The 57388-nt window shown below is 68.4% G+C and carries 49 protein-coding genes, 1 pseudogene and 1 riboswitch (2 of these 51 only partly in view); of the genes and pseudogenes, 23 read left to right on the top strand and 27 right to left on the bottom strand.

Annotation, left to right across the window (positions count from 1 at the left end; translation table 11 throughout):
• The 4 genes from ACFPJ1_RS19390 to ACFPJ1_RS19375 form a co-directional block, all read right to left on the bottom strand.
• Positions 1–901, bottom strand: partial view of an amino acid permease gene (locus tag ACFPJ1_RS19390; protein WP_380105668.1) — the 5' portion only. 656 nt of this gene lie to the left of the window's left edge; only the first 901 of its 1557 coding nucleotides appear in the window; it begins with the start codon at positions 899–901; its stop codon lies off the left edge, out of view.
• 56 nt (positions 902–957) lie between these two features.
• Positions 958–1066, bottom strand: a riboswitch (guanidine-I (ykkC/yxkD leader).
• A 199-nt stretch (positions 1067–1265) separates the two neighbouring features.
• Entirely contained in the window at positions 1266–1775 is a 510-nt protein-coding gene (locus ACFPJ1_RS19385) for a class I SAM-dependent methyltransferase (protein ID WP_380105667.1), read from the bottom strand.
• A 46-nt stretch (positions 1776–1821) separates the two neighbouring features.
• Positions 1822–2760 carry an NAD-dependent epimerase/dehydratase family protein gene (locus tag ACFPJ1_RS19380; RefSeq protein ID WP_380105665.1) on the bottom strand — a complete coding sequence of 313 codons (939 nt, stop codon included), beginning with the start codon at positions 2758–2760 and terminating at the stop codon, positions 1822–1824.
• A gap of 76 nt (positions 2761–2836) precedes the next feature.
• Complete coding sequence (locus ACFPJ1_RS19375) at positions 2837–4231, bottom strand: serine hydrolase domain-containing protein (RefSeq protein ID WP_380105663.1); 1395 nt, start codon at positions 4229–4231, stop codon at positions 2837–2839.
• Positions 4232–4268: 37 nt separating this feature from the next.
• Here ACFPJ1_RS19375 and ACFPJ1_RS19370 point away from each other — a divergent pair, with 37 nt between their 5' ends.
• Positions 4269–5165 carry a diacylglycerol/lipid kinase family protein gene (locus ACFPJ1_RS19370; RefSeq protein WP_380105662.1) on the top strand — a complete coding sequence of 299 codons (897 nt, stop codon included), beginning with the start codon at positions 4269–4271 and terminating at the stop codon, positions 5163–5165.
• Here the strand turns inward: ACFPJ1_RS19370 and ACFPJ1_RS19365 are convergent.
• Positions 5139–6023 (bottom strand): RNA polymerase sigma-70 factor, encoded by an 885-nt coding sequence (locus tag ACFPJ1_RS19365; protein WP_380105712.1) that lies wholly within the window; start codon positions 6021–6023, stop codon positions 5139–5141. The genes ACFPJ1_RS19370 and ACFPJ1_RS19365 overlap by 27 nt on opposite strands.
• A 98-nt stretch (positions 6024–6121) precedes the next feature.
• On the opposite strand from ACFPJ1_RS19365, the gene ACFPJ1_RS19360 reads away from it, so the two are divergent.
• The gene (locus ACFPJ1_RS19360; protein ID WP_380105661.1) at positions 6122–6493 is read left to right on the top strand and encodes a DoxX family protein; all 372 of its coding nucleotides are present in this window, start codon (positions 6122–6124) and stop codon (positions 6491–6493) included.
• Between the two features lie 14 nt (positions 6494–6507).
• Here the strand turns inward: ACFPJ1_RS19360 and pulA are convergent, their stop codons facing one another.
• The 6 genes and pseudogenes from pulA to ACFPJ1_RS19330 form a co-directional block, all read right to left on the bottom strand.
• Positions 6508–12243 carry a pullulanase-type alpha-1,6-glucosidase gene (gene pulA, locus ACFPJ1_RS19355; protein WP_380105660.1) on the bottom strand — a complete coding sequence of 1912 codons (5736 nt, stop codon included), beginning with the start codon at positions 12241–12243 and terminating at the stop codon, positions 6508–6510.
• Positions 12244–12325: 82 nt separating this feature from the next.
• A complete protein-coding gene (locus ACFPJ1_RS19350; RefSeq protein ID WP_380105658.1) occupies positions 12326–13567 on the bottom strand; it encodes an ATP-binding protein in 1242 nt (413 codons plus the stop codon).
• Between the two features lie 153 nt (positions 13568–13720).
• Positions 13721–14358 (bottom strand): annotated as a pseudogene (locus ACFPJ1_RS19345) (SIR2 family NAD-dependent protein deacylase).
• Positions 14359–14456: 98 nt separating this feature from the next.
• A complete protein-coding gene (locus ACFPJ1_RS19340; protein ID WP_380105656.1) occupies positions 14457–15020 on the bottom strand; it encodes a GNAT family N-acetyltransferase in 564 nt (187 codons plus the stop codon).
• A 43-nt stretch (positions 15021–15063) separates the two neighbouring features.
• Positions 15064–15276, bottom strand: a complete 213-nt coding sequence (locus ACFPJ1_RS19335; protein ID WP_380105654.1) for a sulfurtransferase TusA family protein — start codon at positions 15274–15276, stop codon at positions 15064–15066.
• Complete coding sequence (locus ACFPJ1_RS19330) at positions 15273–16400, bottom strand: cysteine desulfurase family protein (protein ID WP_380105652.1); 1128 nt, start codon at positions 16398–16400, stop codon at positions 15273–15275. Before ACFPJ1_RS19330 ends, ACFPJ1_RS19335 begins: the two co-directional genes overlap by 4 nt.
• A 94-nt stretch (positions 16401–16494) precedes the next feature.
• Here ACFPJ1_RS19330 and ctaC point away from each other — a divergent pair, with 94 nt between their 5' ends.
• The 5 genes from ctaC (at position 16495) to ACFPJ1_RS19305 (ending at position 21959) form a co-directional block, all read left to right on the top strand.
• Positions 16495–17391, top strand: coding sequence for an aa3-type cytochrome oxidase subunit II (ctaC, locus tag ACFPJ1_RS19325; protein WP_380105650.1), 897 nt, complete (start codon positions 16495–16497; stop codon positions 17389–17391).
• A gap of 44 nt (positions 17392–17435) precedes the next feature.
• Positions 17436–19166 (top strand): aa3-type cytochrome oxidase subunit I, encoded by a 1731-nt coding sequence (gene ctaD, locus ACFPJ1_RS19320; protein ID WP_380105710.1) that lies wholly within the window; start codon positions 17436–17438, stop codon positions 19164–19166.
• Complete coding sequence (locus ACFPJ1_RS19315) at positions 19163–19558, top strand: cytochrome c oxidase subunit 4 (RefSeq protein WP_380105648.1); 396 nt, start codon at positions 19163–19165, stop codon at positions 19556–19558. The genes ctaD and ACFPJ1_RS19315 overlap by 4 nt, the downstream gene beginning before the upstream one ends.
• Before the next feature lie 225 nt (positions 19559–19783).
• Positions 19784–21028: a L,D-transpeptidase gene (locus tag ACFPJ1_RS19310; RefSeq protein ID WP_380105646.1), complete on the top strand. Its 1245-nt coding sequence runs from the start codon at positions 19784–19786 to the stop codon at positions 21026–21028.
• A gap of 37 nt (positions 21029–21065) precedes the next feature.
• On the top strand, positions 21066–21959 hold the full coding sequence (locus ACFPJ1_RS19305) for an alpha/beta fold hydrolase (RefSeq protein WP_380105644.1): 894 nt from the start codon (positions 21066–21068) through the stop codon (positions 21957–21959).
• Here ACFPJ1_RS19305 and ACFPJ1_RS19300 read toward each other — a convergent pair.
• Both ACFPJ1_RS19300 and ACFPJ1_RS19295 read right to left on the bottom strand, forming a co-directional pair.
• Positions 21948–22730, bottom strand: coding sequence for an alpha/beta hydrolase (locus ACFPJ1_RS19300; RefSeq protein ID WP_380105642.1), 783 nt, complete (start codon positions 22728–22730; stop codon positions 21948–21950). The genes ACFPJ1_RS19305 and ACFPJ1_RS19300 overlap by 12 nt on opposite strands.
• Before the next feature lie 76 nt (positions 22731–22806).
• Positions 22807–23640 carry an alpha/beta fold hydrolase gene (locus ACFPJ1_RS19295; RefSeq protein ID WP_380105640.1) on the bottom strand — a complete coding sequence of 278 codons (834 nt, stop codon included), beginning with the start codon at positions 23638–23640 and terminating at the stop codon, positions 22807–22809.
• A 41-nt stretch (positions 23641–23681) separates the two neighbouring features.
• Here ACFPJ1_RS19295 and ACFPJ1_RS19290 point away from each other — a divergent pair, with 41 nt between their 5' ends.
• Complete coding sequence (locus ACFPJ1_RS19290) at positions 23682–24158, top strand: MarR family winged helix-turn-helix transcriptional regulator (RefSeq protein ID WP_380105638.1); 477 nt, start codon at positions 23682–23684, stop codon at positions 24156–24158.
• Between the two features lie 59 nt (positions 24159–24217).
• Here ACFPJ1_RS19290 and qcrB read toward each other — a convergent pair whose 3' ends face one another.
• Genes qcrB through ctaE form a run of 4 tightly spaced genes read right to left on the bottom strand, consistent with a single transcriptional unit; the run spans position 24218 to position 28534 of the window.
• A complete protein-coding gene (qcrB, locus tag ACFPJ1_RS19285; RefSeq protein ID WP_380105636.1) occupies positions 24218–25900 on the bottom strand; it encodes a cytochrome bc1 complex cytochrome b subunit in 1683 nt (560 codons plus the stop codon).
• 5 nt (positions 25901–25905) lie between these two features.
• Positions 25906–26961, bottom strand: a complete 1056-nt coding sequence (gene qcrA, locus ACFPJ1_RS19280) for a cytochrome bc1 complex Rieske iron-sulfur subunit (protein WP_380105635.1) — start codon at positions 26959–26961, stop codon at positions 25906–25908.
• Positions 26958–27824 carry a cytochrome bc1 complex diheme cytochrome c subunit gene (qcrC, locus tag ACFPJ1_RS19275; RefSeq protein ID WP_380105633.1) on the bottom strand — a complete coding sequence of 289 codons (867 nt, stop codon included), beginning with the start codon at positions 27822–27824 and terminating at the stop codon, positions 26958–26960. Before qcrC ends, qcrA begins: the two co-directional genes overlap by 4 nt.
• Positions 27821–28534 (bottom strand): aa3-type cytochrome oxidase subunit III, encoded by a 714-nt coding sequence (gene ctaE / locus ACFPJ1_RS19270; RefSeq protein WP_465261078.1) that lies wholly within the window; start codon positions 28532–28534, stop codon positions 27821–27823. The genes qcrC and ctaE overlap by 4 nt, the downstream gene beginning before the upstream one ends.
• 31 nt (positions 28535–28565) lie before the next feature.
• Between ctaE and ACFPJ1_RS19265 the strand changes: the two genes are divergently transcribed.
• Genes ACFPJ1_RS19265 through trpD form a run of 3 tightly spaced genes read left to right on the top strand, consistent with a single transcriptional unit; the run spans position 28566 to position 31019 of the window.
• A complete protein-coding gene (locus tag ACFPJ1_RS19265; RefSeq protein WP_380105630.1) occupies positions 28566–29483 on the top strand; it encodes a cytochrome c oxidase assembly protein in 918 nt (305 codons plus the stop codon).
• A 47-nt stretch (positions 29484–29530) separates the two neighbouring features.
• Positions 29531–29947, top strand: coding sequence for an Rv3143 family two-component system response regulator (locus ACFPJ1_RS19260; RefSeq protein WP_380105628.1), 417 nt, complete (start codon positions 29531–29533; stop codon positions 29945–29947).
• 13 nt (positions 29948–29960) lie between these two features.
• Positions 29961–31019, top strand: coding sequence for an anthranilate phosphoribosyltransferase (gene trpD, locus ACFPJ1_RS19255; RefSeq protein WP_380105709.1), 1059 nt, complete (start codon positions 29961–29963; stop codon positions 31017–31019).
• 56 nt (positions 31020–31075) lie between these two features.
• Here trpD and ACFPJ1_RS19250 read toward each other — a convergent pair whose 3' ends face one another.
• From ACFPJ1_RS19250 to ACFPJ1_RS19235, 4 genes are all read right to left on the bottom strand, one after another.
• Positions 31076–31855, bottom strand: a complete 780-nt coding sequence (locus ACFPJ1_RS19250) for a hypothetical protein (protein ID WP_380105627.1) — start codon at positions 31853–31855, stop codon at positions 31076–31078.
• Between the two features lie 946 nt (positions 31856–32801).
• Positions 32802–34772: a DUF2510 domain-containing protein gene (locus ACFPJ1_RS19245; protein ID WP_380105625.1), complete on the bottom strand. Its 1971-nt coding sequence runs from the start codon at positions 34770–34772 to the stop codon at positions 32802–32804.
• 51 nt (positions 34773–34823) lie between these two features.
• Positions 34824–35111 (bottom strand): Lrp/AsnC family transcriptional regulator, encoded by a 288-nt coding sequence (locus ACFPJ1_RS19240; protein ID WP_132187909.1) that lies wholly within the window; start codon positions 35109–35111, stop codon positions 34824–34826.
• Between the two features lie 65 nt (positions 35112–35176).
• The gene (locus ACFPJ1_RS19235) at positions 35177–36985 is read right to left on the bottom strand and encodes a DEDD exonuclease domain-containing protein (protein ID WP_380105623.1); all 1809 of its coding nucleotides are present in this window, start codon (positions 36983–36985) and stop codon (positions 35177–35179) included.
• Between the two features lie 216 nt (positions 36986–37201).
• On the opposite strand from ACFPJ1_RS19235, the gene ACFPJ1_RS19230 reads away from it, so the two are divergent.
• From ACFPJ1_RS19230 to ACFPJ1_RS19200, 7 genes are all read left to right on the top strand, one after another.
• The gene (locus ACFPJ1_RS19230) at positions 37202–38509 is read left to right on the top strand and encodes an NYN domain-containing protein (RefSeq protein ID WP_380105621.1); all 1308 of its coding nucleotides are present in this window, start codon (positions 37202–37204) and stop codon (positions 38507–38509) included.
• Positions 38510–38648: 139 nt separating this feature from the next.
• Positions 38649–38888, top strand: a complete 240-nt coding sequence (locus tag ACFPJ1_RS19225) for a hypothetical protein (RefSeq protein WP_380105619.1) — start codon at positions 38649–38651, stop codon at positions 38886–38888.
• 250 nt (positions 38889–39138) lie between these two features.
• The gene (locus tag ACFPJ1_RS19220; RefSeq protein ID WP_380105618.1) at positions 39139–40191 is read left to right on the top strand and encodes a C40 family peptidase; all 1053 of its coding nucleotides are present in this window, start codon (positions 39139–39141) and stop codon (positions 40189–40191) included.
• 106 nt (positions 40192–40297) lie between these two features.
• Positions 40298–41830, top strand: a complete 1533-nt coding sequence (locus ACFPJ1_RS19215; RefSeq protein ID WP_380105616.1) for a hypothetical protein — start codon at positions 40298–40300, stop codon at positions 41828–41830.
• The gene (locus ACFPJ1_RS19210; protein WP_380105615.1) at positions 41823–43067 is read left to right on the top strand and encodes a M48 family metallopeptidase; all 1245 of its coding nucleotides are present in this window, start codon (positions 41823–41825) and stop codon (positions 43065–43067) included. Before ACFPJ1_RS19215 ends, ACFPJ1_RS19210 begins: the two co-directional genes overlap by 8 nt.
• Positions 43064–44188, top strand: a complete 1125-nt coding sequence (locus ACFPJ1_RS19205) for a glycosyltransferase family 4 protein (RefSeq protein ID WP_380105614.1) — start codon at positions 43064–43066, stop codon at positions 44186–44188. Before ACFPJ1_RS19210 ends, ACFPJ1_RS19205 begins: the two co-directional genes overlap by 4 nt.
• A gap of 215 nt (positions 44189–44403) precedes the next feature.
• Complete coding sequence (locus ACFPJ1_RS19200; RefSeq protein ID WP_380105613.1) at positions 44404–45558, top strand: alanine--tRNA ligase-related protein; 1155 nt, start codon at positions 44404–44406, stop codon at positions 45556–45558.
• Here the strand turns inward: ACFPJ1_RS19200 and ACFPJ1_RS19195 are convergent.
• The 4 genes from ACFPJ1_RS19195 to ACFPJ1_RS19180 all read right to left on the bottom strand — a co-directional run bounded on the left by ACFPJ1_RS19195 (position 45551) and on the right by ACFPJ1_RS19180 (position 49015).
• On the bottom strand, positions 45551–46189 hold the full coding sequence (locus ACFPJ1_RS19195; protein WP_380105708.1) for a carboxylesterase family protein: 639 nt from the start codon (positions 46187–46189) through the stop codon (positions 45551–45553). The two genes, ACFPJ1_RS19200 and ACFPJ1_RS19195, sit on opposite strands and share 8 nt — an antisense overlap.
• A 64-nt stretch (positions 46190–46253) precedes the next feature.
• Positions 46254–47255: an EamA family transporter gene (locus ACFPJ1_RS19190; RefSeq protein ID WP_380105611.1), complete on the bottom strand. Its 1002-nt coding sequence runs from the start codon at positions 47253–47255 to the stop codon at positions 46254–46256.
• Between the two features lie 109 nt (positions 47256–47364).
• Entirely contained in the window at positions 47365–48027 is a 663-nt protein-coding gene (locus ACFPJ1_RS19185) for a hypothetical protein (protein ID WP_380105610.1), read from the bottom strand.
• A gap of 10 nt (positions 48028–48037) precedes the next feature.
• The gene (locus ACFPJ1_RS19180; RefSeq protein WP_380105609.1) at positions 48038–49015 is read right to left on the bottom strand and encodes an ArsR/SmtB family transcription factor; all 978 of its coding nucleotides are present in this window, start codon (positions 49013–49015) and stop codon (positions 48038–48040) included.
• Between the two features lie 71 nt (positions 49016–49086).
• Between ACFPJ1_RS19180 and ACFPJ1_RS19175 the strand changes: the two genes are divergently transcribed.
• Complete coding sequence (locus ACFPJ1_RS19175; RefSeq protein ID WP_380105608.1) at positions 49087–50292, top strand: MFS transporter; 1206 nt, start codon at positions 49087–49089, stop codon at positions 50290–50292.
• Between the two features lie 6 nt (positions 50293–50298).
• On the opposite strand, the gene ACFPJ1_RS19170 is transcribed toward ACFPJ1_RS19175, so the two are convergent.
• Positions 50299–51324, bottom strand: coding sequence for a LacI family DNA-binding transcriptional regulator (locus tag ACFPJ1_RS19170; protein ID WP_380105606.1), 1026 nt, complete (start codon positions 51322–51324; stop codon positions 50299–50301).
• 12 nt (positions 51325–51336) lie between these two features.
• On the bottom strand, positions 51337–53106 hold the full coding sequence (locus ACFPJ1_RS19165) for a glycoside hydrolase family 36 protein (RefSeq protein ID WP_380105605.1): 1770 nt from the start codon (positions 53104–53106) through the stop codon (positions 51337–51339).
• Positions 53107–53261: 155 nt separating this feature from the next.
• Between ACFPJ1_RS19165 and ACFPJ1_RS19160 the strand changes: the two genes are divergently transcribed.
• The 4 genes in view from ACFPJ1_RS19160 to ACFPJ1_RS19145 are tightly spaced (at most 8 nt apart) and all read left to right on the top strand, a layout consistent with a single transcriptional unit that may run on beyond the window.
• Positions 53262–54548, top strand: a complete 1287-nt coding sequence (locus ACFPJ1_RS19160) for a hypothetical protein (RefSeq protein ID WP_380105603.1) — start codon at positions 53262–53264, stop codon at positions 54546–54548.
• A complete protein-coding gene (locus tag ACFPJ1_RS19155) occupies positions 54545–55810 on the top strand; it encodes an extracellular solute-binding protein (RefSeq protein ID WP_380105602.1) in 1266 nt (421 codons plus the stop codon). The genes ACFPJ1_RS19160 and ACFPJ1_RS19155 overlap by 4 nt, the downstream gene beginning before the upstream one ends.
• Before the next feature lie 8 nt (positions 55811–55818).
• Complete coding sequence (locus tag ACFPJ1_RS19150) at positions 55819–56874, top strand: carbohydrate ABC transporter permease (protein ID WP_380105600.1); 1056 nt, start codon at positions 55819–55821, stop codon at positions 56872–56874.
• Positions 56875–56878: 4 nt separating this feature from the next.
• A protein-coding gene (locus ACFPJ1_RS19145; RefSeq protein WP_380105598.1) for a carbohydrate ABC transporter permease crosses the window boundary here: on the top strand, positions 56879–57388 show its 5' portion. 387 nt of this gene lie beyond the right edge of the window; the window shows 510 of its 897 coding nt (coding positions 1–510); the start codon lies at positions 56879–56881; its stop codon lies off the right edge, out of view.

Raw genomic sequence — 57388 nt, 5'->3', positions numbered from 1 at the left:
CGAGGTCGCCGTCGGTCAGGGAGGGAGCGGCCATCAGCGCGGCGATGATCAGGAAGGCGCCGCCGATGCCCGACGCGATCACCGCGCGGAGGATCGTCCTCGGCGTGGTGGCGCGCGGCTTGTGCGTCTCCTCGGACAGCTCGCCCGCGCTGTCGAAGCCGACCAGCACGTAGGCCGCCATCAACGCCGAGATCAGCAGCGGTACGACGTACCCGGTGCTGCTGTCGAGGTTGGTCGTGTGCAGAACGACGGACGGGCCGCGCTCCGCGTGACTGGCCAGCAGGATGATGATCAGGACGACGCCGACGAGTTCACAGGTCACTCCCGCGGAGTTCACGATCGCCGTCGTCCGGACGCTGGTCGCGTTGAGCACCGTGGTCGCCACCAGCAGGATGCAGCCGAGTACGACGGCGTTCGCCGCGCCGTCCCTCGACGCGAGCGTGGAGTCGGTGCCGACCAGCTGGAAGCCCGACCACACGGCGGGAAGCACCACCTGCAAGGCGATCGCCGCAGTCGCCAGAGTGATGATCTGCGCGATCACCATCGTCCAGCCCGCGAACCAGCCGACCACGGCGCCACCGAGACGCCGGGCCCACTGGTAGATCGCGCCGGAGAGGGGATAACGCGCGGCGAGCTCGGCGAAGCAGAGGGCCACCGTCAGCTGGCCGACGAGGACGGCGGGCCACGTCCAGAAGAACGCCGTACCGCCGAAACTGAAGCCCAGCCCGAACAGCTGGAAGACGGTGGTGAGGATCGAGACGAACGAGAAGCCGGCGGCGAACGAGGCGTAGCTGCCGACGCGGCGCGAGAGTTGCTGGGGGTAGCCGAAGGTCCGGAGGTCCTCGGCCCCGTCCGATGAGAGTGATCCGTTCGACGGCAGTGTTTCGGTGCTGGCTGACATTCCGGCCTCCGCAGAGAGTCGGCCCGGAATGCGCACGGCAGCCCGGGGCCATCAAGGCCTCCCGGGCTTTTGTCCCGCCGTGGAGCGGCACCACGTGCACGGCGCCGCCTCCCCTCTCGGACCAGGCCTGCCGTCACCGGCAGCGGAACCCTAGGGGCGCCCCACCGTCTCGGTGGGTCTCCAACAGTTCAGGGCGCGGCTGTTTCAGTCGCCCGCGTCCTGTGTAACAAGGACGTTAACGAATCCTCTCACCCTGTCTTTAGTTGCTGCAAGCAACGATCAGCCGAGGAGATCGACGGCTCGCCGCAGCCGGGCGGCGCCCGCGACAAGACCCTGACTTTCACCCGTCGCGACCAGGCGTCCCTCAAGGGGCGTGGGAGATGACGCCCAGGCCGTGGTCGGCGGTGACGACCCTGACGGTGTGGAAGCCGGCCGCCTTCACGGCCTCCGCGACCAACGCAGTGACCCGGTCGCCGCCGGTCGGCCCCTCGGACCCGTACAGGATGAACAGGGGAGCACCCGAGCGCAGAGCTTGCCGGAGTACGGCGAGTTCGGCCTCGGCGTGGCTGATCCAGAAGAGGTTCACGTTGACGCAGAACGCCTTGTCGATGCTGTCCTCGGACAGCTTCAGCTCATCCAGCGCGGTGCGTTGAACGGTGAGACGTCCCGCCTTGACGTGCTGCGGATTCCGCCCCGTCGTCCGATTCACCGCCACCGCCGATCGGTCAGTGGCGAGCAGGTGACCGGTGGTGAGCCGCTCGCAGACCAACTGCGCGGCGGCCCCTGGCCCACAGCCGATCTCGAGGATCTGCTCGCCGGGCTGGGGATCCACCGCTTCAACGGCCCACCGGATCCGATCGGGAACGGTCGGCATCTGCCCTCCTCGGGGAGTACTCAACTCCCCTCAGAGTTCTAGTCCCCTAGAGGCCGTGGCGGAAGCCCTGGCGCCAGGAGGTGTAGGTGGGTTCCCAGTCGAAGGTTGCCTTGGCCAGGGAGTTGTCGGCGCCGCGGATCTTGGTGAAGGCGGAGACGCCGACCTCGCCGACGGCCAGGCGGGCCAGCCAGACGGGGATGTGCCGCGGTGGTTTGGCGCCGAGGATCTTGGCGAACTCCGGCAGCCAGACCGAGGCGGGCGCGGGGTCGTCGTCGGCGATCTGGTAGATCCCGGTGGCGCTGCTCTCGACCGCCTTGACGGTGGCGTCGGCGGCATCGTCGTAGTGGATGAACGACCAGACGCCCGAGCCGTCGCCGACCACCGGCAACTTGCGCTGCTCGATCAGCTTGACGATCTCGCCGCCCTTGCCGATGAAACCGGTCGGACCGTAGAAGCCCGCGTAGCGCAGTACGACGCCTTCGATGCCCTCGGCACCGGTCACGGCCGACTCCAGGTGGCGCAGCCCGGCCATCGTCTTGCTCGTCGCCGGCACCGGGTCGGGATCCATCGGGATCCGCTCGCTCTTGATCTCGGAGCCACCGCGTTCCAGGTTCCAGCCGGCATAGCTCTGGATGACGAACCGACGTACGCCGGCGGCCTGGGAGGCGGCGAGCAGGTTGTCCGTGCCTTCGGTCCGCAGCCGGTTCGTCAGCGCGAAGCTCTCGTCGAACTTCTTGAAGTCGATGCCACCCTTCAACGCGGTCATCTGATGGACGACGACCTCGGGCTGGGCGGCAGCGACCGCGGCCTTCACCGCGCCGGCGTTCAGCCCGTCGGCGAGGACCACCTCAGCACCCAGCGCCCGGAGGCTGTCCGCACTCGACTCGGACCGCACCATCCCGGTGACGTCGTGTCCTGCCGCGATCAGCTTCGGCACCAGCGAACGTCCGAGCCCGCCGGTCGCGCCTGCCACTAGAACCTTCATCTCGTCCTCCATGTCACCTTTAGTCGACCCAGGGGACACGGCGAACGCCGCCAGTGTGACAGTGACCTAGCTCACATCACAGCGAGTGCAGGGTGAACTCCGTCCGACCGAAGGAGACGTTGTACCGGACATCGATCGTCAGGGAGTCGCCGTCCGGGCGGCAGGTGAACGTCGCCACGTACGGGGTTTCCAGGTAGCGGAAGGTGGCTACGAAGGCGCCGTTGTCGGTGGACGCGTTGGTGACCATGCGCTGCGGTGGATCCACCAGGTCGTCGGTCAGTTCGCGCCAGTCGCCGGGAGCGCAGACGACGTCCTGCGTGGTGCCAGGCGGAACCGTGGCGTCGAAGTCGTGGGAGCTGACCTCGAAGGTGAAGGTGCCGGTGCCGTCCGGGTCCAGCCTGACCGCCGTCAGCGACGCGACCTTCGGGTCGAACCGGTAGGTGCGCCCGTCCCCGCTCCAAGCTTGGCCCTCGGGCGCTGCGAGCTCGAGCTTCGCGGGCCGAGCCAGGTCAGCTCCCGATTCCCCCTGAAGAGCCGGGAGAAGGTGCTCCCAGACGACGTCAAGGGTCGCCTGCATGTCGGGTGAGGCGCTAGTAATGATGAGGGCGGCGTCGTGCTCCGGGAAGACCAGGCAGTACTGCCCGAAGGCGCCGTCGCCGCGGTAGGTGTCGTGCCGCGACCGCCAGAACTGGTACCCGTAGCCCTGCTGCCAGTCGGGGTTGTCCTGGTTGTTCGGCACCTGCTTCGAGGTGGCCGCGTCGATCCAGCTCGCCGGCACGAGCTGCTGCCCGTCCCACGACCCTCGCTGCAGCAGGAGCTGCCCGAAGCGCGCCAGCGACTCGGTGTTGAGGCTCAGACCCCAGCCACCCTTGGTGATGCCCTCGCGGGAGATCTCCCAGGTCGCCTCGCTCGCACCAAGCGGCTCGAACAGCCGGGGCCGGAGGTAGTCGAGCAGGGTCTCGCCGGTGATCTTCTGGAGGATGGCGGACAGCAGGTACGTCGCGCCGGTGTTGTAGACGAACACCGTGCCCGGCTCGTGCTCCACCTCGAGGTCGAGGAAGATCCGCACCATCCGGCGGTCCCGCGACAGCGCCTCGACGGTGTCCTGCGAGTGCCCGGTCGTCATCGTGAGCAGATGGCGGATCTCCATCGCGGCCAGGTTGTCGCTGATCTTGTCGGGCAGGTCGTCGGCGTCGAAGAACGACACCACCTTGTCGTCGACCGACAGCTTGCCGTCCTCGACCAGCAGGCCGATGCCCATCGAGGTGAAGGACTTCGACACCGAGAACAGCAGGTGCCGGTCCCGCAACCGGTACGGCGCCCACTCCTCCTCCAGCACGACGTGACCGTGCCGGAGCAGCATCAGGGTCTGGATCTCCTGGTCGGACGCGTCGAGCGCGGCGACGAAGGAGTCGAGGGCGGTGGGGAACAAGTTCTGGGCTTCTGGCGTACTCCGTGGAAGGCTGCTCACCTCATGAACGCTATCCCCTCGAACGGACAAAACTGACGTGAGCCCTCGTGCCGCCGTGATCATGAACCCGATCAAGGTTCCCGACCCGGACGAATTCCGCAAGAAGGTCGACACGGCTCTGACCGAGCGGGGCTACGAAGACGCCCTCTGGCTCGAGACGACCGCGGAGGACCCCGGCTCGGCGATGGCGAAACAGGCGATCGAGGAGACCGTCGACCTGGTCGTGGTGGCCGGCGGCGACGGCACCGTCCGGGTCGCCTGCGCGGAACTGGCCCGGACGAACATCCCGGTCGCGGTGCTGCCCGCCGGCACCGGCAACCTGCTCGCCCGCAACCTGGGCATCACCCTCGATCTCGACGACGCGCTGGCCGAACTGCTCGGCGGCAACGAGCGGCGGATCGACAGCGTCCAGGTGGAAGGTGATGAGCTCGGTGCCGACCGCTTCGTGGTGATGGCCGGGCTCGGTCTGGACGCCGCGATCATCGCCGACGCCCCTGACGAGCTGAAGAAGCGCGTCGGCTGGGCGGCGTACGTGGTGTCGACGGTGAAGAATCTCAACCACCCGTTCGTCCGGGTCGAGATCATCGTGGACGACCGGCCGCCGCTGGTCCGCCGGGCCCGCACGGTGGTGATCGGGAACGTCGGCACCCTGCAGGCGAACATCCCGTTGCTGCCGGACGCCGTGCCCGACGACGGCATGATCGACGCGGTCGTGCTGGCTCCGCGCCGGATCAGCGACTGGCCCCGGCTCGCGCTCAGCCTGGTGATGAAGTCGATGCGGGAGGGCCGAAACATCGAGCGATTCACGGGTAAAAGCATCCAGGTCAAGGCGAGCCGGGCCGTGCGCCGTGAGCTGGACGGTGATCAGATCGAGGACGGCCGGACTCTCAGCGCGCAAGTGGACCCGTCAGCCCTGCTCGTCCGCGTCCCCTGAACCCACGGGCTGAAGGTGGGTGAGCTTGTCCGGGTTCACCACGCCGTGGATCGCCACGACGACACCCTCGGCGACCAGCAATGACCAGACCGCCAGGGTCCGGTCCTCGGAGTCGGACATCCTGAGGGCCGGTTGCCCACCGACGTGCACCGGCTCGATCCGCAGCCCGAGCCGATCGAGTTTTCCGAACGCCCCGATCAGCGTCCGGGCAACCCGGTCGGCGCCGAGGATCGGCCGAGGGAAGGCGTCAGCCTTGCCGCCGCCATCGCCGGTGAACGTCGCATCCGGCGCGAGCAGCTCGAGGAGTCCCTCGAGCTCACCCTCACGGCACGCGGCGAGGAACCGCTCGGCGAGCTCGTCCCGCTCACGCGGCGAAGCGTCGTATCGGGGTCTGCCGTCCGCCAGCTGCCGACGAGCCCGTACTGCGAGTTGCCGGCAGGCCGCCTGGCTCTTCAGCACAACGGCGGCGACCTCCTCGTAGGAGTAGCCGAACACGTCGTGCAGCAAGAACACGGCCCGCTGGTCCGGCGACAGCCTCTCCAGGACAACGAGGAAGGCAGTGGACAGGGAGTCCGACAGAGCCGCCCGGTCGGCGAGATCGACGTACTCGTCGACGGCCGGCTCGGGCAGCCAGGGGCCGACGTAGGTCTCGCGTTGACGTCTGGCCGAGCGGAGCTGGTCGATCGCGAGCCGGGTGGTGACCGTGGTCAGGAAGGCCTTGTCCGACTCGACCTCGGGCTCGCGGTGCAGGCGCAGGTACGCCTCCTGTACGACGTCCTCCGCGTCGCCGAAGCTGCCGAGCATCCGGTACGCGATCGACAGCAGCAGCGGCCTGAGCGCAGTACTGGTCTGTTCCATCACGTCCTCTAGGACGGTCGAGGGCCTGTCCCTGTGACAGTCACGGGGAAGCGCCGTCATTCGTCTCCGACCGTAACCGAACAGTTGGAGGACTGAAGATGAACGTCGCAGCCTGGATCGTCACCGGACTGCTCGTGGTCGTGTTCACGCTGTCCGGCGTGGCCAAGTCGACGATGTCCCGCGACCGCCTGATCGCCACCGGACAGACCGGTATCGCGCCCTTCCCGATGCCGCTCGTCCGCGCGGTCGCACTCTGCGAACTCCTGGCCGTCGTGGGCCTGCTCGCGCCCTGGCTGACGGACACCGCTCGCTTCCTGACGCCGACAGCAGCAGTCGGTCTCGGCATCGTCATGATGGGCGCCGCCACCTCCCACGCCTCCCTGAAGGAGCCGGGGCCGGTGGCGGCGAACGTCCTACTCCTCTCCGCCTGCGCCTTCGTAGCCGCCGAACGCTTCGCCGCCCTCAACTGACCAAGAGACACTGCCTACTTCTGGACCAGTACTGCGACCGTGCGGGCCGGGACTGAGACCGTGCCGGTCGACGCGGTCCAGGTGGTCTGCTTGACGATCGGGTCGGGGCCGGTGGCCTGGATGGGGGACAGGGACAAGTTGGCGCCGGTCAGGGCCTGGATCTGCTGGGTGACCGGAGCGCCGGTGGAGTTGAAGACGACCAGGGCGCCCTTGAGCGCGGGGTCGACGTTCGGGCCGGCGGTGTCGTCGATCCGCATGACGACAACGCCGGGTACGGCGGCCGGCGTACCGCTCAGCGGGTAGGAGACCTTCTCGTTGATCAGGTCGGCCGAGCCCAGCCGGAACAGGGGAGTGGAGAACCGCAACTTCAGCAGGTCGACAGCCTGGTCGTTCGCCGTCGCCACGTCCACCGCAGACGGCTTCAACGCCGCGTTGCCGAGGAGCGGCTTCATGAACGACCACTTCGCCTCGTTGTCCGGCTTCGGCGGCAGACCGTGGCCGAAGCCGTTGTCCGCGCCGGTCCAGTCGAGCGTGTTGAACCAGTCGCCTGAGTCATATGAGTTCCGGTCGAGCGACTTGCTTCGCAGCAGATCCGCGCCGGCGTGCCAGAACGACGGCGTCTGGGCCAGCGCGGTGGTTGCCAGCGACAACGTGTTCATCCGGACCCGGTCCGCCATCGGCAGGTCCGCCGGCAGCTTGAAGGTGAGCGAGTCCCACAGCGTCTCGTTGTCGTGGGCATCCACATAGGTGATCACCTCGACCGGCTGATCGGCATACCCAGCGGGTGATCCGTTGTAATCGACCCCGTCACCTCGTACGACCGCGCCGGTCTCCGCGGACTTGAACGAGAATGCCCGCAGGTTCCCCGCCAGCCCGAGCTGGACGAGATCCGTGTCGTGCGCGAGCCGCTTCGCCCGGTCCTCCGGTGAACCGTTGACCGGGGCACCGTTCGGGTCGCTGGCCGCACCGGAGCCGAAGCCCTGCACCCTCGGGTCCTCGTCGAACGGGCCGCCACCGCGGACCGCGTCGCGCAGGCGGTCGGAGAAGGTGCCGATCCCGGTGCCGCCGAGCTGGCCCTGGGTGGCCTGGACGAACAGCGCGTTGTTGGCAACCTCGCCGAAGTTCCACCCCTCGCCGTACAGGTAGATCTTCTTGCCGTCCACCCCGTCGCGAGCCAGGGTCAGCTTGTCCAGCGCGGCGCGGACCTTGAGCATGTTCGCCTTGCTGTGGTGGCCCATCAGGTCGAACCGGAAGCCGTCGACGCGGTAGTTCTTCGCCCACGACACGGTGCTGTCGACCATGATCTTCTCCGCCATCGCGTGCTCGGTTGCGATGTTGCTGCAGCAGGTCGAGGTCTCGACGCCACCGGTCGAGTTCAGCCGCTGGTAGTAGCCGGGCACGACCTTGTCGAGCACGGACGTCGGTGCCTGACCGGCCGCCGGCGTATGGTTGTAGACCTGGTCGAGCACGACCCGCAGGCCGGACTTGTGCAGCCCGCCGACCATCGTGCGGAACTCGGCCACCCGCGCCAGTCCGTCCTTGGCCGTCGCGTACGAGCCCTCCGGCGCAAGCCAGTGGTACGGGTCGTAACCCCAGTTGAAGCCGTCCTTCGCGGCCACCGCGGTGACGCACGCCTGCTGCTGCTCGGAGTCCGGCGGGAACGACTTGAGATCACAGGCGGGAGTCTGCTGCCCGGTCTCCGGGATCGAGGCGATGTCGAACGTCGGCAGCAGGTGCACCGTGTTCAGCCCCGCTGCCGCCAGCTTCCGCAGGTGCTTTGTGCCGTTGCCCTCGTCCGCGAATGCCAGGTACGTCCCGCGGTGTGCGGCCGGGACGGTGGAGTCGCTGATCGAGAAGTCCCGCACGTGCAACTCGTAGATCGTCGAGTCCACCGCCCGAGCCAGCTTCGGCGACGGCGCGCGAGACCACAGCGACGGCATGCCGGCCGGATCGTCGAGATCCACCGCCACCGAGTACGCCGAATCCGTGGTGAGCGCGAGCGAGTACGGATCGGTGACGACGTTGGTCTCCACCTTGCCGGTGCTCGGTGCGAAGACCGTCACCTCGTACCGGTACTGCGCGTTCTTCCAGGACCGCGACCCGTTCACGTACCACGAGCCGTCGTCGGTGGCTCCCATCGGCACCCGCTGCGATCCGACGAGCAACGTGACCTTCTGGGCGGTTGGCGCCCAGAGCGTGAAGGTCGGAGCGCCCCCGCGCCACGTCACGCCGTACGAGCGCCCGGCGGCCGGTCCGCCGTACAGGTCGTCAAGGACACCGGGGATCTGTACTCCGGTCGCGTCGAGCAACCGCCCGGCATCGTCGTACTGCGCGAGTCCGAGTTGTCCCTTGAGGATCGTCCGGGCATCGCCATGATCGAGCCGGAGCGCCGTGTACCCCTTCAACGCGGGGAACTTGGCGAGCACCTTCGGCGGGATCCCGGCCGGGTCGACGCGCAGCCCGGCAGAGGATCCACCGATGTCGTCGGCATCCACCGCGAGAGAGCCCGTCGCCGACCAGTGCAGGCGCCAGCGGGACCGCTCAGGATGAGCGACCGGCGGTACGGCGAGGAGGTCCTTGCCGAGCCAGTGCGCCTTGGCCTGCTTGAGGTCGGGTTGTGCGCCCGGCTTGGCCGTGGTCACCGTCAGCACGTGCGTCGCCAGGACGTAGGAGAAGGTGACGACGAGTCCGTCCCCGGGCACGGTGATGGGGATGTTGCCACCGGTCGGGCTGCCCCCGGCGCCGTAGCTCTCGTCCCAGGACAGGCCGTGCGCGACCTTCGCCTCATAGCTGCCCGCTCCGATCTTGCTCGTCGACCAGGTGAACGTGCCGTCGCCGTCCTGGTCGGTCAACCAGGGTCGCATGCAGTCGGGCGACCAGTCGGCCGGACAGCCCAGCTCGGACTGGAACGAGCCCGGCACGGTGACGATCGGCCCCTGCGCGGTCGACGTGACGAAGTGCCGGCCGTGCTCGTAGTAGAACGTCACCGGTCCCGTGGGTCCGGTGTAGGAGATGTTGGCACCGTTCGCGGCGCCGCCGGCTCCGTAGTTCTCGTCCCAGGTCTTGTTGATCGCGGCCTTGTAGGCGTGCTCGCCCTGCAGCCCGGTGAAGGTTCCCTTCCAGACGTTGTCCTTCGGGTCGAGCGTCAACTGGGCCTGGTCGCAGTCCGGGGACCAGTCCGCGGGACAGCCCATCTCGCTGTTGTGGTCGCCGGGCACGCTCACGTTCGCGGGCTGCGTCGCCGGGTCCTCGCCGCCGCCTCCACCGCCACCGCCGGGCGTCGGGGCGTCGCCGACGATCCCGTACGACCCGGAGACCGAGTAGTTGCCGGACGCATCCTTGAGGACGGCCCGGTACTCGAGCAGCGTCCCCTTCGGCACGCCGCTCACGTCGTGGAACACCCGGTACGGCGCGTTGTCGTCCGCCCCGAGCCGCTGCCACGCCGCAGTACCGACCGGGCGGTAGCCGAAGGTGACGGTGACGGGTGTGTTCTCCGGCACGGCCGCGGCGATCTCCGCGCGGCCGCCGACCGACGCGCCGGCCTCGGGCGAGCTCATGTAGACGGCGGGCGCCTTCGAGCGGTGCGGCAGCGTCGACGTCGCGCGGTAGACCGTCACGGACAGCGGAGCCGCCGTGACCGACACACGGCCTTCACGGTCGGTCCTGAGGTCGCCGCCACCGCCGTAGATCGGCTTGAACCGGCTGTTCTTCATGTACGTCGGGATCGTCGCCGACTTCGCGGTGGTCGCGTTGTTCGCGACGACCACGTACTCCGTCTTGTCGTTCCCGATCCGGCTGAACGCGTACAGCCCGCCCGCGTTCGACGAATAGCGGTGCACCTGGGTGCCGTCGGCAAGCGTCGGGTACTGCGCGCGGAGCTTCTGCAGCGCGGCGATGTGCTTGTACATCGGCGCGTTGACGTCGAAGCGGTCCTGGCTGCCGATCGTGGTGGTGCCGGTGCCGTCGACCACCTCGTCGTCGGTGTAGTCGGCGGTCTTGGTCGCGAACATGTCCTGCCGGGCGTCCTTGTCGCCACCCGGACCGGTGAAGCCCTGCTCGTCGCCGTAGTAGATCACCGGCTGGCCGCGGGTCAGGAACATCAGCGAGTGCGCGAGCTTGTCCCGGGCCAGCAGTTCCTGCCCGGCAGCGCCGCCCTGTTTGAGGAACAGGCCGATGCGACCCATGTCGTGGTTGCCGAGGAAGGTCGGCAGTTGGTAGGCGTTCGAGTCGGCGTCGGTGTAGTAGTCGTCGTTCGCGTAGAAGTCGCGGAGCTGGGTGCTCGGCTTGCCCTGGGCGAAGGCGACCGCGTTCTGCTGGAAACCGAAGTCGAGCGTCGCCTGCAACGCGCCCTGGGTCGTATAGGTCGACATGAACCTCGGGTCGGCGTCGAACACCTCGCCGAACATGAAGAAGTCCTCCTTGCCCGTGGCCTTGGCGGCTTCCAGGATCTTGGGCGAGAACTTCTGCCAGAACTCCATGTTCACGTGCTTGACGGTGTCGATCCGGAACCCGTCGATGCCGAGCTCGGCCCACGTCTTGTAGACGTCGATCATCCCGTCGCGCACCTTCGGCTGCTCGGTGAACAGGTCGTCCAGCCCGACGAAGTCGCCGTACTCGGCCGATTCGCCGGCGAAGGTCGAGTCGCCGCGGTTGTGGTAGAGCGTCGGGTCGTTCAGCCAGGCCGGCTGCTTCACGGTCGCGTCGGCCGGGGTCTTGAACACCGGCACGTTCGGGAACGAGGTGTTGGGGTCCAGCGGCGGGAAGGTGTCGCCACCGGCGTACTGCTTGTCGTCGAAGACGTTGCCGTTAGCGTCCTTGTACGGGCTCGTCGACTTCGGGATGTAGCCGTACTGGCCGGACTGGTACGCGATCACGTCCGCGGTGTGGTTGGTGATGATGTCGAAGAAGACCTTCATGCCCTTCTGGTGGGCGAGGTCGATCAGCTGCTGCATGTCCGCGTTGGTGCCCAGGTGCGGGTCGATCTGGGTGAAGTCGGTGATCCAGTAACCGTGGTACCCGGCGCTGACGTTCGCGCCCTCACCCTGCACCGGACGGTTCTTGAACGACGGGGTCAGCCAGATGGAGGTGGTCCCGAGCGACTTGATGTAGTCGAGCTTCTGCATCACGCCGGCGAGGTCGCCACCGTGGTAGAAGCCCTTGTCGGTCGGGTCGAGGCCGGTGGTCAGCCGGTCGCCGGTCAGGCCACCCGCGTCGTTGGACTTGTCACCGTTGGCGAACCTGTCCGCCATCAGGAAGTAGAACCGCTCCTTGGTGAGGTCCTTGCGCAGGCTCGGGCTCGCCAGTGCCTTGTCGGCCGGGGTCAGCCCGCCGGCCAGGTCGACCGGCTTCACCGACACCACGTGGCTGGTGTCGTCGTAGCTGAACTGCACCTTGGCCGGACCCTCGAGCCGCAGCGGGATGTTCGGCCCGTTCAGGACCCCACCGGCGCCGTAGTTCTCGTCCCAACTGCCGTTGACGGTCACCTTGTACTCATAGGCACCCGCGGGCACGTCGAAGATCTTGCTGTACTGCGTGCCTGTGGTGCTCTTCGTGAGCTCGCTCTGGGAGCAGGACGGAGTCCAGTCGCTGGGGCAACCCAGCTCACTCTGCAGAGACCCGGCGACGGTGATCACCCGGTCGGCGGCGACGTCCGCGGGTGCGGCGACCGGCGTACCGAGGCCGAGCGCGACCACGGCCACCGCCGTCACCGCTGCGGTCAGACGTGCATGGGCATGGCGCAATCTGAACATCACGGGACCCCTCCCAAGGCAGGACAACCTGCGGGGACGCTAACCCGCGCACCCATCCAGCGGAAGACCTCGAAGGTCGCGGTCAGGTCACTGCGGTCCACAAGACGTCGACCGGCAACGCCGCCAGCCTCGGCCCGAACCGGGTTGCCTCGGGGGCGGTGTGCAGCAGCAGACCGAAGGCGAAGCGATCTCCCAGCCGGTCAGCCAGGAACCGAAGCCCGCGCAGATCATCCGAAGTCGGAGTACTGGTCGCCTTGACCTCGATACCGATCACCCGCCCATCGGGGTGCTCCAGCACAAGGTCGACCTCGGCGCCGCTCCGATCGCGGAAGTGCCACAACGTCGGACGGGAGGCAGACCAGGTCAGCTGCTTGCGGATCTCGTTGGCGACGAAGGTCTCGAGCAGTTGACCGAACGGCCCACCGTTGCGATCGACCGTCGCACTGGTCGCGCCGACGAGATGTGCCGCCAGCCCGGTGTCGGTGACCACGAGCTTCGGTCGTCTGACCACCTTGCTGCTCAGATTCGTGGACCACGCCGGAATGCGGTCGATCAAGAAGGCTTCGGTGAGCAAGCCGAGGTATCCGTCCACAGTGCGTGCCGGAAAGCCCAGGTCGCTGGCGATCGCGCTCACGTTGAGTTCGTTGCCGGTTCGGGCAGCACAGAGCTGCAGAAGGCGGGGAATCTCTGCGAGCCGCTCGATTGAGGAGAGGTCCCGGATCACCGACTGGGTGATCGTCTTCACGTAGCTGTCGAACCAGGCCCTGCGACGGCCGGGCTGCCGGTTGACGACCTCCGGGTACCCGCCGGCGACGATCCGGTCCACGACGTCGGCTCTGGTGACGGAGCTGTTGCGGATCAGCTCGACGGGCGAATCGAACAGCAGGTCGACGAATGTCTCCGTGACACCGGCCATCTCGCCCTGGGAGAAGGGCCACAGGTCGATCGTTTCGACCCTGCCCACAAGCGATGGCGCCATGTCGTGCGCTGACAGCAGTCGGGATGAGCCGGTCAGCAGGAATCGCCCTGGCCGCCGGTCCCGGTCGATCTCCGCTTTCACCGCCCGGAAGAGCCCGGTCTCCAACTGCGCTTCATCAATCACGAAGGTGTCGACCGAGCGGGTGACGAAGTTTCGCGGGTCGTGCCGCGCGGCCTGCCTGCTGATCTCTTCGTCGAGATTCGCGAACTCCACCGTGCCCGGGTAGCGGAGGTTTCGCGTCAGAGTGGTCTTGCCGACTTGACGCGGACCGTTGACGACAATGACCGGCGTATCCCCGAGCGCAGCTTGGACAACCGCGGCGGCTGACCGGTCCAGAAGAGTCATGAGACGGATTGTACTGCGGATTCGTCCCCAGTTCAGTCGCCGATTCGTCCCAGGTGGTACTGCGGAATCGTCCCGCCGGTCGGAGCGGATACGTCCGGTTGGTCCATCGTGGATCTGCTGCGGGTGATCAAATCGTGGATCTGCTGCGGGTGATCAGTCGGACGAGGTGACGAGGACGGGGAGGCTTTGTTCGATGGGGGTCCTGACGACGGCGGCCGCTAGCTCGTCGTACGGCGTGGGCTCGGCATTCAGGATGAGCAGGTCGGCGCCGGCGGACAGGGCGACGTCGCAGAGGCCGGCGGCTGGGTAGACCTGGAGAGACGTGCCGATCGCGATGAAGAGGTCGGCTTGCTCGGTGGCGGCGATTGCCGCGTCCAGGACCGCCTGGTCGAGGGACTGGCCGAAGGAGACCGTCGCGGACTTGAGGATCCCGCCGCAGATCTCGCAGGCCGGGTCTTCGTCGCCTGCTTCGAGACGGGGAAGTACTTCGGCCATCGGGATCCGGCGGCCGCAGTTCAGGCAGTCGACATACCAGATAGTGCCGTGGAGTTCGTGCACAAGCGCGGGGGAGGAGCCGGCCTGCTGGTGGAGACCGTCGATGTTCTGGTGATCAGCCCGGTCAGGCGCCCCTGGCGTTCGAGGTCCACCAGCGCTCGGTGGCCGGCGTTCGGCTCGGCGGTCCAGGTCGGTGCGGCGAGGCGGAACTTCCAGGCCTCGATCCGTACCGCGGCCGTCGCGACGTACTCGTCGATGTCGAACATCAGCTGAGCGGCTGGGTTCTTCGTCCACACGCCCTGCGGACCGCGGAAGTCCGGGATACCCGACGCAGTGGAGATCCCCGCACCGGTCAGGATGGCGATCCGCTCGGCCTTGGCCACGAGTTCGAGGGTCACGCCTCCGAACGTAACGCAGCCTTCCAGTCCGGTGCCAAGACGGCCATCACGAGGTCGTCGTAGCGCTCGCCCTCCCACAGCAGCGCCTCGCGCCGGACGCCTTCGACGACGAACCCGGCCTTCTCGTAGGCACGCTGGGCACGCGGGTTGAAGCTGAAGACGCCGAGCTCGATCCGGTGCAGGCCGAGTTCCTCGATGCCGTAGCCGACGATCAGCCTGGTCGCCTCGGTGCCGAGCCCGCGGCCCTGACCGGCCGGACCGATCAGGATCCGGAAGCCGCAGGACTCGTCGTCCTTGCTCCAGTCGTTCAGCACGGCCTCGCCGACGGTCTCGCCGGTCGCCCTGTCGACGATGGCCAGATCCAGCCGGTCGGTCTGGTCCTTGCGGGTCCGCAGCCACTCGCGGTACTCCGGCTCGGTGATCTCGCCGCGCGACCCGGTGAACCTGGTGACGTCCGGATCCAGCATCGCCGCCATCAGCGCGACGTAGTCGCCTTCGTCCAGCGGCCGCAGGATCACCAGCTCACCGACCAATGTCGGCTTGTCCGAGAAGTCGCTCACGCCCCGGAGTCTCCCAACGAACCACCTCGCCCGGCCAACGGATTTAGCTCAGCCGGCGGACGACGTACTGGTGGTCGAGGGCGGAGACGAGTTCCTGGGCGCGCATCCGGCACCAGGCGGGGATGTCGGTGGCGGCGGCCGGATCGTCGGCCAGGATGGTGATGGTGTCCCCGACGGCGACGGTGGGTAGCGCCTGGGCCAGTTTGATCACCGGGAGTGGGCAGAGCAGCCCGCGGCAGTCCAGGTCGAGGTTCACATCCCCACCTCAGCACGGATCCGGCGGACCAGCCCGGGCAGCACCTGGGCGAACCGGTCGACCTCTTCGTAGGTCGTGGTCCGTCCGAGGGAGACCCGAACGTTGCCATGCGTGAGAACTCCCATCGCCGCCAGAACGTGCGACGGGCGCAGCGTGCTCGCAGTACAGGCCGAACCGCTGGAGACGGAGAAGCCCTCGGTGTCGAGCGCGGTGACCAGCGCCTCGCCGTCGACGTACAGGCAGGAGAAGGTCAGCACATGCGGCAACCGGTCGTCCGGATCGCCGACCACCTCGACGTCGGCGATGTCCGCCGCCACGCGCCGGCGCAGTTCGTCGATCCACGCGCGGTGCTGCCTGTCCAGCGCCGCCGACTCCTGGAGCCGCGCCTGCAGGGCGGCCGCCGCGGCCAGGGCTGCCGGGACGTTGGGATGCCCGGGGGAGAGGCCGTCCTCCCGCTCGTCCACCGGCCAGGCAGGAGCCAGCCGCGTCCCCTTCCGTACTGCGAGCAGGCCGACTCCGGCAGGTCCACCCCACTTGTGCGCACTGGCTGCCAGCACCGACCACCCGGCCGGTACTGCGTCGCGCCCGATCGAGGCGGCCGCGTCGACGAAGAGGGGGACGCCTGCCTGGGCACAGATCTCGGCCGCCCAGGCGATTGGTTGCCGCGTCCCTACTTCGTGATTCGCCGCCTGGAGCGCTGCCAGGGCGACTCCCGGCCGGGTCACCTGGGTGGAGAAGGCGTCCTGGTCGATCCGTCCCAGGGAGTCGACGCCCACCTCGGCCGCAGTACCGGCTGCTGCCGCGGCGTGCAGGACTGCCGAGTGCTCCACCGCGGAGTGCACGATCGTGGAGCCGACCCGGTGTCGGGCGGCGGCTACAGCGGGTAGCCCGGAGTGGATCGCGGCGGTGCCGGAGGAGGTCAGATAGAGCTCGTCAGGCCGTACTCCGAGGGCGTCCGCGAGCACCGCGCGAGCGTTGTCCAGCAGCAGCCTGGCGTTGCGTCCCTCATGGTGCAGCCGGGCCGGATCCGCCCAGCCGGAATCCAGTGCCGACAGCAGGATCTCCCGCGCTGCCGGATGCAACGATTCGGCCGATGCCGCATCCAAGTACGCACGCTTGCTCACAGGGGAAACGCTAAGCCCTACCTATGCGCAGAACCGCCGGAGGTGTCCAGTAGTGTTCTGTCGTCAGTCTCACCTGGGAAGGGAAAGGCGCCCCGTGGGTTCGAACGGCACGCCCGGAGTGCGCGCAGCAGGTCTGAAGAGGACCGGCGCGGGAGCACGTCCGGCGAAGCGACGCCTGCTGGTTCCGGCGGCAGTGGTGGTCGGCACATTGTTGCTGACCGGCTGTTCGCAGGCGAACAAGGAGCAGTGGAAACGACTCGGCCTGCCCGTGGGGGCATCTGACCGGACCGAGGCGATGGAGAGCCTGTGGATCGGTGCCTGGATCGCCGCGCTGATCGTCGGCGTGCTCGTCTGGGGCCTGATCCTGTGGGCGTCCGTGCGGTACCGCAAGCGCAACGACGACGCCCCGCGGCAGACGCGGTACAACCTGCCGCTCGAGGTGCTCTACACGCTGGCACCGTTCGCGATCATCGGAGTGCTCTTCTTCTACACGGTCGAGCACGGCAACGAGATCACTCACCGATCGAACAACCCGGCCCACACCATCAACGTGGTCGGCCAGCAGTGGCAGTGGACCTTCAACTACAAGGACACGGTCGACGGTCAGCAGGGGGTCTGGGAGACCGGCACCCTCGAGAAGCCGGCTGAGCTGTGGCTGCCGATGAACGAGTCGGTGCAGTTCGACCTGACCTCGCCGGACGTCATCCACTCCTTCTGGGTGCCCTCGTTCTACTTCAAGCTGGACGTCATTCCGGGGCGGACCAACAAGTTCGAGCTGACCCCGACCAAGACCGGCACCTTCGCCGGCAGGTGTGCGGAGCTGTGCGGCCTGTACCACAGCAGGATGGTGTTCACCGTCAAGGTGGTCACCCCCGACGAGTACCAGGCGCACCTCAGGGATCTGGCCGCCAAGGGCCAGACCGGCGCCGCCACCGGTGGCCAGGACGCGACCACCATCCCCGGTCACGGTGAGCAGGAGGGCGAGAAGTGACGGAGTACGCCGAGCGCACCGGCGCAGTCGGTGCGGCGACGGCGCTGCCCAGGCGGCGCAGCAAGGGCCAGATCGCGGTCAAGTGGCTCACCACCACCGACCACAAGGTGATCGGCCACCTGTACCTGATCACGTCGTTCGCGTTCTTCCTGATCGGCGGCGTGATGGCGCTGCTGATCCGCGCCGAGCTCGCCAGGCCGGGCCTGCAGATCGTGAACGAAGAGGTCTACAACCAGCTGTTCACGATGCACGGCACGATCATGCTGCTGCTGTTCGCGACGCCGCTGTTCGTCGGCTTCGCGAACGTCATCATGCCGGTCCAGATCGGCGCGCCCGACGTGGCGTTCCCGCGGCTGAACATGTTCAGCTTCTGGCTGTTCCTGTTCGGCGGCCTGATCACCCTCAGCGGCTTCTTCACCCCGGGCGGCGCGGCCGACTTCGGTTGGTTCGCCTACGCCCCGCTGTCCAACGCGGTCCGCTCGCCGGGCGTCGGCGGCGACCTGTGGATCATGGGTCTGTGGATGGCCGGTCTGGGCACGATCCTGGGTGCGGTCAACTTCGTCACCACGATCATCACGATGCGCGCGCCGGGGATGACGATGTTCCGGATGCCCATCTTCGTGTGGAACATCCTGATCACGTCGCTGCTCGTACTGATCGCGTTCCCGATCCTGGCCGGCGCGCTGCTGATGCTGGAGGCGGATCGAGCTCTAGGAGCTCACGTCTTTGACGCGGCTAATGGCGGGCCACTGCTGTGGCAACACTTGTTCTGGTTCTTCGGCCATCCCGAGGTCTACATCATCGCGCTGCCGTTCTTCGGCATCATCACCGAGATCCTGCCGGTCTTCAGCCGCAAACCGATCTTCGGCTACATCGGCCTGGTCGCCGCGACGCTGTCCATCGCCGTCCTGTCGGTGGCGGTGTGGGCGCACCACATGTTCGTCACGGGAGCGGTGAACCTACCGTTCTTCTCCTTCATGACGTTCTTGATCGCGGTTCCGACGGGGGTGAAGTTCTTCAACTGGATCGGCACGATGTGGGGCGGCTCCGTCTCCTTCGACACCCCGATGCTGTGGGCGGTGGGCTTCTTGACCACCTTCCTCTTCGGCGGCCTGACCGGCGTCATCCTGGCCTCGCCGGCGCTCGACTACCAGCTGTCCGACTCGTACTTCGTGGTCGCGCACTTCCACTACGTCGTGTTCGGCACGGTGGTGTTCGCGATGTTCGCCGGGTTCTACTTCTGGTGGCCGAAGATGACCGGCCGGATGCTCGACGAGAAGTTGGGGAAGCTGCACTTCTGGTTGCTGTTCATCGGCTTCCACACGACATTCCTGGTGCAGCACTGGCTGGGTGTCGAGGGCATGCCGCGCCGCTACGCGTCGTACGGGGCGAACGAGGGCTTCACCACGCTGAACGAGGTCTCTAGCATCGGGGCGTTCATCCTCGGGCTGTCGATGTTGCCGTTCTTCTACAACGTCTACAAGTCCCGTAAGTCGCCGCTGGTCGGCGTCGACGACCCGTGGGGCTGGGGCCGGTCGCTGGAGTGGGCCACCTCGTCCCCGCCGCCGCGGCACAACTTCGTCAGCCTGCCGCGGATCCGGTCCGAGAGCCCCGCGTTCGACCTGCACCACCCGGACATCGCGATGTCGGAGTACCCGGACTCCGGTGCACGCCGGGACAACCTGCTCGACGCGGGTGAGGACAAGGGCCGGGTGGAGAACCTGGAGCGCAACCTGAACACCGGCACCGGTGTGGACACGGAGGACAAGGCATGAAGGTCGAAGCCTGGGTCTTCGGCATCCTGACGCTGTTCGTACTGATCGTCACGCCGATCTACTGGATCATGTCCGAGGATCCGACCGGCACCACCGCGCTGGTGATGACGTTCTTCCTGGCGCTGCTGGTGGCGTTCTACCTGAGCGTCACCGGCCGGCGGATGGACGCCCGGCCGGAGGACCGCAAGGAAGCCGAGATCGTGGAGGGCGCCGGTGAGCTCGGCTTCTTCCCGCCCTACTCGTGGTGGCCGCTGTGGTGCGCGCTGACCCTGTCGGTGATCGTGCTCGGCCTGGTCTTCGGCTGGTGGCTGTTCATTGTCGGCAGCGGTCTGGGCATCATCGCGCTGTCCGGCTTCGTCTTCGAGTACTACCGCGGGGACCACGCCCACTGAGTTGCTTGAAACCGATCGGTTTCACCGATCGGATGTGATCCTTGTCGCGCCGGCCGTAACGTTTTCGGCCGGCGCGACGTCAACTAAAACGTGTGCTCGAACGTCACCAGTACTGCGGGCCTTCGACGGCCTCGCCGTACTGGTGATTTTGTGCAGTGCGCGGGTACGACCGGCCGGGCGAGGTACCGTTGCCCGGGCGGCAGATCGTTTCTCAGGGGAGCTCAGGTGTTGAGTAGTTCGGTGCGGAAGCACGGCCTTGCCGTGGCGGGGGTTTGCGCGATGCTGCTGGTCGGCACCGCCTGCAGTGACTCGGAAGCGGCGAATCCAGGGCCGTCGGCGAGTACGACGCAGAGCAACTCCACGCCTGGCGCATCCAGCAGTCCAGGCGGCAGCACGCCGTCACAGGACCCGGCCGCCGCGAACCTCCAGATCGTCCCGGCCAAGGGTGCCTCCGCGGTCCGTCCGGACAAGCCGGTCACCGTCGCCACCAGTTCCGGAACGATCGAGGACGTCACGCTGAAGGACTCCGACGGCGACAAGGTCGACGGCAGCCTCAACGACCAGAAGTCGCAGTGGACCTCCGAGTCGGGGCTCAAGCCCGGCGAGAAGTACACCCTGTCCGGTACCGCCAAGAGCAGCGATGGCAAGGACGTGCCGATCAGCTCGACCTTCCGGACGCTGGCCGCCGCGGGCAACCTGAAGGCCTCGGTCGCCCCGCTCAACGGCGAGACCGTCGGCGTCGCGATGCCGATCCAGATCTTCTGGAACCACACCGTCAAGGACCGCGCCGCGGTCGAGAAGCGGCTGTCGGTCAAGACCTCCGTCCCGGTCGAGGGCACCTGGCACTGGATGAACAGCAAGCAGGTCAACTACCGCCCGAAGACCTACTGGCCGGCGGGCACCAAGGTGTCGGTGAGCATCGACACCCAGGGCGTCAACGCCGGCGCCAACGTCTGGGGCTCCGCCAGCCGCAAGATCGACTTCACCATCGGCAAGTCCGTGGTCACCAACGTCGACGTGAAGCGCCACGTGATGACGGTCGCGATCAGCGGCAAACTGGCCCGCACCATCCCGATCACCGCCGGCAAGGACGGCTTCACCACCCGCAGCGGCGTGAAGGTGATCATGGAGAAGTTCGCCACCAAGCGGATGGACGCCCGGACCGTCGGCATCAAGCCGGGCGACCCGGAGTACTACGACATCCACGACGTGAAGTGGGCCCAGCGGGTGACGACATCCGGCGAGTTCATGCACGGCGCCCCCTGGTCGAGCGGCAGCCAGGGCAGCGCGAACGTAAGCCACGGCTGCGTCGGCATGAGCCTCAAGGACGGCGCCTGGTACTTCTCCCAGACCCTCCGTGGCGACCCGGTCGTCGTCACCGGCACCACCCGCAAGATGGAGACCGGCAACGGCTGGACCGACTGGAACCAGCCCTGGGCTGCCTACAAGGCCGGCTCGGCACTGGCCTGACCTACTCCTGGTTCTGCTCCGGGTCTATGTTCGTGGCATGGCGGACGAGGTGGGGAGTCGCCTGATCGAGCTGGCCGGTGGCCGGGCGGTTGAGGTGTGGGAGGGCGGGGACGCGGACGGCGTACCGGTGGTGTTTCACCATGGGACGCCGTCGGGGCGGCTGCAGGCGCGGCTTGGCGAGGACGCGGCGCGGCGGTCGGGTGTGCGGCTGGTCTCGTTCAACCGACCTGGCTACGGGCGGTCGACCGACACGCCGCCGAGCCTGGCATCCGTCGGCGTCGACACGCTAGCGGTGGCTGATGCCCTGGGTATCGGAGAGTTCGCCGTACTGGGTGCCTCGGGAGGCGGTCCGTACGCACTGGCTGCGGGGCTTGCCGACCAGAAGAGGGTGCGGGCGGTCGGGATCGCCGGTGGGGTCGGTCCGTGGCGGCTGGTCGAACCGACCGATCCTCTGGATCCTGATCTACCCATCCTCGCCCTCGCGGATGCCGGCGATATCGAGGGTGCGTTGAGGGGCTTCCGGGCGGAGGCCGGCGGACGGTACGAGAAGCTGCTGGCACTGCCCGACCCCGCCATGGCAGAGGAATTCTTCGACGGCCTGCCCGAGACCGACGCCGGCTGGCTCAGCGCGGAGAACAAGCGGCTCTTCGGCCTGGATCTTCGCGACACTCTGCGGACTCTCGACGGCTACGCCCGCGACAATGTCGCCTGGGGCACCGAGTGGGACATCGATCCGGCCCGTCTCGAGGTGCCGACCTGGCTCTGGTTCGGAGAGCTGGACCTGATGGTGCCGCCGTCGCACGGCCGTTGGTACGCCGAGAGGATCCCGAACTCGACCCTCGTCACCCGGTTGGGCATGGGCCACGGCAGCACGCTCTTCGAGTTCTGGGACGACATGCTCACCACCCTCCGCGATCAGCTAAACCGCTGACCCCAGGTGGTGCGCGACAAAGTCACGCCAGTGCGCTATCGCTTCCGCAGGCGTGGTCGCGTGCGACCCCGCAAAGGCCATCAGCTGCTTCTCAGGTGATCCCAGCAGGTCGAACAGCTCGAACTGGCCGGCGCGATCGAAGAGCTCGTCATCCCACTGCACATGGAAGAGAACCGGCGTAGTGACCCGCGGCGCATCCCGGGCGAACCGCGGAGCCATGTCCACCCCTGCAGGCATGGCGGACGGCTGCTGCATCCCGTACTTCCCCAGTACTGCGCACCGCAGCCGGCTGCCCATCACGGCCGCGAGCGGCAGGCCGAAGCGTGTCCCCATCGACAAGCCCACATATGCGAGGCGCCCCGCATCAACCGCATCGAGCTCGCCGAGAGCATCCACCGTCGCGAGCCAGTCGTCGACCATCCCGTCGGTGATCTGGTCCACCCCGGCGACTGCCATCCGCTGCTGGTAGTCGCTGCTCTCGACCGGCTCGGGCACCCGCTCACCGTGGTACGGGCCATCGATCGCGACGACCGCAAGCTGAGCCTCGCCGGCGAACCACCGCGCCAGACGCAGCTGACGATCGGCCCGCTTGTGTCCGCTGCCCCCATGCCCGAGCAGGACGAGCGGTACGGGTCGCCCAGGTGCTGCCGGCAGCCACAGGATCCCCGGGACGCCATCCGCCTCCCGCCCTCCATCCTGCACCAGGCGGAACGGACGTTCGGTTACCCCACCCTCGACAACCGCTTCGCCGACCCACCGCAGTCCGCCCATACCGCCTCCTCCGACCTCCGGGCCATCGAAAACTCCGCCCTCTCCTTCAAATCCTGACTGACGGCAGCACCCGCGATCAGCTGAGGTGCTTCTCGACGGCTGCTGCTAGGTCCTCGGTGTGGGCTGCGGGGAGGGAGTGGTGGGTGGCGGTTGGGAGGTGGGTGATGGTGGCTGCCGGGATGAGGCTCTGGACTCGGGTCGCGAGGTGAGCTGGGTTCTGGGACTTGCTGCGGTCAGCGATGACTACGAGGAGGTCTGGGTGGAGAGTGCGGAGGGCGTCGTCGGCGGGGCGCTTGGGGCGGACCACACGGGGCTTGGGGAACTCGGCGGCCAGGCCGGCTAGCTCGAGCCAGGCGGGGTTGATGGGCACGCCCTGCGTCTCCCAGCGGAGGAAGGACTTGGCGCGCGCTCTGGTGGGTTTGAGGAGGCTCGGGAGTGCTCGTAGTACGTAGGGGGTTCGCAGCGGGGTGAAGCAGTCTGTGGGGTCGATCAGGGCGAGCTTGTCGATCCGGTCCGGGGCGTGGAGCGCGTAGGTGAGCGCCAGCCAGGAGCCGTACGAGTGGCCGCAGAGGTTGGTGCGGGGGAGTTGCAGACCGTCGAGTACTGCGGTCAGCCACTGGTGGAGGTCTTCGGGCTTGGTGAGCCTGCGCCCGGAATTCACGCTCAGCCCGGCATCGACGATCAGGTCGATCGCGTAGATCCGATGGTTCTGCCCGAGGTGGTTGGCCTGGCCGAACCACACCGGAGAGGTCGCGCCATGGCCGGCCAGCAGGACCAGGGGAGGGGCGTCTGGTGGGCCGCAGGCGTTCACGTGGGTGGAGCCGAACTCGGACTCCAGCGTCAGCGACTCCACCGGGAGCGTCCAGTGGCGGAGCAGGTCGGCATAGGCGGTGCGGAAGGCTTGGTCCATGTTCGGCAGATTACCTCACTGAGTGAGGTAATCTGCAGCCTGTGGATACCCGCGAAGGAGTCACCCCGTCGGATCCCGAGCGCAAGGCGGCGCTCGAGCTGATCCACCAGCTGCGGGAGGTCGTCGTACGGCTGGAACTGGCCGCGGGGGAGTTCGCACGGAGTACCGGGCTGCATGCGACCGACGTACGGGCGCTGATCAGGCTCCTGGACGCCGAGAGAGCCGGGGTGGGGGCGACGCCCACCTGGCTCTCCCAGCAGCTTGGAATGACCTCTCAGGCGACCACAGCGGTAATCCACCGCCTGGAGGCCGCCGGCCACGTCGAACGCCGCAAAAGCCCGACAGACGCCCGCAGCATCCACCTAGCCGTCACCGAGTCCGCAGTAGCCCTCGGCTGGGACTTCTTCGGCCCTCTCCTAGACCGCCTGATCACAGTCACCACCCCCCTCACCCCCACCGCCCGCACCACCATCTCCACCTACCTAACCGCGATAGCCACCGCCACCGACCCCACCTGACCCGGACAAAGCGATAGGCCCCGGTTGGGTCAGCCGGGGCCTATCGGGGGGTGCTGTGGTTAGTGCTCGGCCACCTTGTGGGTGGTGTCCTCGTCGAGCTCGACCGTGCCGACGGGGCTTTCGACTGCCTCGTGGTCGTCCTCGTGGCCGTGGGCGGCGTGCGCGTGGGCTTCCTCGATCTCGGCGGCCGTGGGCTTCTGGACCGAGTCGGCGAAGTAGAACCGCGACAGGCTCGCGCGGATCTTCTTCAGAGCCCGATGGGGTGCCCGGACGCCGTTGTCGTCGGTCTCGGGACCGATCTCCAGCGGCAGGGCCCGCTCACGGGCGGTGAGCGAGTATGCCTCGTACTTCGAGATCGGGGTGTGCTTCTCGTAGTACTCGCCGTCGGGAGTCCGCACGATGATGCCGGATTCCAGGCCGTGCAGGAGCCGCTCGTTGTCGGCTCGCTGCAGGGAGATCGCGATCCGCCGGGTGACCCAGAAGGCGAGCACCGGGCCGAGGAAGACCGCGAACCGCAGGAACCACGTCACGTTGTTCAGCGAGAGCCCGAAATGGGTGGCGATCAAGTCGTTGCCACCGCCGATCCAGAGCAGGCCGTAGAACGTGATGAACGCGGCGCCGATACCCGTCCGGGTCGGCATGTTGCGCGGCCGGTCCAGCAGGTGGTGTTCGCGTTTGTCGCCGGTGATCCAGCCCTCGATGAACGGGTACGCCGCGACCAGCGTGACGAACGCGGGCGGTATCAGCAGGGCCGGGATGATCAGGTTCCAGCTGAGGGTGATGCCCCAGAAGGTTGACTCAAACCCCGGCATCAGGCGCACGGAGCCCTCCAGCCAGCCCATGTACCAGTCGGGCTGTGAGCCGGCTGTCACCTCGGCCGGGTTGTACGGGCCGTACAACCAGACCGGGTTGATCTGCAGCAGCGCGCCCATCAGGGCGGTGATGCCGAAGACGACGAAGAAGAAGCCACCGGCCTTGGCCATGTAGACCGGCATCAGCGGGTAGCCGACGACGTTCTTCTCGGTCCGGCCGGGACCCGGGTACTGCGTGTGCTTGTGGTACACGACCAGGAACAGGTGGGCCGTGACCAGGGCCAGGATCAAACCCGGAATGAGCAGCACATGGATGGTGAAGAAGCGGGAGACCATGTCGTCACCCGGGAACTCGCCACCGAAGATGAAGAAGGTCAGCCAGGTGCCGATCACCGGTGACGCCTGGATCATGCCCTGGGTGATTCGCAGGCCGGTTCCGGACAGCAGGTCGTCGGGGAGGCCGTAGCCGATGAAGCCCTCGATGATGCCGAGGAACAGCATCGTGAAGCCGATCACCCAGTTCAGCTCACGCGGCTTGCGGAACGCGCCGGTGAAGAAGATCCGGAGCAGGTGCACCATCATCGCGGCGATGAACAGCACCGCCGCCCAGTGGTGGATCTGCCGCATCAGCAGACCGCCGCGGACGTCGAACGAGAGGTCCAGCGTCGAGGCGTAGGCCTCGGACATGTGCAGGCCCTTGAGCAGGCTGTACGAGCCCTGGTACTCGACCTCGGCCATCGACGGCTTGAACCAGAAGGTCAGGAAGATGCCGGTGAGGATCAGGATGATGAAGCTGTAGAGCGCGATCTCGCCGAGCATGAAGGACCAGTGGTCGGGGAAGACCTTGCGCAGGTTCTTCTTACCGATCTTGCCAATGCCGAGTCGATCGTCGGCCCATTTGACCGGTGGGGGGAACTCTTTCGTAGCCACTGGTGTCACCCTCGTTCGAAGAAGCTCGGGCCGACCGGCTCATGGAAGCCGCTCTGCGCGACGATGTAGCCTTCCGCGTCCACTGCCAAGGGTAGCTGGGGCAGCGGACGGGCAGCCGGCCCGAAGATGACCTTGGCGCCGTCGGCCAGGTCGAAGGTCGACTGGTGGCACGGGCAGAGCACGTGGTGCGTGGTCTGCTCGTACAGCGAGATCGGGCAGCCGACATGGGTGCAGATCTTGGAGTAGCACAGGATCCCGTCGATGCCCCAGTTCTCCCGGCCGGGAGGCACCTGGATCTCGGCCGGTGGGATCCGGACCATGATCACCGCGGCCTTGGCCTTGGCATTCTGGTACTCGACCGGGCTGTCCTCCTGCATCGCCGCCAGGTTGGCCGGAGCCCCGTTGACCAGCTGGCCGACGACCAGGTCGGAGGGCTTGATCGGGCGCAGCGTGACGTCGTTGACGACCCGGATGCCCGCGGCCCAGATGGTGCCGAAGAGCTTGTTGCCCGGCGCCGGGCCGAGGTCGCGCAGCAGGACGATGACCGGCAGGCCGAGCAGCGCCATCGCGCCGATCAGCGAGCGGCGGATCAGCTTGCGGCGGGTGAAGCCCGACTCCTCGACCCCGACCTGGAAGGCCTCCGTGATCTCGGCCTTCTGCTCCGGCGAGGAGTACGCCGGGTGCCGGTCCTCGGAGATCTCGACGTCGACCATCAGCTTCTTGGCCCACTGGATCGCGCCGGCGCCGATCAGGAACAGCCCGAACCCGAGGCACAGGCCAATGCTGAGGTTGTTCGCGTTGCCGGTCAGCGGCCCGACGGTGACCTCGCTGTCGCGGGGGATCGCGAAGTACGCGACGCAGGCGAGCACCGCGAGCAGGCCCGCGAGGCTGAACATGGTGGCCACCTGGCGCTCGACCCGGTCGGCCGCCTTCGGGTCGATGTCGGTGATCCGGTGTTCGTGCGGCTCGATGCCCGGGTCCGGGATCGGTTCGGCCACCTGGACCTGACCGTGCTCCTCTTCCGCCGTCACGGCGGGAAGGTTCGGCTTCTCGTCGCTCATTCGGCCCTCACTCCCTTGGCCTTGACGCCCTTGGCGCCGATCCAGACCGCTACTCCCACCAGCAGGCCGATGCCGACCAGCCAGCCCCACAGACCCTCGGAGACCGGGCCGAGCCGGCCGAGGCCGAAGCCACCGGGGTCCTTCTGCTCCTGCAACGCGTTCAGGTACGCGATGATGTCGCGCTTGTCCTCAGGCTGCAGCACCTGGTCGGAGAAGACCGGCATCTGCTGCGGACCGGTGAGCATCGCCTCGTAGATGTGCTTGGGGTCGACCCCCATCAGGGACGGGGCGTAGCGGCCGTTCGGCAGCGCACCGCCCTTGCCGGCGAAGTTGTGGCACGCCGTGCAGTTCGTCCGGAACAGCTCGCCACCGCGGGTGACCTGCTCGTCGGTGGCGTTGCTGACGTCGTACGACTCCTGGGCCGGTACGGCCGGGCCCGGGGCCAGCGACGCGACGTACGCGGCCAGGGCCTCGATCTCTGCCGGCGTGTATGCCGGGGTCTTCTGCGGAATCTGGGCACCGGTCTGGGTCGCGGGCATCCGGCCGGTGCCGACCTGGAAGTCGACCGCGGCGGCGCCGACGCCGATCAGCGAGGGTCCGGCCATCTTGCCTTCGCCGTTGCCGCCGCCTTCGGCGTTCAGGCCATGGCAGCTGGCACAGCCGACCGCGAAGAGCTTCTTGCCCTCTTCGATCTGCTGGGACTGGGCCGAGGTGTCGGCCACCGCATTGTCAGGGGCGAACGCGGCGTACGCGGAGCCCACCGCCAGGAGGCCGAAAAGAAGCACGACGAGGCCGGCTGACCGATGCCGTCGTCGCGCGGAAAGGAAACGCGCCGGTGACAAGGAAAGTCTCTTCTCACTCATTGGAGCAGGTAGATGGTCGCGAACAGGGCGATCCAGACCACGTCGACGAAGTGCCAGTAGTAGGACACGACGATCGCGGAGACGGCCTGTTCGTGGGTGAACTTGCGAGCCATGTACGTCCTGGCGAGGACGAACACGAAAGCGATGAGACCGCCGGTCACGTGCAGACCGTGGAACCCGGTGGTCAGGAAGAAGACCGATCCGTACGGCGACGACGAGATCGTCAGACCCTCGTGGACCAGGGCGGCGTACTCCGTCACCTGGCCGGCGATGAAGACCGCGCCCATCAGGTAGGTGAGGATGAACCACTCGCGCATGCCCCAGCCGCGGACGTTCGCCACCGAGCCGGACCGTCCGACCTTGCCGTGCTCGGCGGCGAAGACGCCTGCCTGGCAGGTGAACGACGAGGCGACCAGGACGAACGTGTTCACCGAGGCGAACGGGACGTTCAGCATCTCCGTGGAGGTCGCCCAGAGCGTTTCCGCTCCAGGTGCCGCCGCGGCGGTCGTCACCGACCGGATCGTGAAGTAGGCCGCGAACAGGGCGGCGAAGAACATCAGTTCGCTCGAGAGCCAGACGATCGTGCCGACACTGACCATGCTGGGACGGTCGTGGTGTCCGTGTTCACGGGACGCTGGGAGCGCGGTTGCAGTGGCCACGCGGTCATTATGTCGGTCCGGGGATCCGACAGCACGCCCACCCCCATGCATGTCGGCGACCAATGCTTTCTAGTGTGGAAGCGTGCTTCCCCTCCACGCCGGACCCGGCGACCAGATCGAACCGTTCACGCCGTCGCGTCTGCTGACCGCGTGGACCTTCGAGCCGGTGTTACTGGCTGTGATCATGGTCACCGGAGCCCTCTACCTGTACGGCGTGCACAAGCTCCGCGCGCGGGGTGACAAGTGGTCCCGCGGCAGGACCTTCTCCTTCGTCGGACTGGGTCTCGGCAGCGCGGTGATCGCCACCCAGTCGGCGCTGGGCACCTACGACACCGTGCTGTTGAGCGTGCACATGGCCCAGCACATGATGCTGTCGATGCTGACCCCGTTGGCGATGGCCCTCGGCGCGCCCGTGACTCTTGCCCTGCGCACCCTCCCGGGTCGGCCGCGGAACTGGTTGCTCTCCGTGTTGCATTCCCGGTTCGCCAAGGTCATCTGCTTCCCGATGATCGGCTTCACGCTGTTCGTGCTGAGCCCCTGGGCGCTCTACTTCAGCGGCTGGTACGACGCGACGCTGCGCTCGGCGCCGCTGCATGATCTTCTTCACGTCCACTTCATCGCGGTCGGCGCGTTGTTCTTCTGGCCGCTGCTCGGGCTGGATCCGGTCCCGGGCCGGGTGATCTACCCGTTCCGGCTGATGCTGGTCTTCCTGACGCTGCCGTTCCACGCGTTCCTGGGCATCACCATCATGTCGGCGAACAAGCTGATCGCGGAGGACTGGTACACCAGCTTCGGCCGCTCCTGGCCGCCCTCGCCCCTGCACGACCAGTACATCGCCGGTGGCTTGTTGTGGGGGTCCGGTGACATCGTCGGCCTGGTCTTCTTCGCAGTCCTGTTCGTCCAGTGGGTGAAGCAGTCGCAGCGCGAGGCCAGGCGCGAGGACCGCCGGCTGGACCGGTTGGAGGAGCAGGCGCGCAGAGCCGGGCCGGCTCCCCGGTAGCATTCGCGATGTCCACTCGTCACAGACATACAGCTTGGGATGAATCGATGAGTTCAGAGCGTCCTCTGAAGGTGCTGGTCTACAGCGACGACCGCACCACGCGGGAGTCCGTCCGGCTGGCGCTGGGGAAGCGGCCCGCCGCCGATCTGCCCCAGCTCGAGTACGTCGAGTGCGCCACCGAGCCGGCCGTGATCAAGACGATGGACAAGGGCGACGTCGACCTGGCCATCCTGGACGGCGAGGCCGTGCCCGCGGGCGGCCTCGGGATCGCCCGGCAGCTGAAGGACGAGATCTTCCAGTGCTGCCCGGTGCTCGTGCTCACCGGCCGCCCGCAGGACGCGTGGCTGGCGACCTGGTCCCGGGCCGAGGCGGCCGTCTCGCACCCGATCGACCCGATCCAGCTGGCCGAGGCCACCGCCGGACTGTTGCGGCAGCGGATCGCCTCGTTGCCCGCGACCACCTGATCCCGTGACCGTCTTGTCGGGTGACCCGGCACGCGAGCTGACCTGGCCACAGGTGCTCAACCCGTTGCTGCGGCACGAGGACCTGGACTCGTCCGCGACCGCGTGGGCGATGAAGCAGATCCTGTCCGGGGCGGCGTCTCCGGCGCAGCTGGCCGGGTTCGTGATCGCGCTGCGTTCCAAGGGCGAGACTGTGACCGAGGTCGAGGGGCTGGTCGCCACCATGCGCGACTTCGCCACCCGGATCGAGGTTCCCGGCCGCACCCTCGATGTCGTCGGCACCGGGGGTGACCAAGCGCACACCGTCAACATCTCCACGATGTCGGCGATCGTTGCCGCGGGCGCCGGTGCGAAGGTGCTCAAGCACGGCAACCGCGCGGCCTCCTCCGCCTGTGGTGCGGCCGACGTGCTCGAGGAGCTGGGGATTCCGCTCGACCTGCACGCGGAGCAGGTCGCCGCGGTGGGAGAGCTGGCCGGGATCACCTTCTGCTTCGCCCCCGCGTTCCACCCGGCGTTGCGGCACGCCGCCGTGCCGCGGCGCGAGCTGGGCGTGCCGACCACCTTCAACTTCCTCGGCCCGTTGGCGAATCCGGGCAATCCCTCCGCGCAGGCCGTTGGTGTGGGCGATGGGCGGATCGCCGGGCTGATGGCCGGAGTACTGGCGCGGCGAGGGATCGATGCGCTGGTGTTCCACGGGGACGACGGGCTGGACGAGCTGACCACGATGACCACGTCGCAGGTATGGACCGTGGGGCGCGGCGTGGTCGAGGGTCCCGAGACGCTGGATCCGCGGGAGCTGGGGATCACCGCGGTTCCGGCGGATTCGCTGCGCGGTGCGGATGCGACGTACAACGCGAAGGTCGTCCGGGCGCTGCTGGACGGGAAGCCCGGGGCGGTGCGGGATGTCGTGCTGCTGAACGCGGGCGCCGCGTTGGCCGCTCATGATGCGAGCACCGGGCCGCTGGTCGCGCGGATCCGGGCCGGGATGGATCGTGCGGCCGAGGCGATCGACTCCGGCGCCGCCAAGGACGTGCTGGACCGCTGGATCGCCGCCTGCGTCGAGGTCCGCGCCTAGTCTGCTGAACGCGCGACGGCCCGCCCCTGGTTGGGGGCGGGCCGTTGTCGTCTAGCTCACTGGCCGATCTTGATCTCGGAGACCTTGGCGCGCCAGACCGGGATCCACTTCGGGGTCGAGCCGGCGATGTCGCCGACCGCCACGTCCGCCGTACCGTCGCCGCGGTCGATCACCGCGACCATGACGGTGGAGAACGTCTCCTTCAGCTTCGGCTGGCTCACCACGACCTTGATGCTGAGCTCGTGGCCGGGGTGACCGTCGACCGTGATCGGCTTGTGCACCGCCTTGCCGATGAACCTCACGTTCTCGTCGTACAACCGGATGATCGCCCGCGACGCGGCCTGGACGGTCGCCTCCTTCCGGCCGGCCGGGGTGTTCGTGTACGGGATGTTCTTGGCCAGCCCGCCGAACGCGACGTAGTTGCCCCAGCTGGCGGTCTTGCCGTCGTAGTTCCTGTGCACGGTCAACCAGATCGCCGCACCGCCGTACAGGCCGGAGTTCTCGCCGTTGTCCGACCACGCCGAACCCATCAACGGCATCATGTCGTTGTTGGAGGCAACCAAGTTGGAGCCGACCACCTTGCCCATCGGCGGTGGGGTCGGCGTCGGCTTCACGGACGGGCTGATCGTCGTCAACGGCTCCGGCTTGGCCGACGGCAGGGCGATGGGCGTCACCGCGTTCGCTTTGTCCCAGATCCAGTTCACGCTCAACCCGGTAGTCAGCAGAGCAGCCGCCACCAACCCGACCACGCCGATCAACCGAGCCCGCTGCCCCTGATCCCCGCCACCACCACGAACCGCGTGCTCACCCTCCTCATACGGCCCAGCATCAGTCACCCCATACGGCTGCCCAACCCCGTGCTGACTTCCGCTGTGCTGCGCGTATTCCGGCAGTCCTAGCGGCTGCGCCCCAACCTGCGGCCCAGCTCCAAGCGCCTGCCCAGGTGGCCCATACGGCCCCGGCTGCCCAGCCCACTGCTGTCCGGCCCACGGCTGCGCCCACTGAGACTGCCCGCCCTGCGTTTGCTGCGGCGGCTGGCTTTGCCCGTACGACTGCGGCCCCTGTGGGCCGCCCGCGTGGGGCTGGCCATACGGCTGCTGTCCTTGAGATTGCCCAGCCTGATGCTGCCCATACGGCTGCGGCCCCCGAGGTCCACCTGCCTGGGGCTGGCTGTACGGCTGCTGTCCCTGCGGCTGGTGGCCCGGGTGCTGCGGGGTCTGCTGCCATGGTCCCGGTGCGCCCGGTCCTTGCGGCCGAATCCCGGGCGCCTGCGGCCGGGGTCCCTGCCCAGGTCCGTGAGCGGCTGGTCGCTGAGCAGCTGGTCCCTGGGGAGCCGGCCATTGTGGGGCTTGTGGTTGTTGTGCCTGGGGAGGCTGCTCCGCTGGCGGCTGCCATTTCGGTTGGTGGGCCGGCTGGGCAGGAGTTTCGGGCTGCGTCCACCAACCTGCTTCGCCTGGCTGCGGCGCCTGCTGCTCCTGCTCAAACCACGACTGGGCGGCCGGTTGCCTCCCCGGCTGCTCGGCCCCAGGCTGGGCGTCGGCGACTGGCTGGGCGGAGTGCTGTGGCCGCGCCGGGGGAGGAGGCGGCGGTGCCGGCGCGCGGAACTCGCCGAACAGCGGGTCCCCGGAAGACAACGGGTCCTGGCCATCCGCCCCACCTGCAGGCCGATCCGGCAGCGGGTCCTGGGCGGGGGAGGTTCGGGGAGAGGGGGGTTGGGGCTGCGGTTGGCGCGGGGGTGCGCTGTGCCGGGCCGGGGGGCGGGGCGGGTGGGGGTTCTCGTTCTCAGCCAACGTTGATTCCCTTGTAGACCTGGGCTTCGGCCGTCCTCAGATCCGGCCGGTTGACGGGGATGTCACTGATGTAGGCGACCGCGGTGCCGTCGCCCAGGTCGAAGACCGCAACGGTCAACGTCAGTACCCGTGATGTCACTTTCGTCGAGTTCACCGTGACGGTCTGCTGGTAGAACCAGCCCGCCTTGCCCGAACGCTTCACCGGGCCGTTCGCCCGCGGCTTGAACGTGACCGGGATGTCGCCGTACATCGAACTGCGGGCCTGCAGCATCAGGTCCGACGCGGTCGCCTGCGGGTTGCCGTTGAACGGCGTGCCGGTACCGAGCGCGCCGACGAACATGTCCGCGTACCAGTCGTTCTCGCCGTCGAAGTTCTCCTGCAACCGGACGTACTGCCCGCTGGAGTTGATCAACTGGGCGATCAGCCGCTTGCGTTCGGACCACGGCTGCCCTTGGCGCGGGAAGGAGATCGCCTCGGAGGCGACCCGCGGAGCCTCGTGCAGCTTGGGTTTCTTCGACTGGCCGGGCGCGCCGGTGGTCTGGTTGCCAGGCGTCGTCGGAGCGTTGGTCGGCGACGGCGGTGCGGAGGTGGGCGGAGGTGTCGGGTCCGGGCCGGCCGTCTTGTCGTCGCGTTGCGAGAGGAAGAACACACCCGCCGCGACGATCAGTACGAACGCCACGGCCGCCGCGACGATCAGCGGCAGCTTGCTCCCGCCACCCTTGCCTTCCCTGCCACCGCTGTCCGGCTTGATCCTTCCAGGTCCGCCGCCCTGCTGTACCGGCCACTGGCCGGCCCCACCGGACTGCCACTGCCCAGCACCCGGCTCCTGACCAACGCCCTGCTGCTGACCACCGCCCTGCTGACCGCCCTGCCAAGGCTCGGTCGCAGTCTGGCTCCCACCGCCGGTCTGCCACTGTCCAGCACCAGCCTGGTTGCCCTGCCACGGATCGGCAGCCTGCCCACCTCCGGAGCCCTGCCACTGACCCTCGCCAGCCTGCTGTTGCGCAGCAGCCGCCTCCCATTGAGTCGGAGCCACCTGCTGTCCCGCCGACGCCTCCCACTGGTCAGGCGCCGTCTGCTGCTCGACAGGGGCTTGCCACTGGATAGGTGCGGCCTTCTGCTCGCCGGAGACCCCCCACTGATTGGGCACACTCTGCTGGTCGCCGGAGGCTTGCCAATGGGTGGGCGCGGTCTGCTGGTCGCCCGAGACCTCCCACTGGTTGGGAGTCGGCTGCCACGGAGGCGGTGGCGTTTGCAGGTCGCCGTGGTCCGGAACCGCCTGCTCGTCAGGCAAGCCCCAGGTATTGACGGCTGTCTGCTCCTCGTCGGGCGTGCCTTGGGTGTTCCCGGCAGTCGTCTGCTCGTCGGGCAGCCCCCAGGTATTGGCGGCGACCGTCTGCTGCTCGTCGGGGAGCCCCCAAGTGTTGGCGGCGGGCTGCTGCTCGTCGGGCAGGCCCCAGGTGTTCGCGGGCGACTGGCTGTTGGCTACCTGCGTCGCCTCCTCGACCACAGGCTGGGCAGGCTGCTGCGTCCAGCTTGTCGGTCCCCAGCCTTCCGACTGCGGGGCAGCGCTGATCGGCTCCGTCCAGGAGTTCCCTTGCTCGTCCTCAACCTCGGCGCCGGCGTCCGATGAAGCTCCAGCATCGGCGAGCTTCAGGGTCCAGCCGTTCTGAACGGGCTCAGTGACGGGCCGAGTGACCGGCTCCGGAGCGGAGTCAGGCTCGTCCGGTGCAGGCTGCTGGGTCCAGTGGTTCGCGGCCGACGGGATCGTGGCCGGCTCCATCCAGGTCGACTTCGCCTTCTCCGCGGCACTGATCGCCGCAACCCCGGACTCCGCCTCGGCCGCGTCCGGCGTGACGTCTTCCTTCTCGGTCTTGTTGGTCCACTGGGTCCCGTTCCACCACCGAAGGGTGTTCGGCTGTCCAGTGGGATCCGGATACCAGCCGACGGGAGGGTTGCTCATGCGTTCACCGTAACTTCAGCGCGTGTCAGTCAGGCCTTCGAATTCCGGCGTTCAGACACCCTCGTCCTGACCGAGGCTGAAGGCCGCCTCGAGGTCGTGCGTGGAGTAGGCGCGGAAGGCGATGTGGGTCTCCGTGCTGACCACTCCGGGCACGCGGTTCACGTGGTCCGGGATCACCCGGGCGAGGTCGTCGTGGTGGGCCACCCGGACCATGGCGATCAGGTCCAGCGCGCCGGTCACGGAGTACACCTCACTGACGCCGTCGATCGCCGCCACCTGTTCGGCGACCTCCGGGATCCGTGCGACGTCGGCCTTGATGAACACAATCGCGGTGACCATGTCGTCCTCTCCTCGATAGCAGCGCCTACCGCGCTGAAGCATAGTGCCGGGTCGTGCCTGACGAGTCAGCTGGCGCGGGTGGCTCCGAGTGGCCGCATCCGGCGGCGGCGCTCGCTGGGGGCCCTGTGGTCGTCAGAGGCGTGCGCGTTGTCCAGGCGGCTGATGTGGCGGCCCGCTCCGCTCACCGGGCAGGTCCAGGTGCCGTCCATCTCGACCAGGCGGATGCCGGGGGAGTCGAGCCAGCGGAGTACGAGCTCGATCTCCTCCGCCGACGCGGACGCGACCGGTCCGATTCCGGGCAGAACCGTCTCGGCGGAGGCTCGCAGCATGTCCAGGTACTTGCGGGGATCCGTCCCGCGCGGGCTGATCCCGGCCGCGGCGAGCCGGCCGCGCCGGATCACGTGCAACTCCCAGCCGCCGTCCTCGGTTCGCCGGGCGGCACAGATCTCCGCGCACCCGGTGACCGAGGCCATCCGCTGCATCTTCGCGCTGCTCCGGACGAAGGCGCTCAGCCGATCGCGATGTACCGCGGCGTCCTCGAACCGCTCGTCCGCCGACAACAGGTCGATCCGCCGGTCCAGTGCCTCGACCACCGGGGCCGGATCCACTGTCAGCGCCGATCGCAGCGCGGTGACGAATTCGCCATAGGTCTCCGGGGCGATCCGTCCGTCGCAGGGCGCGACGCACTTGCCCATCTCGGCGAGCACGCAGGGCGACATCCGCGGCGTACGCGACATCCGGTCCGTGCATTGCCGGATCGGGAACGCCTCATGCAGCGCGGCCATCGCCCGCTCCGCCGTCTTGCGTGAGGTGAAGGGCCCGAGGTATCCCGCGTTGTCGTCGCGGACCTGTTTCACCAGCGAGAGCCGTGGAAAGGGCTCGACCGTGACCTTCAACCAGTGCTGGCGTTCGGGGAACTTGGAGCGCCGGTTGTACCGCGGCTTGTGTTCGGCGATCAGCCGGAGCTCGCGCACCTCGGCCTCCAGCGACGTGCCGCACTCGATGCCGCGGACGCCGGACGCGATGCCGATCATCTCGCCGATCCGGGTGCGCGTCTCGGAGGCGGTGAAGTACGACCGGACCCGGTTGCGCAGGTCCTTCGACTTGCCGACGTAGAGCACTTCGCCGCGGTCGTCGGTGAACAGGTACACACCAGGTGCGTGAGGCAACGACTCGGCCAGGTGCCGCTTCGCCCGCACCTGCGGGGCGACCCGGGAGGAGTACGTCTGCAGGTCCTCCAGCGTCTGCACCCCGAGCGATCCGACCCGCTCGAAGAGCCCGTGCAGTACGTCGACCGTGGCACGCGCGTCGGACAACGCGCGGTGGTTCGGCGTCGTCGTGGTGCGGAACAACTTCGCCAGCGTGCTGAGCTTGCAGTTCGGGGTCTCGTCCGGGGTCAGCACCCGGCGAGCCAGCAGGGCGGTGTCGACGACGGCGAAGTCGGGCCAGTCGTAGCCGTGCGCCTGGCTGTCGTGCTTGAGGAATCCCACGTCGAAGGGCGCGTTGTGCGCCACCAGCACGCAGCCGCGGGCGAACTCGAGGAAGGCCGGCAGCACCGAGTCGATCCGGGGTGACGAGGCAACCATCCGGTCGGTGATCCCGGTCAGCACAGCGATGAACGGCGGGATCGGCTCGGCCGGGTTCACCAGGGTCTGGAACTCGCCGAGCAGTTCGCCGCCGCGCACCTTGACCGCGCCGATCTCGGTGATGCCGGAATCGCCGGGCGCGCCGCCGGTGGTCTCCAGGTCGACCACGCAGAAGGTGACATCGCGCAGCGGCGTACCGAGGTCGTCGAAACTCGGCTGCACGCCGCGGATCGGCGTCACCGGTCCGGACGCCGGGGCAGCGGCTGGATCCGGCAGAGAACTGCTCATGCCCACGACGCTAGAAGCCCGCACCGACAATTCGTGGCTGACACGCTGCCGCCGGCGTCTCGCCCACGCTGAAACAACATGGCTAACGGGGCGCTACCGACTAGTCTCTGTGTATGCGTACACAAGCGATCACCGCGAATCCGGGCGCCGCGCCCGCTCGCTGTGGTCTGCGTCACTGGCTGAGCCAGACCACCGTTCCGGCCGGACTGCGGACCGGTGACTGAGGCAGGCACCGCCGCCGGCTCCGCTGCTACCACCTTGCCCGAACCCGTGCGGCAAAGAGTCCTGAACCTCGCCGCCCAGGCGCTGGGGCAGCTGCCCGCGACCGACATCCCACCCCCGCTGCGGCGGTTCGCCAGCTTCGCGCCCGGCAAGCGCGCGAAGCTCTCGGCGTCGGTGCTCGGACCCATCCTGGAGACCGACGAGCACTTCCGCCGCCTGGTCGCTTTCGAAGTGCGCCGGGAGCACCCCGAGCTCGGTGACGCCGTCGCCGAGGGAGTGCCGGTGCCCGCTGCGGAGCCGATCGAGGTCGCCGCGCTGGCGTACCTGCTCCGGCCCGAGGACTGGGAGCAGCGGATCGCCGACGCGGCCCAGTTGCCGCCCGAGAAGCCGCGGGTGGACGACGAGGCGCTCGGCCGCCTGACGGATCAGCTTGATCAGGCCCGCACCGAGACCCGCCAGGTGCGCGAACGCCTGCGCGAGCAGGTCTCCGAGCTCAAGGCCGAGAACGTCACCCTCCGGCGCAAGCTGAACGAGGCACGCCAGCGGATCGCCGGCCTGCAGACCGATCTCGCGAAGCGCACCGTCGAGGCGGAGACCGCCGACGAACGCGTCGACGCCGCCCGCGCCGAGGTCGAACGCGAGCTGCGCAAGCTCCGCGCCCGCATCACCGAGCTGGAAGCGGTCGAACACGCCGCACGCCGTACTGCGGGGCAGGAGCGCGAGCTGGCGTCCACGAGGACAAGGCTGCTGCTGGACACGTTGGTCGAGGCAGCGGGAGGACTCCGTCGCGAACTGGCTCTGCCGCCCGGGGGAGAGCTGCGTCCGGCCGATACCGTCGCCGGGGTGGAGCCGTCCGCGGCGCCGATCGGGCGGTCCGCGCCGGACGACGATCCGGCCTTGTTCGACGAGCTGCTCGCGCTGCCGCAGGTGCACCTGATCATCGACGGTTACAACGTCACCAAGACCGCCTGGCCGAACTCCCCGCTGCACTCCCAGCGGCAGCGGCTCGTCACCGCACTCGGCGCGTTGGTGGCGCAGCGGCGGATCGAGGTCACGGTGGTGTTCGACGGCGCCGAGCTGTCCGGCCCGGTCCAGCTGAACCCGCCGCGCGGTGTCCGGGTCCGGTTCAGCCCGGCGGGTGTGATCGCCGATGAGGTGATCCGGCAACTTGTCCGCGCGGAGCCACCGGGCCGTCCGGTGGTGGTCGTCTCCACCGACCGTGAAGTTGCCGAGAGCATCATCGCGATGGGCGGCCGCGCCCTGTCCGCGGCCAGCCTGATCGCCCGTATCGCCCGCGCCTGAACGGTACTGCGGTCCGCGGGGGCGGCGGCTCGCCGTACGGGGCCGGTGACGCGTGGTCCGCGGAAACTGTCGGTGGGGGTCTCTAGCGTCCTTCTCAGCCGGATGCAAATCCGGGTGCTTCCCCACCTTGGAGGACGTTGTGCTGATCGACTGCGACGCGTGTGCGATGAGAGGGCCGGGCTGCCCGGACTGCGTGGTCAGCGTGGTGCTCGGGATGCCGCCCGAGCAGAGTTCGCTGCGGGTCGACGACGAGGAGCTGGCCGCGCTCGACGTACTGGCCCAGTCCGGTCTGGTGCCGCCGCTGCGGCTGGTGCACGCGGTCAGCAGTATCGAGCCGAACACAGCTGGTGATGGCGAGACCGCGGCCGACGCGGTGTGATCCCGTCCGCTGCAAGGCCTTTCCCGACGTTAAGTTTGGATCAAACCAGAGGGGCGGATTGCACCGGTCACGAATCGGTTACTACTGTTACCTCTCGTTGCCACAGAGCGCCGGTCGACCTGACCGGCCGGGCAGCACCGATTCATGCCGAGGTGTGACCCGCCGGGCGTGCAGGAGTATCTGGTACTCCGGGCACCGCCGGGCGAGTTGACGGGGACGGCGTCGAGCAGAGGAAGGGACCGACCGGGCTGTGTCCATCGGCCGCACGAACCGCTTCAAAGGGATTGCCCTCGCCGCCATCACCACCACCGCCGTTGCGACGGGGGTGATTTTCATCCAGGCATCCGCGGACGCGGACCCCAAGCCGACGCTGCCTCAGGCGAAGGCCCAGGTCCAGGACTTGCAGCACAAGGCCGAGACCGCCGGTGAGGCGGCCAACGACCTGCGCGGCAAGATCCAGGCCTCCAACGCCCGGGTGAACGCGCTGAAGGTCGGCATAGCCAAGCAGCAGTCCCAGGTGGACGTGGTGAAGCGGCAGATCGGCTCCCTCGCGGTGGCCGGCTACCAGACCTCCGGGATGACGACGACGGCGCAGTTGCTGCTGTCGACGGACCCCGACCAGTTCCTCAGCCAGGCCTCCACCGCGCAGGCCTTCGCCGGCCAGCAGAACTCGGCGCTCCGCCGCTTCCAGGCCGCGCAGGGCAAGCTCACCGACCTGCAGGCCAGCGAGCAGACCGAACTCGCCGCGCTGCAGTCCGTGCAGGCTCAGCAGAACGCGCTGAAGAAGCAGATCCAGACGAACCTCAACGCCGCCGAGAAGGTCCTCGACAAGCTGAGTGACGCCGAGCGGGCCAAGATCGAGGCCGAGAACGAGAAGGAAGCGCAGGAGGCCCGGGACGAGCGCCCGAGCCGCGACGGCGACCGGATGGACGACAACCTGCCGGTGCCGGCGAACGGCCGCGCGGGCACCGCGGTCCAAGCCGCGATGGCCCAGCTGGGTGACAGCTACGTGTGGGGCGCCGACGGACCCGACTCGTTCGACTGCTCCGGCCTGATGATGTACGCCTGGGGCAAGGCGGGCGTCTCGCTGTCGCACTCCTCCAAGGCGCAGGCCAGCGAGGGCCGCCGGGTCAGCAAGGGCGATCTGATGCCCGGCGACCTGGTCTTCTACTACTCGCCGATCAGCCACGTCGGGATGTACATCGGCAACGGCCGGATCGTGCACGCGAGCCGCCCGGGCAAGCCGGTCAAGACCGACCCGATCGACCTGATGCCGTACAACACCGCGGTCCGCCCGGGCTGAAGCACGCCCGCTCAGACATGCTCGACGGCTCCGGGGATCCCTTCCCCGGAGCCGAGTCGTTTCCCCCCGCCCACATGTGTTTGACTTGTCTGAGGAGGCACCTGACGTGACTCCCCTGACTGGGGCAGGTGAGCAGCGAGGGGCCGAGGTGATCGACGAGCAGAGCGGTGCGCGGTCTCAATCCCCGGTGGATGGTTTTCCGGAGCAGGCCTCGCCGTCCGAGCAGACCACGATCCAGATTCCCGCCCAGCATGCTGCGGCGGACGCTCCCAAGCGGCCGCCGACGTTCGAGGCGCTCGGCACCTGGACGCTCGCTCACGGCACGCTGCTCCGCCGGGTGGCTCTGGGCCTCGCGATCAGCGTGGTCGCCGTCACCGGTTACGTCGGTCTGCAGAAGCTCGCCGACGCGCCCGCCGAGCCGGGTGCCCCAGGCAACACGGCGCAGCCGCAGACCTCCTCGACCCCGGACGAGGCCGCCGAGGGAGTACGCCGGGCCGCGGCCGGCCAGTCGGTTCTGCAGAAGATGGCGGACGCGGTCCTGAACGAGAGCCGCGGCAGCTTCCTCAGCACCGTCGACCCGGACTCGAAGGCGTTCGACGAGCAGGCCCGCACCATCTACACGAACCTCGGCAAGTTGCCGTTGGCCACCTTCCAGCTGCGCTACGTGAGCGACGACCCGGGCGCGCTGCCGCCGGACCGGCAGGCCCAGCTGGGTGGCACGGAGTCCTGGCTCGCCCAGGTCGAGGTGTCCTGGCAGCTCACCGGCTACGACAGCAAGCCGGCCCGGGAGACCCTGCCTGTGACCTTCGTCACCCGCGACGGTACGACGTACGCCGCGTCCTTCTCGGAGCGATTCGTGGCGGGGCAGCGGCGGCCGATCTGGGCGTTGGGCAGCATCGACGTTGCCAAGGGCGACGACAGCCTGGTGATCAGCCTCGACTCGCAGAAGGACGCCGACGACTACGCCGTGGTGGCCGATCGCGCGGTCGAGTCGGTCAGCAGGGTGTGGGGCAAGAACTGGAAGCAGAAGGCGGTCGTCTACCTGCCTGCCAAGCAGTCCGAGATGGAGTACGTGCTCGGCGCCCAGCCGAACACCTACACCCAGATCGCGGCGGTCACGATGGCCGAGCTGGACAGCCCGCAGGTCGGGGCGCCGGTGCGGATCGTGGCCAACCCGAAGCTGTTCGAGGAGCTCGGCAAGCAGGGTCGCCGGATCGTCCTGACGCACGAGACCACCCACGTCGCCTCGACCGCTACCGCCTCGCCGGTACCGTTGTGGCTGGCCGAGGGCTTCGCCGACTACGTCGCCTTCACCGCCGTGTCCGTCCAGGACGAATCGGCGGCGAAGGAGCTGTTCAAGGCGGTCCGCGCGGGTAAGGTGCCGAAGACGCTGCCCCCGCCGGAGGCGTTCGCCGCGTCGTCGGCGGACCTGCCCCAGGCTTACGAGTCGGGCTGGCTGGCCTGCCGGCTGATCAGCGAGCGGGAAGGGCAGAGCAAGTTGGTGAAGTTCTACCGCGCCGTGCACGCGTCGAAGAGTCCGACCGGCCTGGCCGACGCCTTCCGGACCGTGCTCGGCACCACCGAGGCGGAGTTCACCGCCGACTGGCAGAAGTACCTCAAGAGGCTCGCCGGTGTCTGAGCGGGCCGAGAAGTGGGCGCCCCGAGGTGCCGCTCTCGTGCTCGCCGCCGCCCTGGTCGTCGTCATCGTCACCACGACGCCCTGGCACCTGATCGACCTGCCGACACCGGACCCGACGCTGGACTTCACCGCGGCCGAGATCGCCCGGCAGGAGCAGTTCCGGCACGAGTTGTTGCCGTGGTCAACGACCTCCTGGGTGCTGTCGCTGCTGGTCCCGCTGGTGATCGGCTTCAGCCCGCTCGGCCGGCGCCTGTACGACGCGATCAAGCTGCGCCGCTGGTACCTCGCGGTCCCGGTGCTGGTGGCCGGGATCGGGCTGCTGACGAGCGTGATCACCCTGCCGACGGACATCATGGCCGAGCGGGTCACCCGGAAGTACGGGCTCTCCACCGAGGCGTGGGACCTGTGGCTGCGGGACCGGCTGGTGAACTGGGTGCTGACGTCCGTCGCGCTGATCGCCGTCGCCGTCGGGTTGATCGCGCTGGCCAAGCGGTGGCGGACGTGGTGGTGGGTGCCGGCGGCGATCGCCGGGGCCGTCCTGGTGCTCGGCGTCTCATTCGCGTACCCGGTGCTGGTCGAGCCGCGGTTCAACGACTTCACCTCGATGGCGCCCGGTCCGCAACGCGACGAGTTCATGCAGCTCGCCCGCGAGGACGGGGTACCGGTCAAGGACGTCCTCGTCGCGGACGCGTCGAAGCGGACGACCACGCTGAACGCGTACGTCTCAGGGTTCGGCTCGACCCGCCGGCTGGTCGTCTACGACACGTTGCTGAAGACCGCGCCACCCGGCCAGGTCCGGCTCGTGGTCGCGCACGAGCTCGGCCATGCCGCCGAGAACGACGTCCTGCACGGCACCCTGATCGGTGCCCTGGGCGCCGCCTTCGCGGTCGTCCTGCTGAAGTTGTTGCTCGGCGCCCGGATGGCCGATCCGCGCCGGACCGCGTTGCTGCTCGCGCTGATCGTGGCCGGGACATTCCTCGCGTCACCGGTGCAGAACCTGGTCAGCCGCAAGATCGAGGCCCGCGCGGATTACCACTCGCTGCGGCTGACGAACGACCCGACGACCTTCGTCGCGATGCAGCATCAGCTGGCGGTGACGAACCTGTCCGGCCTGACGCCGAGCCGCTGGCGGTACTGGTTGTTCGCGACCCATCCGACGCCACCCGAGCGGATCGCGATGGGCAGGGCTTGGGCCGAGGCCCACGGTCAGACGATCCCGCCGCTGGCGCCACGGTGACCGTCCTGGTCGTCACGAACGACTTCCCGCCCCGCCAGGGCGGTATCGAGACGTTCGTGCGCTCCCTGTGCGACGAACTCTCGAACGACTTGGTGGTGCTGACCGCCCGGATGCCCGGCGACGCGCAGTACGACGCGGGGTTGTCCTTCCCGGTCGAACGCGACCGTACGACGATGCTCCTGCCGACGCCACGCGTCACCCGGTCCGCCGTACAGGTGATGAAGCGGTACGGCGCTGACCGGGTGGTCTTCGGTGCGGCCGCGCCGCTCGGGCTGATCGGGCCCACGCTGCGCAAGGCGGGAGCAAGGCGGATCGTCGCGCTGACGCACGGGCACGAGACGTGGTGGGCCGGAACCCCGGGAGCACGCCAGGCGCTGCGGCGGATCGGCGAGGCGGCGGACACGATGACGACCGTGTCCTCGTGGTGCGCGGACCAGATCGCGCCGGCCCTCTCGACGGCTGCAGCCGAGCGCATGCGGCGGCTCGCGCCAGGGGTCGACACGTCGCGGTTCGTCCCGGGCTGCGGGGGAGATCAGGTGCGCAAGGGCCTCGGCCTCGAAGGTGTGCCGGTGGTGGCGTGCGTGTCGCGGCTGATCGCCCGCAAGGGGCAGGACACCTTGATCCGGGCTTGGCCGCAGGTGCTCGCCGCCGTGCCCGAGGCGGTCCTCCTGATCGTGGGGGGCGGATCTGATCGCGATCGGCTCGAACGACTCGCCGCCGACGTCGGTGTCGCCCGGTCGGTCCACTTCACCGGCGCCATGCCGTGGGAGGAGATCCCGCCGTACGTCGATGCCGCGGACGTGTTCGCGATGCCTTGCAGGACAAGGCGATTCGGCCTGGAGCCGGAGGCGCTCGGCATCGTCACACTCGAGGCCTCGGCGACGGGGAAACCGGTGGTGGTCGGCGATTCCGGTGGAGCCGGCGACACCGTGCGGCACGGCGAGACGGGGTATCTGGTCGATCCCTACAACCCGGTCGCGACCGCAGTACGGCTGGTCGAGCTGCTGACGGATCCTGGCAAGGCTCGGGCGATGGGCGCGGCCGGGCGAGCATGGGTGAGCCAGGAGTGGACCTGGTCGCGGTCCGGGGCAGTGTTGCGAGCGCTGCTGGACATCCGCTGACCGGGTGCCTGAAAAGGCAGTGACAGATCAGGTACTGTTGACGACATGCATCAGATGTCCCGACTTGCAGCAGCCGTACGAGCTTCCTGCTCTCCGGCTGCCGCTGCCTGACATCTTCTTCTCCCACACCGGCGACCGGAAACGGTCCGCCGGTGTTTTGCTGTTCAGCCTGGCCAGCGGTCCCTTTCCGGTCTTCCCCCGAAAGGACCACTCCCATGAACCTCGACAAGACCTTCATCGACTTTTTCGTCCAGCGCGGTCACATCCCCACCACGGGATCCTCGCTGATCCCGCGACCAGGCGACCCCGTCCTCTTCACCACCTCGGGCATGCATCCGCTGACCCCCTATCTGGAAGGCGAACCCCATCCACTCGGCCGCCGGCTGGTCGGGGTGCAGCGATGCCTGCGCACCACCGATCTCGACGAGGTCGGTGATCCGACCCACCTGACCGTGTTCGAGATGCTCGGGTCCTGGTCGCTGGGCGACTACGGCAGCGAGCAGACCCTGCGGTGGGGTTTCGAGCTGCTCCGCGACGGGTTCGGCATCGACCCCGGCCAGATGTATGTCACCGTCTTCGGTGGTGACGACCAGGTCGAGCTGGACGAGGAGTCGCTGCACACCTGGCAGTCCCTCGGCGTCCCGGTCGAGCTGACCACCGACGACAACTGGTGGTCCAACGGCCCGACCGGTCCGTGCGGCCCGGACTCGGAGATCTTCCTGTGGACCGGCGACGGCTCACCTGAAGGCACGCCGACCACCGACGACCGCTGGGTCGAGGTGTGGAACCACGTGATGATGCGCTACCGCCGGTACGACGACGGTTCGCTGGAACCCCTGCAGCAGCGCAACATCGACACCGGCCTCGGCCTCGAGCGGCTGAGCATGCTGCTCGAGGGCAAGAAGTCCGTCTACGAGATCGAGCTGTTCGAGCCGTGGATGCGGATCATCCCCGAGCTGTGGAAGCTGGACGAGGAGTCCGAGCGGATCGTGATCGATCACCTCCGCTCGAGCATGGTCATCATCGGCGACGGCGTCCACCCGTCGAACACCGGTCGCGGCTACGTGCTGCGCCGGCTGATCCGCCGGGTGCTGACCCTGCTCTGGCGGACCGACGACTCCAGGACGCTGTCGGACCTCCCGCTGGAGCTGTTCGAGCACACGCTGCACCACTTCCACCAGGGTGAGGTCGTCACGCTGGTGCGGCGGATGCTGATCGACGAGGAGATCCGGTTCACCAACCTGCTCGAACGGGGCCGGCGGATCCTCAGCCACGAACGCTTCCAGAAGACGCTCGACCAGAACGACTTCGAGTACCTGCACGAGACCCACGGCCTCCCGCGCGAGCTCGTGCTGTCGCTGGTCAGCTAACCCAGAGAGCGAGTTCGTCGGCTCGCGGATTCTCCAGCACCCGGGACTCCGGGTGCCCGAACGTCATCACCGGCCGGGCGGTCGCGTCGTACTGCGACCAGCCCGGGCTCCCGGTGGTCACGAAGCTCACCCAGGCGGCGTGCATCCGGTCGGCCAGCTGCTGCGGCGGATCCGGCTGGAACAGCGGGGAGGTCGCCGTGCCGAGGGTGTCGAACACGAACGGCAGTTCCAGCGCGTGGCACGAGCCCAGCCCGGCGAGCGGGGACCGCCAGCAGAACTCGTACCGGTACGTCGCTGCGTGCGCGGACTGCGCCTCGAGCAGGCGGATCGTCGGGAGCACGAAGAATCCGTCGCTGATGATCGCGCTGAGCAGATCGCCGGGGGACTGGCCCGGGCGGTTGGCCGCGTAGGTGTCCGCGATTGCGGGGTCGATGCCCTGGCTCCGAAGGAGCAGCGGGAGTGCTTCCGCGGTGACGGCCGCCGACTGGCCGGTGGGGACCGAGAACAGCCGGAACTCGTCGCTGGTGGCCCCCATCAGCAGCTCGACACCTCGCGCGGCACCGGCCGCGATTGCGTCGAATGGTCGCTCGTGGATCAGCTCGCCGTCGATCACCGGGAAGAACGGCATGATGCCGCCGCCCGCCTTGACCGTAGTGACGCCCCAGCGCTGCGGGTCCGGGAACTGCCGCAGCCCTTCAGATGCCGGCGGTGTCCAGGTCGAGGTCGCGCGCCGGGGGATCGGCGTCGGGGATCTCCGGCGGCGCCACCTTGCCGACCGAGGACTGCGCCACGAACGCGCCGAGCAGCACGATCACGCCGCCGATCACCTGGTTCGTCGAGAGAGTCTCGTTCAGCAGGATCCAGGCGAACAGGCTCGCCGCCACGACCTCGACGTACGCGACCGCGCCGCCGATCGCGGCGGAGAGGCGCTGTACCGCGGCCGCTCCCGCCAGGTAGGCGACGACCGTGCTGATCACGATCAGCCAGGCGGCGAAGATCCAGCCCGGCGCGGACCGATCGCCGATCGCGATCGTGTCCGTCAGCGCGTGCCACGGAATCGCCCAGGGTGCTGACACCGCGGTCAGCACCACCGCGCCGACCACGCTGCCGGCCGCCGTCATCACCAGCGGGTCGGCAACGCCGGTGAGCTTGTCGATCAGGATGAAGTACGTCGCCTGGCAGGCCGCCGCGCCGAGGCCCGCGAGCAACCCGATCAGGTCGAGTTGCAGACCGGACCAGATCTCGACCACGGTGGCCAGCCCGACCAGCGCGATCGCCACCCCCAGCGCCGCCGATCGCGGCACGGCGACCTTGCGCCCGAACTTGAGCCAGGCGACCACGAGTACCGGTCCGGAGAACTCCAGCAGGATCGCCACGCCGACGGGGAGCCGGCTCGCGGCGATGAAGAACAGCGTCTGGCAGCCGGCGATCCCAGTGAGTCCGTAGAGCACGAGCTGCGGCCACGAAGCGCGGGCCGCGCGCAGTCCGGCGCTACCACGGAAGATCAGCACGAGCGGGACGAGCAGCGCGGCGGCACCGAGGATCCGGATCCAGGCCGCCTGTTCGGGCGAGATCCCGGCCCCGATCAGCGCCTTCGCGAACGGCCCCGACCCTCCGAAAGTGATCGCCGAGAACACCGCGAACCCGAGCCCGACGGACTTGGTCCGGGCGGCGTCCTGCTCTCCCTGCATGTACATGGGCATAACGCTCTCACACCCATTACATCGACGTCGATAGGGATATGTCAGTAGATGGACAGCCAACCGCCTCCCTAGCTAGCCCGACGCGGCGCCCTTCCTTGGGTGATCAGAGGACGTTGATGGCGCGGGCGGCGACGATGGCGATGGTGAGGAGTGAGATCGCGGACTGGATGCCCATCAGGGTCTTCACCCGGGCGGTGAGGGGCATCGTGTCGGTGGGGCTGAAGGCGGTCGCGGCGGTGAAGGCGACGAAGAGGTAGTCGGTGAAGCCGGGGAGCCAGCCCTGCCAGCCGGGGATGTCGGCGGTCATCTGTGGGAAGAGCAGGTCCGGCCGTTCCTCCCGGTGCTCGTGCTCGGGCATGCGTGCGAATGGTCCGCCGCGGTCGACCTCCCAGTACCAGACCGCGAAGGCGACCACGTTCGTCACCCAGATCAGCAGCGCCGACTTCACCAGCACCTTGCCGTCGGCCGCGTTGCCGTCGCTCAGCAGCAGGATCAACCCGGTCAGGTAGACGGCGTTGGCCACCACGAGCACCGCGAGCAGCACGAGTTCGATCCACCTCAGCCAGGGCTCGTCCCGCTTCAGATGGAAGGGGTTCGTCCACACCAGCGGCACCAGCAGCAGTGCTCCGAGGGCGGGCATGATCCACCGCGGTGCGTCCATGACCTGCGCGGGCACGGCGACCTGCAGCGCGAGGACGACGATCACCGCCAACGAGGCCGGCCACCTGCGGGTATGCCTGGTGCTCGGCGCTGCCACTTTGGTCACCCCAGCATTCTCACCCGACCGAGGCGTCCACCACCGCCTGACCCACGTCCGTACGCCGGTAGTGGACTTGGTGACCCGTACGGCGCCGCGTGGCGAGCCCCGCTCCGTGCAAGGCGGCCAGGTGCTCCGCGACAGTCGCCAGGGCCAGCCCGTACTGCGCTGCGAGGGCGCTCGTCGTGGCGGGTGGATCCAACGCGACAAGCAGCGTCGCGCGGGTCCGCCCGAGCAACCGAGCAAGAGGATCAGGCGGCGCCGGTACGTCGGACCAGAGCCGGGCAGCCCCGCGTGCGGGGTACACCAGGGTCGGTTGGTAGCCGGGGTCAACGACCAGGACGAGGAACGGCCAGGCGAACACGCCGGGCACGAGGAGCAACCCCTGGCCGGTGAGCTCACGATCCTGCCCGCGGTACCGCGAGGCGATCAGCCGGTCGTCCTCCCAGCTCAGCGTCGGGTGGAGATCGTCGAACAGCTTCGCCAGCCCGCCGGAGGTGAGTTGTTCGCCGCGATAGGCGATGTCGTCCTCGAGAACGCGGCTGATCAGCGGCCAGTCCGGCTGGATCAGCGTGGTCCAGGCGCTCTCGATCTCGTCCGCCATCCGCTCGCGCGTGCCGGCCGGGTCGGCGAGCATCCGGTCGATCTCGGCGGCCGCCGGGTTGTTCAACTCGTCCCGCGAGCGGATCAGCTCCGCCCGGACCACGTCCAACGGAGCAATGCGAACCCGGGCGATCTCGGTCGCGAACCTGGCCCGCGAGGCCTTCGGTGGGGGCGTCAGGAAGTCCGGCGTGAAGCCAACGCGCGGCTGGACCGCCCGGAGCATCCGCAGGTCCAGCCCGGCGGCCGCCTCGGTCTTGGCCGCGACCCAGGGAGAGTAGAGCGGGCGGTGCTTGAGGCCGTGCAGGACTCGCACCGCGGACACCGTCTCCCACAGCGGCGACAGGCCGAACCGGCAGCGCAACGCGTCGGCCTGGGTGAACCGCAGCACCGTCACGCCGACCCCTGACTTTCGGTCACAACCGAAAATCTATCGCGTCGCAGGTCCGCCCAGGCAACCTCGGGCGTGTGACCACTGGCTATCGAGCTGTCCTGCGTGTTCCCGGCCTGCGCAACGTGTTCGTCGCGCACGCCGTCTCCATGGTCGGCACCGTGGCGGCGCAGGTCGCTCTCTCCATCCTGATCTTCGAGCGGACCGGATCGCCGCTGCTGTCCGCGCTGGTGCTGGTCTGCTCCTTCCTGCCCTACGCTCTCGGCGGGATCGCGCTCTCTTCGATCTCGGACCGGTTCCCGGCGCGCCGGGTGCTCGTCTGCTGCGACCTGATCAGCGCCGCCTGCATCGCGGTGATGCTGATCCCCGGCATCCCCGTCGGCGGTCTGCTCGGACTGCTCCTGCTGGCCGGCATCGTCGCCCCGATCTTCGCGGGCGCCCGCGCCGCCAGCCTGGCTCACCTGCTCGACGCCGACCTGTTCCCGATCGGCCGGTCGTTGCTGAGGGCAATCGGCCAGTTGACGGTGCTGACCGGGTTCGCCCTCGGCGCGGTCGCCGTCGCCGCGATCGGCCCGACCTGGCTGCTCGCCCTCGACGTCGCGAGCTTCGTCGTCTCGGCCGCCCTGATCGGCTTCGGTACGCCGTTCACCCCGGCCACGGGGACGGGTCGTAACACGGTGCGGGATTCGCTCAGCGGGCTCCGCTACATTTTCGGATCCGTGCGACTCCGGCGGCTGATCCTGTTGTCCTGGGTTGTTCCAGCGTTCTCGTCGATGCCCGACGGACTCGCGGTGGCCTACACCGCGCAGACCGGCGCCGCCGCCTCGACCGCCGGCGTCCTGTTCACCGGCTACGCCGTCGGATCCGTGCTCGGGGAGATCGCCGCGGCCCGGCTCACGCCGGCCACCCGCCGACGCCTGGTGGTTCCGCTCATCCTGCTGAGCCAGGTCCCCGCGATCGCGTTCCTCGCGACTCCGGGGATTCCGCTGGCTGCTGTGCTGCTGGCGCTCTCGGGCAGCGGCTATGCGTTCAACCAGGGCATCGATCCGATGATCCTGGCCGCCAGCGACCCGGCGTACCGGGGGAGGTTGTTCACGGTGCAGACCAGCGGGCTGATGGCGGTGCAGGGCGTGAGCATCGCGCTGGCCGGTGCCATCGGCACCGTGCTCCGCCCCAACCTCACAATCTGCCTGGCCGGTGTCGTCGGCACCGTCGTCACCATGGCCCTGGCCCGGAGAGCGCTCACTCGCCAAGAAGCAGAGGTCAATGTCTCGGCATCGTAGAAAGTGCTAGGCGCTGGCGCGGACGACCAGGGGAGCGGTGACGAGGCGGCCGGGCTGGTCGGGGGCGCCGCTGATCTCGCGCAGCGCCCGGTCGAACAGACAGGCGGCGATGTCCCGCAGCGGGATCCGCGCCGTCGTCAGCGGGGTGTCCAGCATGCTCGCGAACGGGAAGTCGTTGAACCCGGTGACCGCGATGTCCTGCCCGACCTTCACCCCATGCCGTTGCAGGGTCCGCATCGCCACCACCGCGAAGGCGTCGTTGTCGGCGACGAACACGTCCGGCTTGTCCTCGCAATCGAGGGTGCTCTCCACCCAGGCCGCGACCGCGTCCAGGTCGGCGAAGGACCGCAGCGAGTGCGGCGAGGTGAACTCCTGCAGGAATCCCTCCTGCCGCTGGTGCACCCAGGGGAGACTGCTCGCGGTCGCCAGGTAGGCGGCGCGCGTTCGCCCGGTCTCACGGACATGCCGGGCGATCGCCGCCATCGACACCTCGTTGTCGACGTCGACCCAGCACTGCCGCTGCTGCGGACCGGTCCGGCCGAAGGCGACGAACGGGAACCCCTTGGCGCTGAGGAACTCGATCCGCGGGTCGCGCGGCATCGTCTCCAGGACCACGACCGCGTCCACCTGCCGAGCCGCGAAAAGCCTTTCGTACAAGGCGATCTCGGTCGCCCCTTCGGTCGGCGTGGTCACGTGCACGCCGTACCCGGAGACGGCGGCGGACTTCACCAGACCGCCGAGTAGGCCGTGCAGGAAGCCGCCGAGTCCCGGGTTCTGGTCGCTGAACGCGTCGTCCTCGAGGTAGAGCGGCAGCCCGATCACGTGGCTGCGGCCGGACGACAACGCCCGCGCCGCGTGGTTCGGCGTGTACCCGAGCTCGTCGATCGCGGCCTGCACCATGCGGACGGTCGGCTCGCTCACCCGGTGGGGCGCGTTCAGCACGTTCGACACGGTCATCGCCGAGACCCCGGCCAACCGGGCCACGTCGGCCACGGTCGTCCGGCGTACCGGTCTCTTCTTCTCGACAGTCATCCAGCCCCCTCGTCAGACCCGTGCGATCCGGGCCACCCCGCCCACCGGCACATCGACCGCCCACAGTCCCGCGGGCGGCGTGGTCGTACTCCGGGCGACCTCAGCACCCGAGCAGTCCGACACTACGAGCTGAACGGGGCCAGACCCAGCACCTTCGACCAGTAGGCCCGGTGCGTGGCCGCCGTTGACCAGCAGGTTCACCGGTGTCGCGGCGCTCAAGCGCACCACAGGGTTGGCGAAAGCGGCCACCACGGTGGTCGAGTCGCCGGACGCCGTCACCTGCGTGTACCGCGCGTCCGGCCGCGACGGAGTCAGTACGCCGCGCAGCAACGTGTCCGCGTGATCCTTCATGAGGCCGAGCCAGTACCGCACGACGCGATCGTGCTCCTCGGGCAGACCGGCCAGCTCGACCGAGACCTGAGGAGTGCTGAAGAGGACCGCGATGAACTGCTGGGCAACCGCCTCGGCCGACGCGGTCGGGTGCCACATCAGCATGTCCGAGTGGACCGCCCGATCGCCGGCGAGCAGGCGGCTGTCGACCGTGCGGACCCGGTTCTCCACGGCGTCCATCGGGCAGTCCCCGGCGCGCAGGAACGTGCCGAACTGCCAGAGGCGCGGGTTCACGTAGTCCTGCCGGAACTCGATCAGCAGGCTCGGCCGCAGCTGGCGCAGTTCGGCGGTGATCGCGGCCATGATCAGCTCGACGCCCTCGTCGACGGTCTCGCAGTCACCGTCGGGAGCAGGGGGCGCGCTCTCCCACGCCCACGAGTCGATGAAGTCGATCTTCAGCCCATCGACACCCCAGTCGCGCACGGGCCGCACGCAGCACTCGACGATGTGCTCGCGGACCTCCGGGTAGCGCGGGTCGAGCACCGAAGCGCTCAGCCCGTCGACGTAGCCCAGCGTGCGGTCCTTGAACCGGTCCCACGCCTTCGAGTGCTCGCCGATCAGCGGCGGCGCGATCCACAGCACGTAGTCGAGTCCGAGGTCGTGAACCCGGCGGACGTGCTCGGCCATGTCGGGGAAGGTCGTGCTGGTCGGCTCCCAGTCACCGCAATGTGCGTAGCCGCGAGCGGTGTCCTCGGTCTGCCAGCCGTCATCGACGATCACCGCCTTGCACCCGTACTGCGCGCTGGCGCGGGCGTGGTGCTCGACTGATTCCGCCGAGACGTGCTGGTGGTCGCTGTACCAGGTCGAGTACATCGCCTGCCGCGCCAACTCCGGCACCGGCGCGATCCGCTCGCCCAGCTCGGCGGTCCACTGGTCTGTGACGTCGCGCAGGGCGTCCGCGAAGTGCAGGCCGCGCAGGTCGATCCGCAGGGTGAACCGGTAGATGCCGTCCACGGGCTCGACATCGTCCACCGCGAGCTGGACCAACTGCTCGGCGCTCTCCTCGTTCACGCCGACGGCGAAGTCGCAACCGCGGACGTCGGAGGACAGCGAGAGCGTCAGGGGTGACAGGTCGTCGACGCCGACGAACGACGCGACCGGCGCGGACCGCACGGAACGGATGTCGCGGTGCGAGCCCCAGTCGGTCGGGAGTTCCCGCCGCGAGCCCTGGGTCGCCCGCCACAACGTGACGGCCGAGTCGACCGGCCAGGTCCAGCGGATCCGTACCGGTCCCGCGGTCAGGTCGGCGGTGCTGATCTCGTAGCCGAGCACGCCGGGCTCGGGGGAGTCGATCTCGGTGACGGTGGCGCCGTCGGAGACCGTCCCGGTGCGGCGGATCGCGCCGTCGGGGGAGCGGACCTCGAACGAGGTCCTGGGCACTGCGGACGTCATGGACAACTCCCGTTCCTCACGCACTCACTCCACTGTAGAGCATCTACTATAGCGGTAAAATCAATTGCGTCGGAGATATTGACGAATGCTGATCCAGTGCTAGTTTTAGCGCTAATAATCTGCTTGACGACAAGTCTTCGACCTTGGAGGATCGCATGTCCGACCTGCTCGTGACGTCGGACAACCCATACGTGGAGGACGCGTTCGGGTGGGCCAGGAAGCGGGCGCTGGACTGGGTCCAGACCACTGCCGCGCCGGGCAACCTGCCGTCGTACTGGGCCGGTTACCCGTCCCGGCCGATGTTCTACTCGCGCGACGTCTGTCACCAGGCGATCGGCGCGCACCTGCTGGGGCTGGACGCGGAGAACTTCGCGATGTTCCGGCATTTCGCCCGCTCGGCGACCGCCGCCCGGAAGTGGTACCCGCTATGGGCGTTCCACTTCGACGGGCGGCCCGCCGCGCTGGACTATCACGGAGACGAGCACTTCGTCCGGGAGATCCCCGCGGTGTTCGACCTCACCTACCGGTCCCTCGGCCAGTACGACTGGACCGGCGACCGGCGCTGGATCGACGACCCCGACCTGTCCGCGTATTACCTGCGCTCGGTCTCGGACTTCGTCGCTGCCCACGACGCCGACGGCGACGGGATCCCCGAAGCACCCGGAACCGGCGACATCTTCGACGGCGCCGCGTCGTACAACGAACATCCCGAGCGTCCACTGACCGTCGCGGCCGACGGACTGGCGCTGCACTGCGCCGCCCTGGAGGCACTGGCTCGCCACCACGGCGACTCCTACCGGACGGCAGCCCGCTCGATCCATGAGAGGTTCCTGTCCACCTGGTGGCACGAGGAGAGCGGGAGCTTCGCGCGCGGTCGGCTGCAGGACCAGACGCTCGACTCCGGCTGGGGGCTGGAGACGAGCTGGTTCGTGCCGATGCTCGGCCTGAGTGGTACCGGCGAACGCAACGAGCGGTTCCTGGACTACATCGAGGAGCAGCTCGAGCTGAACCCGCCGCCCAACATCGAGGCGTTCACCTATCTGCCGGAGGTGTTCTTCCGGCACCGGCGTGACGAGTCGGCCTGGCGCTGGCTGCGGCACATCATCGACAGCCGTGACGACTACCCGGAGATCTCCTTCACCGTCGTCCAGCACCTGGTGGCTGGACTGCTCGGGCTGGAGCCGGACGCGGCGTCGGCGTCCCTGACCATCGACTCCCATCTGCCCGCCGACATCGGCCGGCTGAAGGCCGACCACGTGCGGGTCGGCGGCTGGGACCTAGCGATCACCCAAGAAGGACGGCACGCGACCGAGATCGCCGTACACAGCGGACCGGGGCCGCTGACGGTGACGGTCGGACCCGCCGGTACTTCGACCTCCACCAGGACGCTCGAGCCCGGCCAGACCGCCCGGGTCAGCCCTCACACGAAGGACCCCTCATGAAGCTCTTCAACCGCCGCTTGCTCCCGGTCGGTGCCGGGTTGGCCGCCCTCCTGCTCGCCGCCGGCTGCGCCACCGGCAGTCAGCCCGCCGCCAACAGTGGCGGCTCCGGCGAGAACGGCGACATCACCTTCTCCTTCTGGGGAACGAACTCCGAGGCCGCCTCGCTGAAGGCGATCGCGGCCGCGTTCGAGAAGGCCAACCCCGGCACCAAGGTGACGACGAACTGGATCCAGTCCGACTACGAGCAGAAGATCCAGACCTCGATCGCGGCCGGCACCCAGTCCACCGTGATGGAGATCAGCAACACCAGCCTGGCCGGGTTCGCGCCCAGCTTCGCCGAGCAGCAGGTCGATGCCGGCAAGTTCGTCCAGCCGAACGTCTCCGAGTCGCTCAAGTTCGACGGCAAGTACTACGCGATGCCGTTCACCGCCAAGCCCAAGGTGATGGCGATCAACGTGGACGCCTTCAAGGCCGCGGGTCTGCCATTGCCGAGCGCAACGACCCCGCTGACGCTGGACGAGTTCAAGACGGTGACCGCGAAGCTGTCCCACGGTGACGGCAAGACTCGTGTCTACGGCACCAGCAACCTGTGGTTCAAAGGCTGGCTGACCGCTGCTGGTGGCGGGTTCTACAACGCCGACGCGACCGCCTGCACCTTCGGCGACGAGCAGGGGCTGAAGACAGCGCAGTACGTCGTCGACATGCAGAAGGAGCGGTACGCGCCGACTTCTCTCGACATCGAGGGTCAGGACCAGGCGCAGTGGTTCGCGGCCGGGCGGCTCGGCACCTTCAGCGATTTCGGGCCGTGGACCGTCGCCGACTTCGCCAAGATCAGCAAGCCGAACTGGACGCTCGTGCCGGTCCCGGGCAAGGGATTCCCGATGGAGGTCGGTGGCCTGGCGATCGCGAAGAACGCGACCGGCAAGAAGGCCGAGACGGCCAAGAAGTTCGTCGAGTTCGCCAGCACGAACCCCGACGCGCAGAACCAGTTGATCCAGGGGAACACGGCCCTCGGCGTACCGATCATCGCCGAGTCCACCGCGACGCTGGAGAAGGTGCTGCCGGCCGACCGCAACCTGGCCGCGTTCACCACCGCGCTGAAGTCCGGTCTGGTCAGCCCGTCGGTACCGCGCGAGGCGCAGATCTCCGGTGACGCCGACAAGGGCATCACCAGCTACACGCCGCTCGGCAGCGGCAAGGACGACGTGGCGAAGATCCTGCCCGGGCTGAACGACAAGTGCACCGCCGCGCTGAAGCAGTGAGGTAGACCATGAACCCGACCATCGGCTGGATCCGCGCGCTCGCGGAGTCCTGGGGTGTTCCCGCGGTGCTGGTGCCGCTGGTCCCGTTCCTGGTCCTGCTGATCGTCCTGTACGCCGTCATCGGCCTGGCGGCGTACGGGGCGAGGCGGAAGTGGCCCCGGGCCGACAAGACGATCGCCTTCTGGCTGTTCATCTCGCCCTGGCTGATCGGCTTCCTGGTCTTCACCGTGGGCCCGATGATCTCCTCGATCTTCGTCAGCCTGACCTCGTGGGACCTGATCACGCCACCGAAGTACGTCGGAATCGCCAACTACACCGAGGCATTCCAGGATCCACGGGTGGCGCAGGCGATCAAGGTGACGCTGCTCTATGCGGTGATCAGCGTGCCGCTGCAGACCGCGCTGGCGTTCCTGGTCGCGTTGCTGATGAACGTGGACCTGCCCGGGATCCGGTTCTTCCGGACGGTCTGGTACCTGCCGAGCCTGGTGTCCGGCGTGGCGCAGATCGTGCTGTTCCTGTGGGTGTTCAACCCGCAGTACGGGCTGGCCAACGATCTGCTCGGCAAGCTCGGCGTCCAGGGTCCGGGGTGGTTCAACGACGCGTCGTGGGCGTTGCCGACGGTGATCCTGATGAGCCTGTGGACCGTCGGCGGCGCGATGGTGATCTACCTGGCGGGTCTCAAGGACGTTCCGTCGAACCTGTACGAAGCGGCTGCTCTGGACGGGGCCGGGCCGGTGCGGCTCTTCTGGCACATCACGCTGCCGCAGCTCTCGCCGATCATCCTCTTCAACGCGCTGACCGGGATCATCGGGGCGCTGCAGATCTTCACCCAGGGGTTCGTCGCGCGCGGTGGCCCGAAGGACTCGCTGCTGTTCTTCGTCTATTACCTCTACGACAACGCGTTCCAGAACTTCCGGATGGGTTACGCCTCGGCGCTGGCCTGGATCCTGTTCGTCATCATCCTGGCGCTGACCGCCGTGACGCTGCGCGGAAGTGCCTTAGCCGTCTACTACGAGACCGAACTCGGTGGCCGCCGTCGCCGGGTCCGGGTGAGGAAGGGCTGACGTCATGGCTGTCCTGGTCGAGACCCGTCCTCCCGTCGAATCCACCGCGGTCCACCGCCGCGCCGACCGCCCGTACTGGCGGCGCAACCTGCCGGTGACGATCGCGCTGTACGTCGTACTGGCGCTGGGGTCGCTCGCCTTCGTCTACCCGTTCCTGTGGATGATCGCGACGTCGCTGCGCTCGCTGGCCGGCGTAGGGAGCTCGGGGGCGAGCATCTGGCCGCGCGAGTTCCTCTGGGACAACTACACCCGCGCGATCACGTCGTTCCCGTTCTGGCGTTACGCGTTGAACTCCGTGCTGACGACGTTGATCCCGATCGTCGGCACCGTGTTCTCCTGCTCGTTGGCCGGCTTCGCCTTCGCGCGGCTACGGGTGCGCTTCTCCGGGGTCATCTTCGGGGTGGTGCTGGCGACGATGCTGCTGCCGGGGGAGGTGACGATGGTTCCCCAGTTCATGCTCTTCAACAACCTGGGCATGATCGACACCCTCTACCCGCTGATCCTGCCGGCCTTC

The sequence above is a fragment of the Kribbella qitaiheensis genome (assembly GCF_042657745.1).
GTDB lineage: Bacteria > Actinomycetota > Actinomycetes > Propionibacteriales > Kribbellaceae > Kribbella > Kribbella qitaiheensis.
The sequence above is the reverse complement of the archived record's forward strand: the minus strand, read 5'-3'. Positions and strand labels throughout refer to the sequence as shown.

What these genes read in the sequence shown, in the direction of transcription:
- ACFPJ1_RS19385 (WP_380105667.1), bottom strand. Translation starts at nt 1,775, where the DNA reads ATGCCGACCGTTCCCGATCGGATCCGGTGGGCCGTTGAAGCGGTGGAT.
- ACFPJ1_RS19380 (WP_380105665.1), bottom strand. Translation starts at nt 2,760, where the DNA reads ATGAAGGTTCTAGTGGCAGGCGCGACCGGCGGGCTCGGACGTTCGCTG.
- ACFPJ1_RS19365 (WP_380105712.1), bottom strand. Translation starts at nt 6,023, where the DNA reads ATGGAACAGACCAGTACTGCGCTCAGGCCGCTGCTGCTGTCGATCGCG.
- ACFPJ1_RS19360 (WP_380105661.1), top strand. Translation starts at nt 6,122, where the DNA reads ATGAACGTCGCAGCCTGGATCGTCACCGGACTGCTCGTGGTCGTGTTC.
- pulA (WP_380105660.1), bottom strand. Translation starts at nt 12,243, where the DNA reads ATGTTCAGATTGCGCCATGCCCATGCACGTCTGACCGCAGCGGTGACG.
- ACFPJ1_RS19350 (WP_380105658.1), bottom strand. Translation starts at nt 13,567, where the DNA reads ATGACTCTTCTGGACCGGTCAGCCGCCGCGGTTGTCCAAGCTGCGCTC.
- ACFPJ1_RS19315 (WP_380105648.1), top strand. Translation starts at nt 19,163, where the DNA reads ATGAAGGTCGAAGCCTGGGTCTTCGGCATCCTGACGCTGTTCGTACTG.
- ACFPJ1_RS19305 (WP_380105644.1), top strand. Translation starts at nt 21,066, where the DNA reads ATGGCGGACGAGGTGGGGAGTCGCCTGATCGAGCTGGCCGGTGGCCGG.
- ACFPJ1_RS19300 (WP_380105642.1), bottom strand. Translation starts at nt 22,730, where the DNA reads ATGGGCGGACTGCGGTGGGTCGGCGAAGCGGTTGTCGAGGGTGGGGTA.
- ACFPJ1_RS19295 (WP_380105640.1), bottom strand. Translation starts at nt 23,640, where the DNA reads ATGGACCAAGCCTTCCGCACCGCCTATGCCGACCTGCTCCGCCACTGG.
- qcrA (WP_380105635.1), bottom strand. Translation starts at nt 26,961, where the DNA reads ATGAGCGACGAGAAGCCGAACCTTCCCGCCGTGACGGCGGAAGAGGAG.
- qcrC (WP_380105633.1), bottom strand. Translation starts at nt 27,824, where the DNA reads ATGAGTGAGAAGAGACTTTCCTTGTCACCGGCGCGTTTCCTTTCCGCG.
- ctaE (WP_465261078.1), bottom strand. Translation starts at nt 28,534, where the DNA reads ATGCATGGGGGTGGGCGTGCTGTCGGATCCCCGGACCGACATAATGAC.
- ACFPJ1_RS19260 (WP_380105628.1), top strand. Translation starts at nt 29,531, where the DNA reads ATGAGTTCAGAGCGTCCTCTGAAGGTGCTGGTCTACAGCGACGACCGC.
- ACFPJ1_RS19245 (WP_380105625.1), bottom strand. Translation starts at nt 34,772, where the DNA reads ATGAGCAACCCTCCCGTCGGCTGGTATCCGGATCCCACTGGACAGCCG.
- ACFPJ1_RS19240 (WP_132187909.1), bottom strand. Translation starts at nt 35,111, where the DNA reads ATGGTCACCGCGATTGTGTTCATCAAGGCCGACGTCGCACGGATCCCG.
- ACFPJ1_RS19235 (WP_380105623.1), bottom strand. Translation starts at nt 36,985, where the DNA reads ATGAGCAGTTCTCTGCCGGATCCAGCCGCTGCCCCGGCGTCCGGACCG.
- ACFPJ1_RS19200 (WP_380105613.1), top strand. Translation starts at nt 44,404, where the DNA reads ATGAACCTCGACAAGACCTTCATCGACTTTTTCGTCCAGCGCGGTCAC.
- ACFPJ1_RS19190 (WP_380105611.1), bottom strand. Translation starts at nt 47,255, where the DNA reads ATGTACATGCAGGGAGAGCAGGACGCCGCCCGGACCAAGTCCGTCGGG.
- ACFPJ1_RS19170 (WP_380105606.1), bottom strand. Translation starts at nt 51,324, where the DNA reads ATGACTGTCGAGAAGAAGAGACCGGTACGCCGGACGACCGTGGCCGAC.
- ACFPJ1_RS19165 (WP_380105605.1), bottom strand. Translation starts at nt 53,106, where the DNA reads ATGACGTCCGCAGTGCCCAGGACCTCGTTCGAGGTCCGCTCCCCCGAC.
- ACFPJ1_RS19160 (WP_380105603.1), top strand. Translation starts at nt 53,262, where the DNA reads ATGTCCGACCTGCTCGTGACGTCGGACAACCCATACGTGGAGGACGCG.
- ACFPJ1_RS19155 (WP_380105602.1), top strand. Translation starts at nt 54,545, where the DNA reads ATGAAGCTCTTCAACCGCCGCTTGCTCCCGGTCGGTGCCGGGTTGGCC.
- ACFPJ1_RS19150 (WP_380105600.1), top strand. Translation starts at nt 55,819, where the DNA reads ATGAACCCGACCATCGGCTGGATCCGCGCGCTCGCGGAGTCCTGGGGT.